Source organism: Lysinibacillus sp. KCTC 33748, assembly GCF_002237755.1.
Lineage (GTDB): Bacteria > Bacillota > Bacilli > Bacillales_A > Planococcaceae > Lysinibacillus.
Map to the genome: position 1 here is coordinate 346,030 of NZ_MWSJ01000001.1, position 57,671 is coordinate 403,700.

At 36.1% G+C, this 57,671-nt stretch carries 57 protein-coding genes (2 of these 57 only partly in view); 40 read left to right on the plus strand and 17 right to left on the minus strand.

All coding sequences use genetic code 11. The features are described 5' to 3' along the window. The 4 genes from B1B04_RS01490 to B1B04_RS01505 form a co-directional block, all read right to left on the minus strand. On the minus strand, positions 1-623 hold the 5' portion of the coding sequence (locus tag B1B04_RS01490) for a DsbA family protein (RefSeq protein ID WP_079559564.1). Its footprint begins 187 nt before the window's first position; 623 of the gene's 810 nt are visible here — the first part of the coding sequence; its start codon is at positions 621-623; the stop codon falls past the left edge of the window. Then, complete coding sequence (locus B1B04_RS01495) at positions 616-1,023, minus strand: globin domain-containing protein (protein ID WP_079559565.1); 408 nt, start codon at positions 1,021-1,023, stop codon at positions 616-618. The genes B1B04_RS01490 and B1B04_RS01495 overlap by 8 nt, the downstream gene beginning before the upstream one ends. A gap of 251 nt (positions 1,024-1,274) precedes the next feature. Continuing rightward, positions 1,275-2,072: a lytic transglycosylase domain-containing protein gene (locus tag B1B04_RS01500; protein ID WP_079559566.1), complete on the minus strand. Its 798-nt coding sequence runs from the start codon at positions 2,070-2,072 to the stop codon at positions 1,275-1,277. A gap of 182 nt (positions 2,073-2,254) precedes the next feature. Then, on the minus strand, positions 2,255-2,848 hold the full coding sequence (locus tag B1B04_RS01505; RefSeq protein ID WP_079559567.1) for a CYTH domain-containing protein: 594 nt from the start codon (positions 2,846-2,848) through the stop codon (positions 2,255-2,257). 744 nt (positions 2,849-3,592) lie between these two features. On the opposite strand from B1B04_RS01505, the gene B1B04_RS01510 reads away from it, so the two are divergent. The 6 genes from B1B04_RS01510 (at position 3,593) to B1B04_RS01535 (ending at position 8,889) form a co-directional block, all read left to right on the plus strand. Next, a complete protein-coding gene (locus tag B1B04_RS01510) occupies positions 3,593-3,976 on the plus strand; it encodes a UPF0738 family protein (RefSeq protein WP_079559568.1) in 384 nt (127 codons plus the stop codon). 62 nt (positions 3,977-4,038) lie between these two features. Beyond that, a complete protein-coding gene (gene yjbM, locus B1B04_RS01515) occupies positions 4,039-4,710 on the plus strand; it encodes a GTP diphosphokinase (RefSeq protein ID WP_049668156.1) in 672 nt (223 codons plus the stop codon). Next, entirely contained in the window at positions 4,707-5,501 is a 795-nt protein-coding gene (locus B1B04_RS01520; protein ID WP_079559569.1) for an NAD kinase, read from the plus strand. The genes yjbM and B1B04_RS01520 overlap by 4 nt, the downstream gene beginning before the upstream one ends. A 1-nt stretch (position 5,502) precedes the next feature. Continuing rightward, positions 5,503-6,411, plus strand: coding sequence for an RluA family pseudouridine synthase (locus B1B04_RS01525; protein ID WP_303048844.1), 909 nt, complete (start codon positions 5,503-5,505; stop codon positions 6,409-6,411). Positions 6,412-7,054: 643 nt separating this feature from the next. Further along, on the plus strand, positions 7,055-8,431 hold the full coding sequence (gene mgtE, locus B1B04_RS01530) for a magnesium transporter (RefSeq protein ID WP_079559571.1): 1,377 nt from the start codon (positions 7,055-7,057) through the stop codon (positions 8,429-8,431). A 53-nt stretch (positions 8,432-8,484) separates the two neighbouring features. Next, positions 8,485-8,889 carry a hypothetical protein gene (locus B1B04_RS01535; protein WP_240518162.1) on the plus strand — a complete coding sequence of 135 codons (405 nt, stop codon included), beginning with the start codon at positions 8,485-8,487 and terminating at the stop codon, positions 8,887-8,889. Between the two features lie 66 nt (positions 8,890-8,955). Here the strand turns inward: B1B04_RS01535 and B1B04_RS01540 are convergent, their stop codons facing one another. Then, positions 8,956-9,480, minus strand: a complete 525-nt coding sequence (locus B1B04_RS01540; RefSeq protein WP_079559573.1) for a CotY/CotZ family spore coat protein — start codon at positions 9,478-9,480, stop codon at positions 8,956-8,958. Positions 9,481-9,613: 133 nt separating this feature from the next. Here B1B04_RS01540 and B1B04_RS01545 point away from each other — a divergent pair, with 133 nt between their 5' ends. The 6 genes from B1B04_RS01545 to B1B04_RS01570 all read left to right on the plus strand — a co-directional run bounded on the left by B1B04_RS01545 (position 9,614) and on the right by B1B04_RS01570 (position 12,683). Then, positions 9,614-10,018: a YhcN/YlaJ family sporulation lipoprotein gene (locus B1B04_RS01545; RefSeq protein ID WP_240518163.1), complete on the plus strand. Its 405-nt coding sequence runs from the start codon at positions 9,614-9,616 to the stop codon at positions 10,016-10,018. Further along, positions 10,018-10,473, plus strand: coding sequence for a stage V sporulation protein AC (gene spoVAC, locus B1B04_RS01550; protein WP_079559574.1), 456 nt, complete (start codon positions 10,018-10,020; stop codon positions 10,471-10,473). The genes B1B04_RS01545 and spoVAC overlap by 1 nt, the downstream gene beginning before the upstream one ends. Then, positions 10,467-11,462 (plus strand): stage V sporulation protein AD, encoded by a 996-nt coding sequence (locus B1B04_RS01555; RefSeq protein WP_079559575.1) that lies wholly within the window; start codon positions 10,467-10,469, stop codon positions 11,460-11,462. Before spoVAC ends, B1B04_RS01555 begins: the two co-directional genes overlap by 7 nt. Positions 11,463-11,478: 16 nt before the next feature. Next, complete coding sequence (gene spoVAE / locus B1B04_RS01560) at positions 11,479-11,838, plus strand: stage V sporulation protein AE (RefSeq protein WP_170938878.1); 360 nt, start codon at positions 11,479-11,481, stop codon at positions 11,836-11,838. 65 nt (positions 11,839-11,903) lie between these two features. Beyond that, positions 11,904-12,080 carry a YjcZ family sporulation protein gene (locus tag B1B04_RS26335; RefSeq protein ID WP_079559577.1) on the plus strand — a complete coding sequence of 59 codons (177 nt, stop codon included), beginning with the start codon at positions 11,904-11,906 and terminating at the stop codon, positions 12,078-12,080. A 354-nt stretch (positions 12,081-12,434) separates the two neighbouring features. Beyond that, positions 12,435-12,683, plus strand: coding sequence for a stage VI sporulation protein F (locus B1B04_RS01570; RefSeq protein WP_079559578.1), 249 nt, complete (start codon positions 12,435-12,437; stop codon positions 12,681-12,683). A 130-nt stretch (positions 12,684-12,813) separates the two neighbouring features. On the opposite strand, the gene B1B04_RS01575 is transcribed toward B1B04_RS01570, so the two are convergent. The 3 genes from B1B04_RS01575 to B1B04_RS01585 form a co-directional block, all read right to left on the minus strand. Next, complete coding sequence (locus B1B04_RS01575) at positions 12,814-13,242, minus strand: GNAT family N-acetyltransferase (protein WP_079559579.1); 429 nt, start codon at positions 13,240-13,242, stop codon at positions 12,814-12,816. Between the two features lie 3 nt (positions 13,243-13,245). Continuing rightward, a complete protein-coding gene (locus B1B04_RS01580; RefSeq protein WP_079559580.1) occupies positions 13,246-13,761 on the minus strand; it encodes a YjcG family protein in 516 nt (171 codons plus the stop codon). An 81-nt stretch (positions 13,762-13,842) separates the two neighbouring features. Further along, on the minus strand, positions 13,843-14,562 hold the full coding sequence (locus B1B04_RS01585) for an alpha/beta hydrolase (RefSeq protein ID WP_079559581.1): 720 nt from the start codon (positions 14,560-14,562) through the stop codon (positions 13,843-13,845). A 112-nt stretch (positions 14,563-14,674) separates the two neighbouring features. Between B1B04_RS01585 and B1B04_RS01590 the strand changes: the two genes are divergently transcribed. Then, positions 14,675-15,256, plus strand: a complete 582-nt coding sequence (locus tag B1B04_RS01590) for a phosphatidylglycerophosphatase A family protein (RefSeq protein ID WP_079559582.1) — start codon at positions 14,675-14,677, stop codon at positions 15,254-15,256. Positions 15,257-15,863: 607 nt separating this feature from the next. Here B1B04_RS01590 and B1B04_RS01595 read toward each other — a convergent pair. From B1B04_RS01595 to B1B04_RS01605, 3 genes are read right to left on the minus strand one after another with little or no spacing between them, the layout of a single operon-like run. After that, positions 15,864-17,657 carry an ABC transporter substrate-binding protein gene (locus B1B04_RS01595; protein ID WP_079559583.1) on the minus strand — a complete coding sequence of 598 codons (1,794 nt, stop codon included), beginning with the start codon at positions 17,655-17,657 and terminating at the stop codon, positions 15,864-15,866. Positions 17,658-17,673: 16 nt separating this feature from the next. Then, entirely contained in the window at positions 17,674-19,170 is a 1,497-nt protein-coding gene (locus B1B04_RS01600; RefSeq protein ID WP_079559584.1) for an ABC transporter permease, read from the minus strand. A gap of 14 nt (positions 19,171-19,184) precedes the next feature. Further along, positions 19,185-20,615, minus strand: a complete 1,431-nt coding sequence (locus B1B04_RS01605; protein WP_079559585.1) for an ABC transporter permease — start codon at positions 20,613-20,615, stop codon at positions 19,185-19,187. A gap of 336 nt (positions 20,616-20,951) precedes the next feature. Here B1B04_RS01605 and B1B04_RS01610 point away from each other — a divergent pair, with 336 nt between their 5' ends. The 5 genes from B1B04_RS01610 (at position 20,952) to B1B04_RS01635 (ending at position 26,096) form a co-directional block, all read left to right on the plus strand. Next, positions 20,952-22,691 (plus strand): ABC transporter ATP-binding protein, encoded by a 1,740-nt coding sequence (locus B1B04_RS01610; RefSeq protein WP_079559586.1) that lies wholly within the window; start codon positions 20,952-20,954, stop codon positions 22,689-22,691. A gap of 112 nt (positions 22,692-22,803) precedes the next feature. Beyond that, complete coding sequence (locus B1B04_RS01615) at positions 22,804-23,421, plus strand: thermonuclease family protein (RefSeq protein ID WP_079559587.1); 618 nt, start codon at positions 22,804-22,806, stop codon at positions 23,419-23,421. Between the two features lie 535 nt (positions 23,422-23,956). Then, the gene (locus B1B04_RS01620) at positions 23,957-24,517 is read left to right on the plus strand and encodes a hypothetical protein (protein ID WP_079559588.1); all 561 of its coding nucleotides are present in this window, start codon (positions 23,957-23,959) and stop codon (positions 24,515-24,517) included. A 625-nt stretch (positions 24,518-25,142) separates the two neighbouring features. Beyond that, on the plus strand, positions 25,143-25,523 hold the full coding sequence (locus B1B04_RS01630) for a hypothetical protein (RefSeq protein WP_079559590.1): 381 nt from the start codon (positions 25,143-25,145) through the stop codon (positions 25,521-25,523). A gap of 132 nt (positions 25,524-25,655) precedes the next feature. Then, positions 25,656-26,096, plus strand: coding sequence for a hypothetical protein (locus tag B1B04_RS01635; RefSeq protein WP_079559591.1), 441 nt, complete (start codon positions 25,656-25,658; stop codon positions 26,094-26,096). Positions 26,097-26,549: 453 nt separating this feature from the next. Here B1B04_RS01635 and B1B04_RS01640 read toward each other — a convergent pair whose 3' ends face one another. Beyond that, on the minus strand, positions 26,550-27,422 hold the full coding sequence (locus B1B04_RS01640; RefSeq protein WP_079559592.1) for a glycine betaine ABC transporter substrate-binding protein: 873 nt from the start codon (positions 27,420-27,422) through the stop codon (positions 26,550-26,552). Between the two features lie 1,184 nt (positions 27,423-28,606). On the opposite strand from B1B04_RS01640, the gene B1B04_RS01645 reads away from it, so the two are divergent. From B1B04_RS01645 to glpK, 21 genes are all read left to right on the plus strand, one after another. Continuing rightward, positions 28,607-30,100 (plus strand): helix-turn-helix domain-containing protein, encoded by a 1,494-nt coding sequence (locus B1B04_RS01645; RefSeq protein ID WP_079559593.1) that lies wholly within the window; start codon positions 28,607-28,609, stop codon positions 30,098-30,100. A 23-nt stretch (positions 30,101-30,123) separates the two neighbouring features. After that, a complete protein-coding gene (locus B1B04_RS01650) occupies positions 30,124-30,543 on the plus strand; it encodes a protoglobin family protein (RefSeq protein ID WP_094075056.1) in 420 nt (139 codons plus the stop codon). Between the two features lie 141 nt (positions 30,544-30,684). Continuing rightward, a complete protein-coding gene (locus tag B1B04_RS01655) occupies positions 30,685-31,389 on the plus strand; it encodes a methyl-accepting chemotaxis protein (protein ID WP_094075057.1) in 705 nt (234 codons plus the stop codon). 12 nt (positions 31,390-31,401) lie between these two features. Continuing rightward, positions 31,402-32,400, plus strand: coding sequence for an HD domain-containing phosphohydrolase (locus tag B1B04_RS01660; protein WP_079559594.1), 999 nt, complete (start codon positions 31,402-31,404; stop codon positions 32,398-32,400). Between the two features lie 355 nt (positions 32,401-32,755). Then, a complete protein-coding gene (locus B1B04_RS01665) occupies positions 32,756-34,474 on the plus strand; it encodes a methyl-accepting chemotaxis protein (protein ID WP_079559595.1) in 1,719 nt (572 codons plus the stop codon). Positions 34,475-34,644: 170 nt separating this feature from the next. Next, complete coding sequence (locus tag B1B04_RS01670; RefSeq protein WP_079559596.1) at positions 34,645-35,214, plus strand: manganese efflux pump; 570 nt, start codon at positions 34,645-34,647, stop codon at positions 35,212-35,214. 275 nt (positions 35,215-35,489) lie between these two features. Further along, a complete protein-coding gene (gene isdC / locus B1B04_RS01675; RefSeq protein ID WP_079559597.1) occupies positions 35,490-36,131 on the plus strand; it encodes a heme uptake protein IsdC in 642 nt (213 codons plus the stop codon). Further along, the gene (locus B1B04_RS01680; RefSeq protein ID WP_079559598.1) at positions 36,131-37,576 is read left to right on the plus strand and encodes an NEAT domain-containing protein; all 1,446 of its coding nucleotides are present in this window, start codon (positions 36,131-36,133) and stop codon (positions 37,574-37,576) included. Before isdC ends, B1B04_RS01680 begins: the two co-directional genes overlap by 1 nt. A gap of 81 nt (positions 37,577-37,657) precedes the next feature. Continuing rightward, positions 37,658-38,971 carry an NEAT domain-containing protein gene (locus B1B04_RS01685; RefSeq protein ID WP_079559599.1) on the plus strand — a complete coding sequence of 438 codons (1,314 nt, stop codon included), beginning with the start codon at positions 37,658-37,660 and terminating at the stop codon, positions 38,969-38,971. Between the two features lie 15 nt (positions 38,972-38,986). After that, complete coding sequence (gene isdE / locus B1B04_RS01690; protein ID WP_079559600.1) at positions 38,987-39,910, plus strand: heme ABC transporter substrate-binding protein IsdE; 924 nt, start codon at positions 38,987-38,989, stop codon at positions 39,908-39,910. A gap of 128 nt (positions 39,911-40,038) precedes the next feature. Beyond that, complete coding sequence (locus tag B1B04_RS01695) at positions 40,039-41,004, plus strand: FecCD family ABC transporter permease (protein ID WP_079559601.1); 966 nt, start codon at positions 40,039-40,041, stop codon at positions 41,002-41,004. A 6-nt stretch (positions 41,005-41,010) separates the two neighbouring features. Continuing rightward, positions 41,011-41,781 carry an ABC transporter ATP-binding protein gene (locus tag B1B04_RS01700; protein WP_079559602.1) on the plus strand — a complete coding sequence of 257 codons (771 nt, stop codon included), beginning with the start codon at positions 41,011-41,013 and terminating at the stop codon, positions 41,779-41,781. Between the two features lie 11 nt (positions 41,782-41,792). Next, positions 41,793-42,551, plus strand: a complete 759-nt coding sequence (gene srtB / locus B1B04_RS01705; RefSeq protein ID WP_240518164.1) for a class B sortase — start codon at positions 41,793-41,795, stop codon at positions 42,549-42,551. A gap of 369 nt (positions 42,552-42,920) precedes the next feature. Beyond that, positions 42,921-43,448 carry a YceI family protein gene (locus tag B1B04_RS01710; RefSeq protein WP_079559604.1) on the plus strand — a complete coding sequence of 176 codons (528 nt, stop codon included), beginning with the start codon at positions 42,921-42,923 and terminating at the stop codon, positions 43,446-43,448. Between the two features lie 362 nt (positions 43,449-43,810). Next, positions 43,811-44,737 carry an NAD-dependent epimerase/dehydratase family protein gene (locus B1B04_RS01715; RefSeq protein WP_079559605.1) on the plus strand — a complete coding sequence of 309 codons (927 nt, stop codon included), beginning with the start codon at positions 43,811-43,813 and terminating at the stop codon, positions 44,735-44,737. 561 nt (positions 44,738-45,298) lie between these two features. Then, on the plus strand, positions 45,299-46,588 hold the full coding sequence (locus B1B04_RS01720; RefSeq protein WP_079559606.1) for an AAA family ATPase: 1,290 nt from the start codon (positions 45,299-45,301) through the stop codon (positions 46,586-46,588). A 91-nt stretch (positions 46,589-46,679) separates the two neighbouring features. Next, the gene (locus tag B1B04_RS01725; RefSeq protein WP_079559607.1) at positions 46,680-47,255 is read left to right on the plus strand and encodes an RloB family protein; all 576 of its coding nucleotides are present in this window, start codon (positions 46,680-46,682) and stop codon (positions 47,253-47,255) included. Between the two features lie 451 nt (positions 47,256-47,706). After that, positions 47,707-49,350, plus strand: coding sequence for a glycerol-3-phosphate dehydrogenase/oxidase (locus B1B04_RS01730; RefSeq protein WP_079559608.1), 1,644 nt, complete (start codon positions 47,707-47,709; stop codon positions 49,348-49,350). 127 nt (positions 49,351-49,477) lie between these two features. Beyond that, complete coding sequence (locus tag B1B04_RS01735; protein ID WP_079559609.1) at positions 49,478-50,041, plus strand: glycerol-3-phosphate responsive antiterminator; 564 nt, start codon at positions 49,478-49,480, stop codon at positions 50,039-50,041. 155 nt (positions 50,042-50,196) lie between these two features. Further along, positions 50,197-51,000: an MIP/aquaporin family protein gene (locus B1B04_RS01740; RefSeq protein ID WP_079559610.1), complete on the plus strand. Its 804-nt coding sequence runs from the start codon at positions 50,197-50,199 to the stop codon at positions 50,998-51,000. A gap of 27 nt (positions 51,001-51,027) precedes the next feature. Then, on the plus strand, positions 51,028-52,524 hold the full coding sequence (gene glpK / locus B1B04_RS01745; RefSeq protein WP_079559611.1) for a glycerol kinase GlpK: 1,497 nt from the start codon (positions 51,028-51,030) through the stop codon (positions 52,522-52,524). A 146-nt stretch (positions 52,525-52,670) separates the two neighbouring features. On the opposite strand, the gene B1B04_RS01750 is transcribed toward glpK, so the two are convergent. The 4 genes from B1B04_RS01750 to B1B04_RS01765 all read right to left on the minus strand — a co-directional run bounded on the left by B1B04_RS01750 (position 52,671) and on the right by B1B04_RS01765 (position 55,657). Further along, on the minus strand, positions 52,671-53,558 hold the full coding sequence (locus B1B04_RS01750) for a sigma-70 family RNA polymerase sigma factor (RefSeq protein ID WP_170938870.1): 888 nt from the start codon (positions 53,556-53,558) through the stop codon (positions 52,671-52,673). 76 nt (positions 53,559-53,634) lie between these two features. Next, on the minus strand, positions 53,635-53,868 hold the full coding sequence (locus B1B04_RS01755; protein WP_079559613.1) for a DUF2798 domain-containing protein: 234 nt from the start codon (positions 53,866-53,868) through the stop codon (positions 53,635-53,637). Between the two features lie 36 nt (positions 53,869-53,904). Then, complete coding sequence (locus tag B1B04_RS01760; RefSeq protein WP_079559614.1) at positions 53,905-54,762, minus strand: NAD-dependent epimerase/dehydratase family protein; 858 nt, start codon at positions 54,760-54,762, stop codon at positions 53,905-53,907. Positions 54,763-55,228: 466 nt separating this feature from the next. Beyond that, entirely contained in the window at positions 55,229-55,657 is a 429-nt protein-coding gene (locus tag B1B04_RS01765; RefSeq protein WP_079559615.1) for a HEAT repeat domain-containing protein, read from the minus strand. A 344-nt stretch (positions 55,658-56,001) separates the two neighbouring features. Here B1B04_RS01765 and B1B04_RS01770 point away from each other — a divergent pair, with 344 nt between their 5' ends. Further along, a complete protein-coding gene (locus B1B04_RS01770) occupies positions 56,002-56,760 on the plus strand; it encodes an alpha/beta fold hydrolase (protein ID WP_079559616.1) in 759 nt (252 codons plus the stop codon). Between the two features lie 419 nt (positions 56,761-57,179). On the opposite strand, the gene B1B04_RS01775 is transcribed toward B1B04_RS01770, so the two are convergent. Then, a protein-coding gene (locus B1B04_RS01775) for a hypothetical protein (RefSeq protein ID WP_079559617.1) crosses the window boundary here: on the minus strand, positions 57,180-57,671 show its 3' portion. 192 nt of this gene lie beyond the right edge of the window; only the last 492 of its 684 coding nucleotides appear in the window; its start codon lies beyond the right edge, outside the window; the stop codon is at positions 57,180-57,182.

Here is a 57,671-nt window from a genome sequence, read left to right on the forward strand (position 1 = left end):
AGCTGTTCATCCATCATTTCTTGTAAAATATGTTCATAAACTTCATAGGAATAGTTGCCACTAACTTTAAGACCTTCATCTTCAATACATTCATTGAAAAACACAATGCTAGGGACTTCATCAACTTCCATCTCACGTTTAATATATAAATCGCATTGGAAGGCACGTGCTGCTTCTTTTGAACCGAAGTCTGCGGTAAATTCATTCATGTCTAATTGAACATCTTCCGCAATTTTTAGCAACGTAGCATAAGAATTGACATCTTGTTGGTTTAGTAATACATATTCTTGTAGTTTCGACAAATAACGTGCGCCTGCACGTTTCCCCTGTAACTCTGCTGCTTTAATAGCGATCGATGGCAAAACAGGGTGATTAATGTCAAGTTCAATACCGGATACACAACCTTTTACACGCTTACTTAAGCAATTCAGAGAGGCTAGCTCTGTGCTTAGTACAAAGCGCCATGTAAAGTAATGATTGTACTCTAGCTGTAACTTACGAAGAACGGCTTGCAATTTAAAAGCTTCTGGACAAAGTGGATCTACGAAAATATACAATTCAATAGGCTTATTAGCAGTAGAAATCTCAGGAGTTGGCTCTTGTAGCATTTGAATATTATTCACGTAACAATTCCCCCTCATCGTCATTTGGTGTATTAATCATGTGATGAGCTGTTAATACTAAACGTTGATAATAAACTTCACGGTACTTACCTTCCATTCCTACTTCATCCATCGCCTCGGACATACATTCAAGCCAAGCTTGAGCGCGATCAGGTGTAATCGGAAAATTCATATGACGTGCACGCATCATTGGATGACCATGCTCCTCAGTAAAAAGATTTGGTCCACCTAAATACTGTGTTTGAAATTGAATTTGCTTGCGTGCTGTTTCCGTTAAATCTTTTGGAAAGATTGGAATAAGATCAGGATGCTGTGCAACTCTTCTATAGAACGCATGGATTAGCTCTGAAAGCTTTTCAGCCCCCAGCTCCTCATAAGGAACAGTGTATTTTCGACTCATAAGTTTAATGCCCCTTTAATTCTTTATATCGTAAAGTATATTTTTATACTTAGTCATTTTTTAAAATGTGAATTTCTTGTGACTACCTTCATTCTATCAACGTCTTTTCGTTAACACAAATAAAGCGCTCTTCCGAAATGTTTTCGCTAAAAAAGCACAAATTTCACCACGCGGGTGAAATTTGCCGAAAAACGCTGTATTAACAATGATTATGCGAATCAATTATGCCTCGGCATAATTGAGCCCAGAAGTTAAACTGTGTAGTAATTCATCACTTTATTGACATAATTCTGCGTTTCTTTGAAAGGAGGAACGCCACCATACTTTGTAACGCGTGAAGCTCCTGCGTTATAAGCAGCTAATGCTAATGTAGGATCGTTATCAAATTTATCTAGCATTTGGCGTAAATATTTGGCTCCTGCCATAATATTTTGCTCTGGATCAAAGGCGTTTGTAACGCCTAAATATTGTGCTGTCTTTGGCATTAATTGCATTAATCCTTGTGCTCCAGCATGACTAACCACATTTGTATTAAAATTAGACTCTTGCTTAATCACGGCAGCGATGAGTTTCTCAGGTACATTATATGTAGCTGCTGCCTTTTGAATAATCGAAGCGTACTGATTCGCACCTGCTAATGAATTGGCATACGCTGTTGAACCAATTACGTTATCTGAAACGTAGGAGTCTAGCTTAGTACTAGTTGTACTAGATTGTGTGTTTGCTAAAGCTGCTTGTACAGATGAAGGTATAAAGACGCTATTAGAACCGTTATAAAGTAATGCTTGATACGCATTATTTTGCATGTTTTCAGATAAACCAGTTAAACTATTAAACTGATTCATCATAGACGAAGCGCTTGATACTCCTCCGAGCAAACTAGATAATTTTGCATTGTTAGTAGTAGTTGAATCGCCAAGTATTTCGCTAATCATGTCAGAAAACATAGAATTGCTGTCTGTAAGATTGTTTGACGATGAATTTTCTGAAGCTCCTAGTGTTTGTAATGCTTGAATGTCAAGTAAAGTTCTGAGTGATTGGATATCCAAGGAGTTGCCACCCTTTCTTGTTATCTAGCTAACTTATTTCAGCAACATCCGCTAAGAGAGTGACCAACATCACATTGGCCTAATATCTCCGGCGGATGTCACGGAATCGGAAAGGAAGTCTTTGTACAAGGACAAAGCCGATTCCGGACGCGACGCAATTATGCTGGGGCATAATTGCTCTATTAGGATTGTTCTTTATTCATTTGTAATGCTTTCATAAAACGCGCAATTTTTTTATCTGTTGCCCGTTTTTCAATACCATATTGCTGTAGAAATTCGTCGAAGGTTGCATTTCCTTTTATTGCATCTTTTGATTCATATTCTACCTCATAATCATCGCACTGCAAATAGAAAGAATGATCGAATACTAGAAGGCCATCCTTATAAGGTATTTCGACACGATCAGTTGTTAGTGAACCAAATACCTCCAATTTTTCCAAAGGGATGTTAAAGAGAGCTAGTCTTTTGGCTACTTCTTGGGCATAGAAATCTTCATTAGCAAGCATTTTCTCAGCTTGCTCAGCCGTTAATTCGTCAGTCGTCTCTAAGTGTGCATGCTCTGCATTTTTTTCTTTTAAAGTACACTCAAAGTATTTGTCGATTTGTCGAATACGAAGCCCGCTTTGGCGTTTCCGAATAGCTTGCGAAGGTGTGTCGAAATAATGATTTGTTTGACGATGAATAGCATTTTCAGAAATGTTGAATTCTTGCAGTAAATATTCGTATTGCTCTTTTGTTAAAAGATTTTTAAACTCTATTTCAATTTGTTGTGCCATTATGTTCACCTGTTTATTTTAATTTTTTTACTTGTGTTGATTAGGGGAAAGGTTCATCAGCATAGCATGGGGTTGATCTCCGTTCCGGCTGGGCGCTTTGTTGTTGCTGTCGCTTTGCTTTCGCACAGATAAAACATTTGTTGCTGCCGCTTCGCTTTCGCGCAGAGCTTCCTGGGGGCGTCCGATGAGCCGCTTCACTCGCGTTGCTCGCTGCAGGGTCTCGGGGCAACGGGAAAGCGTGAGTGCAACGTAGCGGCAGCAGCAGGATGTTGGTCACGAAGGCGTTATCACAGGACGTGATGCTTTTAGCCTTCGTTCTACTATATCGCTAATCCCCAAGGAGTCGCCCAGCCTCCACTCCAATCAACTTATATGCATATCATATGTTTTAGTAAAAGGTCATACTAAAATTCCGATGATAGATAAAAATTTTAGTATGGCTCATTACAATAGCATGGGGTGATTTCCGTTTCGCTTGGACCAACAAATGATTTCTGTACGAAAGCGTAGCGGTAGCAACAGCGTCGATGTTGGTCACGAAGGTGTTATCACAGGATGTAATGTTTTAGCCTTCGTTCCGCTATTGCTGATTCCAAAGGAGTCGCCCAGTCGGAACGGAAATCAACTACACGCTATAATAAAAAGTTTCGTTCGTTATTTCATTGATTTAGTATTTACACACTGCAACTATTTACCCTCTATGCTAAAATAAGAGGAAGAGTACGACGAAAAGGGGAACCGCGTGTGCGTAAAATTTATACAATAGAAACATTGAATTTTGAAAATGAAGAACTTCATTTTAGTTTAAACGACAATGAAGTAAATTTACAGTTAAAACCTGCTGCACAATTAATTGCAGATTCTGATGACTTTGCGTTTATTTATTTACTTGATGCAGGAGAGGATTATCATTACTTGCGTTTTCCGCCGAGTAGTTGGGATCAGCTTGTACATATTTTGCAAAAAGGGAAAAACCCAAAGCTACAACTAGGTGAAGAAGTACTTGAGCTTACAAATTTTTACGATGAATTGGAAATGCTCGTGTATAATATTGAAGGAAATTACAATTATGGGGCGGAATTTGTCCAAGCGGTGGAACAACACTTCGAGAAAATTCTAGCTGAATAAAAAGACAAAACGAACAGACGGTGTTGGTTTTGTTCGATACCGAATGTCGGGAGGTTTTTGCGATGGGGCAATGGGAAATATTTTTAAGTCCTTATAAACAAGCAGTAGATGAGTTAAAAGTAAAATTAAAGGGTATGCGTTCACAGTTTGGTATTGTTAATGCAAATTCACCAATTGAATTTGTGACAGGACGTGTAAAGCCTTTAGCAAGTATATATGATAAAACACTAGAAAAAGGACTTTCCTTTGAGCCTTCTAAACAGCTAGGTGACGAGCTAGGCGATATCGCAGGTTTACGTATTATGTGTCAATTTGTAGATGATATATCGACAGTTACAGAACTAATACGGCAACGTAAAGATATGCGTGTAGTGGAAGAGCGTGACTATATTACACATAATAAGCCAAGTGGCTACCGCTCATATCATATGATTGTGGAGTATCCTGTAGAGACGATACAGGGGAAAAAAGTGGTATTAGCTGAAATACAAATAAGAACACTAGCCATGAATTTTTGGGCATCTATTGAGCATTCTTTAAATTATAAATATAAAGGTATGTTCCCTGAGGAAATTAAAAATCGCCTTCAAAGTGCAGCAGAGGCCGCTTTCCGATTAGATGAGGAAATGTCGTCCATTCGTAGTGAGATACAAGAAGCGCAGGCTTATTTCAGTGAATATAAAGAAGCATCGAATCCTAATTTACTATCGGAGAAGGAGCGTGACTCAAAATGAAATTTTCCATTCAATCACGTAGAGATGCACAGTCGAACGAATTAATGGAGCTAGCCAGAACGTATTTGCAGGATTTTGGGTTAACTTATGATGAAGAGGCTCCTGAAATCGTAATCTCTATTGGGGGAGATGGCACTTTACTACATGCCTTTCATCGATATGCTCATTTGCTAGATCAGGTCGCCTTCGTAGGTATTCATACGGGACATTTAGGATTTTATGCCGATTGGAAGCCATCTGAATTAGAAAAGCTTGTTTTATCCATTGCGAAAAAGGACTTTAACGTTGTGGAATATCCTCTACTAGAGGTAAAGGTGGAGCATCATAATGCGGAATCCAATACGTATTTAGCGTTAAATGAAGCAACTGTGAAATCACCTGATGTCACGCTTGTAATGGATGTAGAATTAAATGGTAATCAGTTTGAACGTTTCCGTGGAGACGGACTATGTGTATCAACGCCTTCTGGTAGTACAGCTTATAATAAAGCCCTCGGTGGAGCAATTATTCATCCGACTTTAGCGGCACTCCAAATTACTGAGATAGCATCTATCAATAACCGTGTCTTCCGTACAGTTGGTTCACCACTCATATTACCAGCACACCATCATTGTGTTTTACGTCCAGTCAATGAACAAAACTTTAATATGACAGTTGATCATTTACAAGTCACGCAAGGTGATGTGAAGTCGATTGCATTTAATGTAGCAACTGAAAGAGTGCGTTTTGCACGTTTCCGTCCATTCCCATTCTGGGAACGAGTGCATGAATCATTCGTGGCCAATGAGTAAAATGGATACAAGATTTACACTGCATTTTATAGCGGAAAAGGAAGGCCAACTACTTAGGGAGGCCTTAGCTGAATGGCGCATCTCCAAGCGAGCTTTAACGGCTATTAAATTTGATGGAGGCTTACTGACAGTAAATGATGTCGAACGCAATGTTCGACATCCTCTTCACGTTGGCGATCGAGTTGAAGTTACATTCCCTCCTGAAGAAAAAAGTGAGGGGCTTGCTGTTGAACATGGTGAACTTTCTATTATTTACGAAGATGAAGCAATTTTAGTGCTTAATAAGCCAGCACATCAAAGTACGATTCCTTCGCGTGAGCATCCAACACATAGCGTAGCGAATCTAGTGTGTGGTCATTTTCAACAGCAAGGTTTAGCATCAACGGCTCATATCGTCACGAGACTTGACCGTGATACTTCTGGCTTGCTATGCATTGCCAAACATGCTCATATTCATCATTTAGCGGGACTTGCACAACGTAGCGGAGAAATTTCTCGACAATATGAAGCCATTGTACATGGACATGTGGCACGAGATGTACGATCAATTATTGCTCCTATTGGACGCAAGGAGACGAGCATTATTGAGCGTGAGGTGCGTGAGGACGGTCAATTTGCACATACAGATGTGACAATATTAAGGCACTTTTATTTACAGGGTGAACCGATGACACATATACAACTAAAGTTGCACACAGGGCGAACACATCAAATTCGTGTGCATATGGCCTATGTGGGACATCCACTTGTTGGAGATGAACTTTATGGTGGAAGTCGTGATCATATAAATAGACAAGCATTACATTGTGTGTCCTTAAAGATGCTTCATCCTTTGACAGGTGAGAGGTTACAATTTACAAGTAACGTAAATGAAGATATGCAGCAATTATTGATTGACTCTTTAGTTTGAAGTTTATTTCTTCAATCCTCTTTTATTCCCGAAGTGTGAAACCTATTACTGAATCATGTTATATATTTAAGGAGATGTTCGCACAAACGGGCATCTCTTTATCATTTTATAAGTTATCTTAAAAACATCGTAACAGAACAAAAAGCGATTTGTAGGGTATAGTAGAGTAGAGGATTTACCATAACGAGTGGTTGATTTCCGTTCCGACTGGGCGCTTTGCTGCTGCCGCTTCGCTTTCGCGGCAGCAGAGGGTTTTGATTGTGCGAAAGCGCAGCGACAGTAACAACAACAGCACCGATGTTGGTCACGAAGGCGTTATCACAGGATGTGATGCTTTTAGCCTCCGTCCTCTATCGCTGATCCCCAAGGAGTTGCCCAGTCGGAACGAAGATCAACTATTTATGGCATACGGTTAATAAATGTCATCTCCAACTTTTGGTGAGGAGCTAGTTTTTATTCAGTAAAGGTGAAAAACGGAAACTTTTATCTACAGATTTATCCAATTAGATTGCGGAGATGTTGTAGGATGCTATGTAGTAAAAAAAGGGTTTGCAGAAAAGGCATCATACGCTCTATTATATAAAAGGTAGATTTACGGAATTGCCCGTATTAATGATTTAATGCTCGGAAGGAGGGGACAAGCATGATAGAGGAAAGAAATGAAAGGGATGATGTGCAATTCGACGAGGCTCGTTTGCGAGAAATGCTCGAAGCACATGATATAAACGCATTCCGCGATGAGTTTTTAGAGCTTCATCCATATGATCAGGCAACGTTTTATGAGAAGGTGGAGCCTGATATACGAAAGACCATCTATTCGTTCTTGTCTCCGGCGGAAATGGCTGATATTTTTGAGGCAATCGAAATAGATGATGATGAATACACAGCGTATCTGGCTGAGATGGATCCTTCATATGGTGCAGAAATGCTTTCTCATATGTACGCAGATGATGCAGCAGACGTTTTAAATGAATTGGATACGGAACAACGTGAAAGCTATTTAGGCATGATGGATGAGGAAACAGCTGAAGAGATTAATGAGCTTTTAAGATATGACGAAGGCACAGCTGGTTCTATCATGACGACTGAATATGTAGCGATACCAGAAAATTCTACTGTTCGTTCAGCGATGGCGATTTTACGAAAAGAAGCACCGGATGCTGAAACCATTTATTATATTTTTGTCGTGGATGAAGCACATCGATTAACAGGTGTTATTTCGCTTCGTGATTTAATCATTGCGGATGAAGATACTCGTATACGCTCGATTATGAATGAACGTGTTGTGATGGTGCACGCGGGGGATGACCAAGAAGAGGTTGCCCAAATTATGAAGGACTATAACTTCTTAGCTACACCAGTTATTGACGATAAGGGTGAATTACTAGGGATTATTACAGTCGACGATATTATCGACGTTATTGATGAAGAAGCATCGGAGGATTACTCTAAATTAGCGGGTATTTCCGATATGGATAAATTTGATACAACCTCGTTCCAAGCGGCTAAAAAACGTTTACCATGGCTTGTCATATTATTATTTTTAGGGATGTTGACAGCAAATTTGATGGGACAGTTTGAGGCAACGTTAGAACAGGTAGCGTTACTCGCGGTGTTTATCCCTCTTATTTCAGGTACTTCTGGAAATAGTGGAACACAGGCATTAGCGGTAGCTATTCGAGGAATTGCAACAGGAGATGTTGAAGAACATAGCAAGTTAAAATTACTCCTACGTGAAGCAGGCACGGGTTTAATGTCTGGAATTGTTTGTGGGCTGATTGTGATCGGCATCGTCTATATTTGGAAACAAGAGCTTATTCTTGGAATGCTAGTAGGAGCAGCGCTGTGTGGTTCAATTTTAGTAGCAACACTTGCAGGTTCTTTCATTCCATTGCTTATGCATCGCATGAAAATTGATCCAGCTGTTGCATCAGGTCCATTTATTACAACATTAAATGATATTACAAGTATTTTAATTTACTTAGGTTTGGCGACAACATTCATAAGCAAAATAGGCTGAGAACCAATTTTCTTCCTTTCGCATATTGTATGAAAAAAAGGGAAGTGAGTAATGTGGGTCAAGAGCCACGCTTATTTATAAAGTCACCATCCTATTTTCTGAATATTTCTAAGGCACTACATGAACTTGATTTGGATGAAAGTACGTCAGTGTATCTAAAGGACGGCTATTTCAATGAACAGACAATTGAAGAAAAAGAAGAAGAAGTGGTTGAAGAATTACAAATAGATCCGTATTTACTAAAGCAACTTCAATTTTTAGAAAAGCCATTTCGGCAAAAAGCTTATCAACCGTTAGTCGTAAGTTTAAAGGATGGCCGAAATTTACGAGGTAGTGCGTCTAATGTAGAGACGGATTCATTGATGCTTACTTCTTTTGAATTAAAGACACAAGAAATTATTTATTTTGAGGACATAGAACAAGTATTATGGCGAGGTAAACAATTACCTACTTTATGAAAAAAGTGTACAGCAGAGGATGCTGTACACTTTTTTTTATGTGTAGTGTGTCAAAGGAGAAAAAGATTATTCACAAATCCCTAAGTCTACATCAGCAATACATTGTACAGCACAGAAGCACGATAAATCTACAGTGATACAGCTCTCAGTGGAATTCCAATCATCTACTTTGCATATTTTTTTCATGTTGACACAGCAGCCATCTCGACTTAATAGATCGACTGTACTTTCACTGGAGTCAAATGAACATAAAGGTTCTAAAACACGCAAGGTAGCGCAGCACTCATCAAACATATCTTCTACACGGAAAAATACGGATGTACATATACATGGATCTGCTGTTGGAGAACTGAAAAATGCTTTAAAAGGAGTACCATCTTTTGTAATTAACATAAATACACGTGTATCTGCATGAGAGCGTGCTGGACTTACGATGCCTCCCAGTGGTTCTAGGAAACAGTTAGCTGTACATGGTTGACATTCTTCTCTCACCGCTTGATTCTGAATGTCTAAAATAGCGCGTACTACGTCACAAACGCAGCCTGCTGAATGGATTGGTCCAATAGGATTTGTTGGCTTGCCACAACCCATATTGTCACCTCCTTTCCTTGTTACTACTTCTACAATATGTACTTAAGAAAAATGGACTCGGGCCTTTGTATATATAGTTAAATGAATAGTTTTTTTATGGTTGGAGAAACTTTAAAGAAAAGGAGGGTAAAACTTGAAGCTATTAGGAATGATGTTACCTCTATTAGTCAGTTTATCGCTTTTAAGTGGGTGCGGTGAAAAAGAAAAATTTATTGTCTACGGTTCACCGGAAAATGAAAAAGAAGTTGAATCCATATTAAAAGAGCAGAAATATGTAGACAAAACAACGGTTATCCAATACGACAATAGTATGCTTGTAGCAGTGCAAATTAAACCATGGGATAAATGGAAAAAGGCTAAATTAGAGAAAAAGTTGCAAAAGAAATTTGATGAAAAATATCCAAATAAAAAGGTTTTTGTCTCAACCGATTATAAAATATTTTATGAAGCCAATAAAATAAAAAGGGATCAAGTTGAAGATAATAAACTGAAAGATAAAATTAACGAATTGAAAAAGCTAGCAAAGGAGAAAGCATAGTGGAAAAAGAACAATACCATCAATTAGAACAGAATGTCACGCCGAAACCGCCTTATTTTAAAAATGTTGCAAAGGCATTTTTTGTAGGTGGACTTATTTGTACAATCGGACAGGCCGTTTCACTTTTTTATATCATTTTCTTTAATTTTACTGAAGAGACAGCTGGAAATCCAACAGTTGCAACAATGGTGTTCTTTGCCATGATTTTAACAGGTTTTGGCTTATATAAGAAGATTGGTCAATTTGCTGGAGCTGGATCAGCTGTGCCTGTTACGGGGTTTGGTAATGCTGTTATTTCTGCTGCCATCGAGCACAGATCTGAAGGATTAGTACTTGGTGTTGGTGGGAATATATTCAAATTAGCTGGGTCCGTTGTATTATTTGGTGTTGTCTCCGCTTTTTTTGTTGGACTTATTAAATACATTCTCGTAACGCTAGGAGTGGTTTCATGGTAATTATCTTTCAATCGAAGCCATCCATAATAGCAGCAGGTGTAGTCGCAGGTCCACTAGAGAAACGAAGTATATTTAGTCAACACTTTGATGCGACCTATGATGATGAACGTTGGCAAATGAAAACAAATGAACAAGGTCATCGAAAAATGGTGGAAGAGGCCTGTGAATTTGCCATGAAAAAAGCGGGCGTAAAAAATAAGGACATTGATTACTTTATGGGCGGCGATTTAGTAAATCAAATGACACCGACCAATTTTGCAGCTAGAGACTTAGAAATTCCTTTTATTGGACTCTTCTCAGCATGTGCTACCTCTATATCTTCAGTAATCGTTGCGAGCCTTTTAACTGAGGCAGGTGCCGCAAACTTTTCGCTCGCTGGTGCATCCAGCCAACACAATGCGGTTGAGCGACAATTCCGTTATCCAATCGATTATGGTTCACAAAAGCCCCAAACTGCTCAATGGACGGTAACGGCTGCTGGATATGCTCTAATTGGTAAACATCAAGAGGAATACCCTTCTATTGAAGCAGCAACTGTTGGAAAATCAGTTGATTATGGTATGGATGATCCATTTCACATGGGTGCAGCGATGGCACCAGCCGCTTTTCAGACGATTCAATCACATTTAGAGCAACGTAATCAAAAAATTTACCACTATGATTTAATTTTAACAGGTGATTTGGGTCAACTTGGCTTAAAACTTTTAAAAGGCATGTTTGTTGAAAATGGCATCAAAAGTGAGGATTTAAAACCTTTACGTGATGCAGGTGCCGAGTTTTATGGACAGGATGAGGCATTTCAATCCGGTGCAAGTGGTGCAGGTTGTTCAGCAGCTGTTTTTTTTAGTTATGTAATTCAACAGATGCGAGCAGGTACTTATAAACGAGTTCTTCTTGTAGCGACAGGAGCATTACTGTCTCCGCTTACTTTTCAACAGGGCGAGACGATTCCATGTACGGCACACGCGATTGAAATTACAATGAAATGAGGTAAAAGCTATGGTAATGACATTTGTATTTGCATTTATTGTAGGTGGCATTATTTGTGCCATCGGTCAATTACTAATGGATGTTGGAAAATTAACGCCAGGACATACATTGAGTACTCTAGTCGTAATTGGTGCAATTCTAGACGGAATGGGCTTGTATGAGCCTCTCATTAATTTTGCAGGTGCTGGTGCAACAGTTCCTATTACGTCCTTTGGAAATTCTTTAACGCATGGTGCGCTTGCTGAGGCAGAAAGGCATGGGCTTGTAGGCGTGTTGACTGGGATGTTTGAAGTAACCAGCTCAGGAATCAGTGCTGCCATTGTCTTTGGCTTTATCGGAGCATTACTTTTTAAACCAAAAGGAAATGTTGACTAGACGAATACCCCACCCATTTTTACAACCAAAACATATTATAGGTTGTAGAAGGGAGGGGTATTTTTATGGGATATCAAGGCTGGGGCTCGTATGGAGGGCACTCTGATGGTTGCTACGGAGGAGATTACGGCGGATATTATGGCTGCGGATATTATGGCTATGGACATGGTCAGAGTTCAACGTTTGTTCTAATCGTTGTTCTATTCATTCTCCTAATCATTGTTGGTGCTACTATCATTTAATTTCTTTCAGCATATGTCTTTAGTACCGAAAGGGTAGCGACAGGTACAGAAGTCTTCTGAGATGAAGGGGATTTAAGCTGCTTTTCAGTGAGTGTCCAAATACCTGCTGAAAGAAGTTAAGCCTCCGGCGGATGCCATGGAATCGGAAAGGAGTTCTTTGTGCAGGCACAAAGCCGATTCCTGACGCAATTATGCCGAGGCATAATTGATATGTGACAGTCGATAAGAGGCTTTAGCTTTTCTTCAGAGTGCTTTATTATCTGAATAAAGTTTAAAGCCTTCACTATTTTTTGAATGTTTTGTGCATAAAATATGAATGGAAATAAATTAATTTTAACTGATAGGAGGGGGAACATGAATCGCGGGTTTTTTAATTCAATTGAACAAAAAACTGGGGTATCGATGGATGAGATCTTCGCATTAGCAAATGCAATCCAACATGCTGATTTTACAAGTGAAAAACAAGTAAGAAAAATCGTACGACGCGTAAGTAAGGTGTCCAATAGACAAATTACGCAAGAGCTTGAAGATAAGTTAGTTCAATCTATTATTCAAGATGGTGCTTCACTAGACTTCGATAAAATTACTAAAATGATGAAATAATTTGATATTTAAAAGGTTGGTTAAATGGACTTTCATTTATAAATCAACCTTTAAAGTTTTGTAGAAAAAATAAAAAAGGTGTTACGATATGCCGTAGCATTTTCGTAACACCGATTTGAGGTGAAAGAAATTAAATCGTTTTTTCCATAGCACGATGTGGGATACCAGCATCCATAAATTCGGGAGATGTTACCGCATAGCCAAGCTTTTCATAAAAAGGAATAGCATAACTTTGTGCGTGGAGTTTTAGTTTTTTCTTATTTATTGAAATAGCGTACTTTTCCATTTCTTTCATAATTAAAGCACCTAGTTTTTTGCCTCGCTGATCTTGTAAAATACAGACACGTTCAATTTTTGCAGCATCGTCCACGATATTACGTAAACGTGCAGCACCTACAGGATCATTGTCTTCGTACATAATAAAATGTGTTGCGGATGCATCCTCAGCATCACATTCTAAATGCAGCGGCACACCTTGTTCTTCAACAAAAACCTGTTTGCGAACTGCGAACGCATCCTCGTGCTCTTTTGCTGTTTCCACAATCTTAACGTTGTACAAGGATTACTCAGCTCCTGACAATCGGAATGTTTCATATGTTGTCCATGAGCCATCTTCCAATTGGTATAAAAGATGAATACGATCAATTGTATCTTTTTCGTCAACGCCTGTCATACGTAATTGCCCAAAGATGTCATCATGCTCGGAATCCGTCATTTTTTGAGCAATCGTGATATGTGGTACAAATACATGTTTTGACTCACCAAAAGGTACTTTTTCTTCAAGTGCTTGGTGGAATGCTGTTAATTGTTCAGTTGGTTCAATGCGGAAATAAATCGCATTTGTTGTAGGGAAAAATGAACTTATGCGTAATGCATGAACGTTTAAAGGTGCATAGTTGGCAACAAGTTCATCTAATTGCTTAATAATAGATTGAATATCATCATCTGTCGCATCAAAGCTGTCCTTTAATGTAATATGCGGAGTAATTTTCGCATAATGAGGATCGTATCGTTTGCGATACGTATTCGCTAAATCTTGCAATTTTTTTGATGGAAATGCCACAATACCGTACTTCATAGGCCATTACCTCCCGAAAGTAAACAATTTTTTATTTAAGTATAACAGAAATTTCCGATTTCGTAATTTGATTCGCCTATATTAATTGAAATTTTCAATTAATGCGCGACGTAGATCAGGTTTCCAATATTTCCATGTATGATTGCCATTAAACTCTTCATAGAATAAAGAAAATCCTTTGTCTAACATGAGATTATGAAGCTGACGATTTGGTGTTAAAAAATCTTTAATGGTTTTATCCATTGTGACAACTTTATCTTCTTCTTTTCCAACAATATGGTAAATAGAGATTGAGCCTGGATCTTTAAAATTCTCTACAGCTTGCAAAACATTTTCATCAACATACGGTGATTGTAAAATAACCTTGCCAAAAATACTTGGATATTTTAATGCGGCCATTAAAGATGCGGTAGCAGCCATTGAGTCACCAATGACTCCACGACCCATTCCCATTTGATAGGTTGCATATTCAGTGTCTAAATAGGGCACAAGCTCGTGTGCTAAAAAACGAAGATATGCTTCATGTTGCTCTCCACTTGGAATATATTTAACACGTCGATCCTTTATGTCCTTATAAGGAACGAATGCAATGATTAAATTTTCGATTTCATAGTCATCGATAAGTTCATCAGCAAGTTTTGTAATACCTCCAAGCTGGAAATAATCTTTGCCGTCTGATGCAATTAAAATATTATATTTATATAGTGGAGAATAATTTGCAGGAACATAAATATAGAGCAATAATTCCTCCTGTAAAGCTTCACTATAGAACTTTAAATCTTGTACAGTTCCCTTATCCACTGATGACACTCCTTCTCATGTTTGTATCGAAATTGTACCATATAGCTAAAGTAAAGGTATAATAGGTTGGGCTAGCACTATTCTAGCAATCAAATCGAAGTGAGGGATAGTTATGCATGATAAAAGTACTCGCATACACTCTGAAGAAGTAGCGAAGGCAGCTCAAGCTGCACTCATTCGTCGTGGTGTATCGCTAGAGGATATTGCTAAAATCGTTTATGAAATGCAAAAATCCTATAATGAAGGTTTAACATTAGACCACTGTATTCATTCTGTCGAGCGTGTATTACGTAAGCGTGAAGTTCAACATGCTTTATTAGTAGGGATTGAATTAGATGAACTTGCAGAGAAAAAGTTATTGTCGGCACCGTTACAGCAAATTATTGAATCCGATGAGGGGTTATTTGGTGTGGATGAAACAATCGCACTTGGATCTGTTTTTACATACGGTAGCATAGCGGTAACAACTTTCGGTCACTTAGATAAGCAAAAAATCGGTATTATTAAGAAGTTGGACACAGAACCTGGACATCATGTAAATACGTTTTTAGATGATTTAGTTGGCAGTATTGCTGCTTCTGCCGCATCACGTATTGCCCATCGTATGCGTGATTTGGAGGAAGAGGGCGAGACCTTTGCAGATATTGAGCCCGAAGATCTAGGACCAAAACCAAAATCACATCATGAAATTTAAAAGAGTATTAATAAAGATAACAGAGCCTTCTCCAATAATATGAGGAGGCTCTGTTTACGTTGTAAATAAAATAGGGCTTTTTGGCAAAGCGAGGGGTTGATTTCCGTTCCGACTGAGCGCTTTCCTGGGGGCGTTCCAATGAGCCGCTTTTGGTGCTGCCGCTACGTTAGCACTACGCTTTCGCACAGAAAACATCCGCTACGCTGCAGGGTCTCGGGCCAACAGATGTCTTTTGCGCGAAAGCGTGAGTGCAACGTAGCGGCAGCAGAGGGTTTTGGTTTTGTTTGTGCGAAAGCGCAGCGACAGCAACAGCACGATGTTGGTCACGAAGGCGTTATCACAGGACGTGATGCTTTTAGCCTTCGTTCCTCTATATCGCTGATCCCCGAGGAGTCGCTCAGTCTCCACTCCAATCAACCACTTCACTCATCATGTACCTTATGACGCGTCCAATTTTAAAGTGATAAGTGATAAATAAAACGGGAATTACAAGACAACATTCAGAAAAATTTCTTAACCATTTTTTAACAATACGAACAGAGCCTCCTCGATAATTTGAGGAGGCTCTGCCTATTTAGTGTCTATGAATTGTTTTGTATACCGATAATTAATCGTTATAGGCTTTTAAATATTCTTTTACCTTTTTACTGTCTGCTTCAAGCTTCAATCCAGTATTAATGAGTGGTGAAACAGTGGATACAGCAGGTTTTTTATTGCCTTGATAATAGCTAATAAATTCATCTTGATTTATAGAGTAAAGAATTGCTTTACGTAGGTCTACTGAAACTGAAACAGGGCGACCAGATGTATTCATTTGTAGGTATGATACGGCATTACTATCAGCAGTATTTAACGTTAGTTTCGTATCAGATTTTACAATGTCTAGCTTTGTTTCTGGTACTGACTGAAGTACATGAATCTCACCATTACGTAATGCTGATAATGCACTATCGTTATCAGCGATAAAACGAACATTAATTTTTGCGATCTTCGGTTCATATTCACTACCTACACGGTAGGCAGGATTTTTCACAAATTGTGCTTCATAATCATTTTTCTTTATAAGAATGTAAGGACCACTAGCGTAAAGATGGTTGTTGTATGTTGCTGTGCCTTCCGTCACCGTAGCTTGGTCACCATAGGCAATATCCTTGTCTGGATTATAGGCTGCTACATCATATGTGTTAATGCTTGTTACTTGTTTTTCAGAAACGATACCACCAGATTGGTGTGCTAAATAATTTAACACTTGTGGGAATGGTGTTGGTGTTGTAATTTTAACGACTTGGTATGCTCCAGCTGCATTATTCACAGTCCCTTTGTCTTTTGCTAATTGCGTTACAGAAGCAGGGAGGTTTTGGGATAATGCATCTAATACAGACTGATCAGAGCCTGCAATTTTTTTCTTTTGTAATTCAGCTAAGTCAGAAACGATTTCGACTGTTTCGATATTTTCATGAAGACTATATGTGCGATGGTCTGGAACTGACTTTGAATCTTTTGCACGATTTAATGAGAATACAACGTCTTCTGCTGAAACCAATTCACCTGTATCAACGGCAGTACCATCTTTTACAGCAGCGAAGTTAAGATCATCACGTAAAATGAAATAATATTCTTGGTTCCCTTCAGCAATAGCATGATTATAAGATAATGAACCATCAGAAATGACTTCATCTGTATCTGTTAAGTTTACAAGTCGTACATACATATTCGTATTTAATGTATTAATAGAACCGTCATTCCCTTTAATAGGATCAAGAGATGTTAACGAATCTATTGTTTGATGTAAAATCAACGGTTCAGTTGCATTTTTGGATGAATCATTGAATTCGATATTTTCCCATACTTGCGCACGGGATTTTGGTAGATGTACAGTTTTTGGGTTTACTAATTCAGAGTAAATGCCTTGATATTTATTTGAAATATATAACGGAGCAATATAAGCTTGATCGAATACTAAAAGCTGTTCTAATTCTTTATATTTTGCAGCGGCTGCATCACCTGTCAACGTACTCGCTTCCTCGATGAGCGCATCTAAACTTGAATCAGATACAATACTATAGTCACCGCCCGTTTTAAACAAACCACGAACAGCATAATCAGGGTTTCCTGTTACTGTTGTCCAGCTAGAAAGAGCTAAATCATAATTGCCAGCATCTTTTTGTGCTGAAAATGAACCATAATCAGGTTGAATATTTAGTTTAACTTCAAAGCCATTTTTAACTAGTTGATCTCGAACAATATTCATATCTTCCTCAGAAGCGGCCATCCCTAATACTTCAACTGTCTTTTTACCTTTCTCTTTTGAATCTTTACTACCTTCTACTTCAGTTTTTGTCTGTACACAGCCTGCTAATGCTAAGACGGCAATGAATAAGAATACAAGTAATCTTTTCATGTAAGAACCTCCATTATTAATTTGATTTTGGATCTAAAGCATCTCGTAACCCATCTCCTAAAAAGTTAAAGGAGAGAACGAGAAGCATAATACAAAGGCCTGGGAAAATAGCGACATAGGAATGTGTTTCCAGGTACGTACTACCGACTTTTAGGATATTGCCCCATTCAGGAATGTGTGGCTCAATGCCAAGCCCTAAAAAACTTAAACTACTTGTTGAAATCACAGCACCACCAATAGTTAATGTTGCTTTGACAATCATCGGTGCTAACGAGTTAGGGACAATATGTTTAAAAATGATTGCAGCATCAGATGCTCCTAAAGCTCTGGCTGATTCTACGAATTCGAAATTAGAGAGCTGCATTACATTAGCGCGCATAGTACGAGCATAAGTTGGAATGGCTCCAACACTTAGTGCGATAATTAAATTCATAGTATTGGCACCAAACGCTGCGATAATAGCAATAGCTAGTAGAATTCCAGGAATGGCATATAAAATATCAAGACTTCGCATGATGATGTTGTCAGTCGCTTTCCCGTAATAACCAGAAAATGCTCCAAGGGTTCCGCCGATTAATGCAGGTATAATTGTTGAGAAAAATCCGACAATAAGCGATATTTGTGCACCGAAAACAATGCGAGAAAATAGGTCACGCCCGTAATTATCGGTGCCTAGCGGATATTCTAACGAAGGTGTTTGTAATAATGCCCCATAGTTATTTTCAATAGCGAAGTCATAGTCAAATGTCCAAGAGCTTGTTACGGACAAAGAAAACATTAGCACTATGAAAAATAATCCGAAGACGGCCATCGTATTGCGTAAAATCTTTTCCCAAATTCTTTGCCATTTTTCAATTGTAGAGGGATTCGCCTTTCGAGCTTTTTGAATAAGGCTATACCCTAGCAATGTGGCAAATAGATTGCCAGTCAATGAAGCAATAAGCAACAAAATACCAGGTAACAGCATCCATTTTGGCGCAGCCTCGGAAGTCACAAATTTTGTACATAGCATTAACATCACGATATAAAAGATTGCAAGGAGTAAGAAAAGACCCATTGCAAGTAAATAAGTATCTGTGACGTACGGTTTAAATAAGTTCAGTGCTGAAATACCGATAATAAAAAGCTGAGTGATCAAAGCATAAGCAGCAAAAGTATATTCAGCTGTCTTACTTCTTGAAATAAGTAAAAAAGCAAAAGATGTAGAAAAAATATTACCTGAAACAATTGTTAATAACAGTGGATAACCAAGTAATCGAGTGCTTTTTCGTATGTCACTATAGCTTGCTAAATCCTGTTTAATGCGTAAAGTCAGGAAACCAACATAAGCTGTGATAATTGCATAAATGACAAAAAAGATTAAGACGATTGGTCGCCAACTTTGAGTAGAAAAATTATAGCTATATGCTAGAAACAATAAAGAAAATAGCAAGGAAAAGACAAGTGTAAAATGTGAATTGACATATTCCTGTGTTATCTTCAAAAGTAGTTTGACATGTAAGCTGTTTTTCACGGGTGATCCCCCCTTTAAGACTTCTTCATTTTCGAGCGAATGCGTGGATCGAAAAAGGCATACATAATATCGATGAATAAATTTACGATCGAAATTGTAATAGCAATATAGACGACCCCACCGAGGATAGCTGGAATGTCCGGAATAAACTGCTTATCAACAATATAGCTACCGATACCACTAATATTGAAAACTTTTTCTGTAACAGATGCCCCACCTAACATTCCACCAAAGAGAAGTCCAATCACTGTAATTATAGGAATCATGGCATTGCGAATAGCATGCTTTGAAATCACCTTAAATTCATTCAAGCCTTTAGCTCTCGCTGTAATAATGTAGTCCTCATGTATCACCTCAAGCATACTGGATCTGGTCATACGGGCAATGGAAGCCGTAATGGATGTCCCTAAGACAATAATTGGCATTATTAAAGAAAGCCAGTTTTGAGGATTATATGTAGCTGGGAACCATTGCAGCTTTAAGGCAAATGTTAAAATAAATAGTAAGCCTTGCCAAAAGCTGGGGATGGATAATCCAATCAAGGCGATGAACATAAATGTATAATCCAAATATGAATTTGGACGAACAGCGGAAATAATGCCGACCGGAATAGCAATAGCGATAGCCATTAATAGTGATAGGATGGCTATTTCAAGTGTGACAGGAAACTTGTTTACAATGCTATGTGTAATAGTTTCTTTCCCTGCAAAGGAAGTACCTAAATCAAATGTGAAGAGACCAGATAGTGCATTCCATAATTGAGATAAATACGGCTGATCCAAACCATGAATATGATTAAAGTTAGCAATTTGCTCAGGCGTTGCCGCAACACCAAGTAAGTTTCTCGCTGGATCGAATGGCGATAAATACAAAATTGTAAACACTAGTGTCGCGACACCTACAATAACAATGAAACTCTGTAGTATTCGTTCAATGATAAATTGTAGAAATGGATTCGCACACAATAGAAGGACTACATAAAATAAAACAGCTGGTAAAAAAGTAAGAGCAACGAAGTTTTTATTTTTAAGTTGCTGACTAAAAAATTGTAAATAGGATGGATCTTCTAAACCATCCTTCAATAAATCTTGCTCTACTAACTGCTGTATTTTTGAATCTGCTAATTTCGAAGCAGTTTTTTGTAATTGTTTTTCTGACACAAATTCATGAAAGAACTTAGCTTTGGCTAATTCTTGCTCAGCAAATTTAAATTGCCATTGTGCGAACAAACCCTTTTCTTTGTAATACTGACTTCGTAGCTCAAAAGCTTGGCGGTATTGATTTGAATGTTTTCTTTTCCGATAAGATAAGTATGTAAAAGGGTGTACTAAAATACTTAAAAGAAAGAGTAGCACATTGTAAGGCTTATGGTGCATGAGCTTTTGATAAACTGAAAAAAAGAATACATGTTCCTTAGTTGTAGAATGATCTTTTGAAATAACCATGCATTTCCTCCAGACGTAAATAAAATAATAGATTCTAAAGTGAGGACAAAACAGCATCAACATACGCGTTGTAGCCGACTCATTTTTGTAAGGCCCTATTGAACAGATTGCAGGATGAAAGATTCAGCTTCTTTCAGTAGAAAGAAGTTAAAGCCTCCGGCGGATGTCACGGAAATCGGAAAGGAGTTCTTTGTGCAAGCACAAAGCCGATTCCGGACGCAATTATGCCGAGGCATAATTGATTATAATTATATTGTATAATTCCTATCAGTATTGTAAAGTATGGATTATACAAATAATTAAGTCAATCACAAAATTTACAAAAGGATGGATTGAATGAGTGAAAAGCTTCTAGAAATAAGCGATCTTCGTGTATCTTTTATTACGGGAGAAACAGAATTTGAAGCCGTTAAAGGCGTTGATTTTCATTTAAATAAAGGTGAAACACTCGGAATTGTAGGAGAGTCAGGTAGTGGGAAAAGTGTAACGGCTCGTTCAATTATGCGTCTATTACCATCACCACCTTCATTTCTAAAGTCAGGAAATATTTTGTTTAAAGGACAAGAGATTACTTCATTGAGCGAAAAACAAATGGAGACAATCCGCGGACAAGATATTAGTATGATTTTTCAAGATCCAATGACATCTACAAATCCAACTATTCGTATTGGAGAGCAAGTAGCTGAAAGTTTAATAAAGCATCAGTCAATGTCCAAAGCTGAGGCCTATAAGCAAACAATAGAGTTATTAAAGCTTGTAGGGATTCGAAATGCAGAGGAACGATATAAACAATATCCGCATGAGTTTTCAGGAGGAATGCGCCAACGTGTTATGATTGCCATGGCACTTGCCTGTCAACCATCTTTACTAATTGCAGATGAACCGACTACAGCCCTTGATGTAACTATTCAAGCGCAAATCCTAAAATTAATGCGAGACATGCAAAAAAAGATGGGTACCTCAATCATATTAATTACCCATGATTTAGGTGTTGTTGCTGGCATGTGTGATCGAATTATTGTTATGAAGGAAGGGGAGATTGTTGAGCAAGGTACAACAGAGGAAATCTTTGAAAATGCTCAACATCCTTATACTAAAAAACTATTGAATGCATTACCAAAGCTCCATGAGAAAAAGCAGCCTAAGCAAATTACGAATGTACAGCTCGAAATAGATAAAAATAAACCATTAATCGAAGTGACACATCTTTCAAAGGAGTTCACATTAGGGCATGGTCAAATGGTAAAGGCTGTCAACGATTTATCATTTCATATATATCCAGGGGAAACGTTAGGTTTGGTAGGTGAATCGGGCTCAGGAAAATCTACGACAGGTCGAACAATTTTACAGCTTCATCAGCCTACGAATGGAGAAGTTTTATATCAAGGTGTACCAATTACAAGACTAACGAAAAAGCAGCTTAAAGCAATGCGGCGTCATATGCAAATTATTTTCCAAGATCCATATTCCTCGTTGAATCCTCGAAAAAAAATAGTAGATATTATTGGGGAAGCTCTAGATATTCATAAACTCGTTAAAACGAATGAAGAGCGTCATCAGCGTGTGGAGGAATTACTTGAACTTGTAGGCTTAAACAAAGAACATGCAATGCGTTATCCGCATGAATTTTCAGGTGGACAACGCCAACGTATTGGTATCGCAAGAGCATTAGCAGTGGAGCCAAATTTTATCGTTTGTGATGAACCACTTTCAGCCCTTGATGTTTCTATTCAAAAGCAGATTGTAGACTTGTTAAAGGATTTACAGCAGCGCCTAGGATTGACATACTTATTTATTGCTCATGATTTGTCTATGGTTAAACATATTAGCGATCGTGTAGCAGTCATGTATGGAGGGAAGATTGTAGAACTTGCAGAAAGTGAGGAGCTGTACACCAATCCAAAGCATCCGTATACACAAGCTCTATTACACTCAATACCAATTCCAGATCCTGCGATCGAAAAGAAAAAATATATGGATACCGAGCACAAAGACAAACAAACACACTATGAAATAGAAAATAGTCAGCTTGTTGAAGTTTCTCCAAACCATTGGGTTGCTGTTGCAACTACATAGCTTGAATGTAGTAGCCTGATATTTTACAATAGAAACATCGTGAAACTTTTAAGGATTCTTTTAGAAGCTTCCTTAAAATGTAATAAAGATGAAGTTGTGAGGGAACTACTACATGAAAATGCAAGATATAAAAACGTTAATTACGAGTGGTACAATCATTATTGCAGTTGCATTGTATATGATTTTTGGCAGATCACCAGCCCAGGAGAAGGATACAACATCAACTAACCAAGATAGTACTATTTCTATTGAACAGGTTGAAGAAAAAACAGGAAATAAGCGCTTTGATGTAGATTATATTAAAGCATATGATGGTGATACGATTCAGACGACAATAAATGGCAAGAAACAAAAAATTCGCCTATTGATGGTAGATACACCAGAAATGAATTATAACAAGGGTGAAGCACAGCCTTATGCTGAAGAGGCAAGGGACTATACGATTAAATTGCTACAAAACGCCAAAAAGATTGAAGCGGTTTACGATGTTGGACCAGAAACAGATCATTATGATCGTTTATTAGCCTATGTCTTTATTGATGATGTAATGCTACAGGAATCCTTACTAAAAGAAGGACTTGCAGCAGTGCGCTTTATCCATAAACCAAACAATACGTTTGAGGATGAATTTAGAGACATTCAGCAAGCTGCAGAAAATGAAAAATTAAATATTTGGTCACGTGAAAATTACTTCCAAAAAGATGGCTTCCATCCTGAAGTATTAAAATAATGGTTAACAAACAAGGGACTGTCCCAAAAGGCTATGAAAAATGCCTTTTGAGGACAGTCCTTTCTCTAATATAAAGAGGTGAAAATAAAGTGAAGCTTGTAGAGTTTGTCAACAGGCTTTACTTTTATTTTTGGTTAAAAAGCTGAATAAATGGATTTTATCTTTACTTCAACTAAATTCTACTTACAACAAAAGCAAAGAACGTTATTAATAATATGAATAAATTAACATCTATATATTTCCGTTAAACTGCAGATGAGAACAGTGATAATATATATTGGATGTCTTTGGAGATATATCAAATTTTTATAATTACGCAGTAAAAAGTTATGTTTACGATGATAACGGATACCCACTCTCAATGATATAAAGGAGTACCTTAACAGTACCTCTCAAACTATCGTGATGATGTGCTAGGCGTGAAAGATGAAAATGGCAGCTTATTGCATCTTACACATATGACGCATGCGTAACATTTTAACGACCAGATATCATGATTAACGGCTATAAATATGCCTACAAAGAGGTGCTGAGTTTGTTTAAAAAGAAAATATTAGTCGGTCATTCAGGAGATAATGTCCAGGCAATTTTTAAACACTTAAAGAGCAGTAACATTCCGTTTGAAATAGGAATCAAAGACATTTTAAAGCAATCGTCTAATAGATTCCGCTCGAAAAAAAACGATGAAGTATACATAGTGTTTTATATAATTAAAGTTCGGAAAAAATATGCGGAACAAGTAGAAGCTATCGTTGGGGAGTATGTATCGTTAGAAAATGTGAACCATGACTATAAAGTGTCGAAAAAGAAAAGTAGAAAATTAGAATCGAATGAAATACCAAGTTTTTCATTTCTGACTCTTATAAACTCATTAGCGTTACTAACAAACGCTATCGGTAAGAATAATGGCACGAACATCGTTTCGTATATCTCTTGTGCGCTCTTAATGATGACGGGTGTATTTATGGCGGCAAAATATTACGAAGAGATGCAAAAAGAATCGGGTTATTTGAGAAAAATCACAATGCTGGGGGTATTCATAGGTATTGGTGTGATAGTTTATGCTGTTTCATCCTTTTCATCTTTACTTAGATAATATTTTCAGAACAATAGGAAACAACAAAGTATACGAAAACAGCCAAAAGAAAAAACAGCTTTATGATTTATATTTTTCTTTGGATTATTTGGATGGTTGAGCTTTATTTAATCCATTATAAAAAAATCAATAAAAAAGCAGGCTTATGGGGCTTGATCACCTGTGGATTGTATTGGTGATTTTCACCTTTATTGCGATTCAATTGTATTTAGAGCTTGATCTTTTGAGTTAAAACATCAGGTTTAAAAAGGGAGATTATCACAATGTTAGAAGAACTATTAATAGCTCTACTATCAGGATACATATGCAAAAGGTCTTTACATTATGGATGAAGCTAATATTATTTCGGGTCTACTATTTTCGGTTACATTATTAAGCGTGATAATGGGTATTTTTATGAAAGAGTCGAATTCAGAAAATCCTAACTCAACAATAAGCTGTGCACCTTTTTGGGTGAATATAATTTGGGTAGTCGTTACGTATTTACCTTTTACAATTAGGAAAATAATTTATTCGTTCGTTTTAATGTTGTTAACTATTTTGTTTGGGTATCTATTTGTATCTACATTTTAAGTTCGACACAGAAGAATTCCATTCAAAAAAGTAAATAGTGGGTGAAATGAAAATGAAAAAATCATTTAAACGATATAATAGGTTATTATGGAAGATTGAGTTTTTAAGTTTGTTTCACTTTAAACAGAAAGCAATAGAACTATTATTGAAACATTTAAAACAACATGAGTATCCAATAGAAATAGAAGCAAGTGGATTAGTTCGATTAGGTCATTTATATGTGGATTTAAAGGATTTCGAACAAGCAGCAGAAATATATCATAAAGCTTATCTTTTAGCTCAGGAGTTGGAATTTCGATATAATTCCACTGAAAAAGAGATCTTAAGTATCTTTCAAAAGGCAGGTCGTCACGACTTATATGCATACTGGTATGAGGATTTTTTGAATAGAGCTAAATATGATAAGAGATTTAAAAAATTACAACGCAAATAAATTAATGCTATTTGAATTGAGTTTATATTTTATTTAGAAGCTAATAAGGAATCGGTCTCAGTGACTACATAAAGTGAGGAAAAATAATTGAAATTAAAATATCATATATATTTGTTGGAGGAGTATTCTTCTGTGAATATTCTTCAGATTCAAGAATTTATTGAGGAATTTCTCAAAAAGAAATCAATTCAAGATGTGTCGACCCAGATTACTAAAGGTGAAATTATGTACTCTGTTCGTATGGAGACGAATATTTTTGAAGAGTTAGCATCAAAAGTTTTGGATCGATTTAAATATGAACTATCTGAATATACTATGTTTCTACACGATCATTATCATATTGATAGAATTACTGATAATTATGAAATCATTCATGCAGTAATAGCTTACCAAGTAAGTGAAACCGTGTGGGAGTTTTATTACCAAGATGGTATTTTAGATGTGGCCAAAAAAACTGGTACTGTAGCAGGGGAAACTTGCTATTTATATAAATTGGAATTAGATTCTTCAGAGGATAACCTAGAAAAAAACTTGGAAAAATCCTTTGATGATTGGCTGAAGACATTCATCTAAAATTTATGAAGAGTTTATCTTAGCACTTACAAATAACCAAACTAAAAAATCCATCTACGGACTTATACACGAATCAGTGCCTGGAATCGGCACCTTAATCTCTATTGGTATGATGATTATTGGAGGCATCATTGTATCACTCGTTATATTAGGTGTGAAGCGTTTTATATGGAAAAGTACATAATTTGAACCAAAACGCTTTCATAGAATATGTGCTCCATGCTCAACTTCCCACACAATTGCGATATAAAAAAAGTCGATTCCATATGGTCTGGAAATCGACTTTTTTAGGTAAAATCTGCAAAGGAAATAGGTTTTGATGTTTGACCTAATTCTAAAGATAGAATCTTACGTTCCAATTATCATCAACTAAAGTGCAGAAGGTATTGTTGTTTTAACGCTATTCTTCATATGTAAAATCGCTAGACGAGTTTATAAAACTTGCCATTTGTACTATTTTACATCTTTTGTCCACTCTGAAACTTTATCCTCGTTGTCTTTGATCCATGATTTTGCTGCCTCTTTAGGATCAGCGCCTTTCATAATATCAAACATAACACTTTCAATATCTTCTGAAGTCCAGTGGAAGTTTTTAAGAACACTATACGCTCCCGGATTATCTTCTTTCAATCCGTTACGTGCAAATGTACCAATATATTCTTCAGTTCCATATATACCTTTAGGATCGTCTAAATATTTTAAATCAAAAGCGTTGAACTTCCAGTGCGGAGACCAACCTGTCACGATGATTTCTTCATTTTTCGCAATCGCTTGAGTAAGAGCTGCTGTCATTGCACCTCCAGATGAGGTAACTACATTCCAGCCTTCTAGGTTTTTATATTCTTTATAAGCATTTTCCGTAGTAGCTGTCATATTTGCTCCTGGATCAATGCCAGTAATCGTTTTACCAGCTTCATCTGTTAAATCTTCGATAGAATTTACATCCATATAACTAGGGACAACTAGGCCAATTTTTGCACCTTCTAGGTTTTTACCCAAATCGTCTATTTTATCCTTATACTTCTCAACTTGAGGGGCATGCGTTTGTGGTAGCCAAGCTGACACCATGCCATCAACCTCTCCTTTGGCAAGAGCCTCCCACATAATCCCGTTATCTAGTGGTGTTAGTGTTACATCATATCCTAAATCTTCTAGAACTTGTCCTACTACGTTTGTTGAAGCAATTTCAGTATCCCACTCAACATAGGCTAAGTTCACTTCTTTTTTGTCTTTATTTTTCGTGTCTTCACCACCTGAGCCACAAGCAGTTAATACGAACATGACTGCAAAAGCCAATCCTATCTTCATTAATTTATTGAATCTCATAAGATCTCCCTTTCCTTAATATAGGATGATATGTATCTAAAAATTAACAAGTAACAACTTAAAGTTATCAAAAGGTTGTTACTTTTGTCAAATCGACTTCAATAGGTAGATTATCAATTATGCCTCGGCATAATTGCGTCCGAAATGGGCTTTGAGCTTAGGCGCATGAGGGCCGACGCAATGTCGGTTAGCTCGATAATCCACAGGACTTGGCGTTTTTACCGATGCAAAAGAAGTAAAAGTTTAATAGAAAGGAACTTCGTAGATGTTTGATACATTTCACGATATTGAGGTAAATCAAACATCCTTTGAGTTCAAAAGTACAGAATGGGGCTGAAATTGAACGAATTAAAATTTGCAAGAAAAAAGATTATCAAAATATGTTCGGAAACTAACAAATATTGATTTTAATAATTTTATCGATAATGCTATAGTTCGATTTTTAATTTAAGCATACGTATTTTATTTAAGAAAATCTTTGTACTAAAAAAACTTAACATGCTCTCAAATTCCAGCGTTCATGTATCGAGCAATTCCTTTATAATTCATACCAAGAAGGGGATGTATCGGTAATTTGATACGCCTCTTTTTCCATTTTAAACGAACGGGTGAAAGCCTTTTGCTTACTCAAGAGCTATTTGCTTAGCTCACTTTGAAAGTGCTTAGGACGTTCTATTCTACACTTAAGTATGAGGGGTTTTCGCTAGTGAAATTTCAGGAAAAAGCGTTGAGAAACAACCTCTTATAATGGATTCCAGTAGATGAACTTGTATGGAGATGAAAATAAAATTTAACTCCCAAAAACAAAGAATTTTGGAATTATCAAAATATGTTCAAAAACGAACAAAAAGTGATTTTGTTTGTTTTAAAATGCCTGATATAGTGTAACTAACCTTGAAAACAAGAGGCTTTTTTCACGGTTGTACAAAATGAGTAAATTTGATGAAAATAAACCGCATTTGTTGTTTAAAAGAGTATTTAATGAAAGTGAAATAATCAGTAACAGCTGTCTTATTGGCAGCTCTTATTATCTAGAGTAGTGTTGAAAAAATGTTTTCACATGTTTAGTGTCGTGAAAAACGGGAATAGAATGTATTGATAAGAGTTAAAAAAGCTTATCTAATTTCAAAATTAATAGTTGTGACACTGCTAGGATTTACTGGTGAAGGCATTGAGGTGTTTTTATGTATAATTTTTTGGATCGATTACCTTTGCAAAAGGTGAATATTCTACATCACATTTACGATGAACAGAGGCTTTTTTCAAGTTTAGAATTATCCCAGACGATGGATCTTTCTGAAAGAACAATTTTGAAAATAATGAATGAGATAGCAATTGATTTAGAGTTCATTACTGAATCTGCTGTCATCCAAAAAGAAGAGCATAAGTATTTTCAATTAACTTATAAAGATAATTTTTCTATGAAGACTGTTGAAAGATATTATTTACAAAACTCATTAACCTATAAAGCTTTTAATGAGATTTTTTACAATAAATTTTATGATGTCAATACGTTTGTTTTGGAAAACTTTACAAGCGTTGCATCCATGTATCGAAGAATAAAAAAAGTTAAGCCTTTGTTAGATCAGTTTCAATTGAAGTATACGTCTTATGAAAAAGTGAGTCTTGAAGGGACAGAAAAGCAATTTCGTTATTTTTACTTCTTGTTCTATTGGAATTCGTATTGGGGAGAAGAGTGGCCATTTACTCTAGTTTCAAGAGAAGAAATATTGGAAATAATGAAGGAAGTAGACATAGCCTATTCCGAACAAGTTTTATATTGGCTAGCCATTTGCTTATCACGCGCAAAATTAGGTTGCCTAATCGAATATCATCCAATGTATGCAAACTTTACGAAACATCATCATAACTATGAGCAATTATCGGGAAAATTACAGCATATATTTAGAAAATTTACTGATTTATCAGATGAAGAAATTGAATTAGAAACAATGTTTTTATTCTCCATCTTTAGCTGTATGCGCCGTTATCATAAAACGGATAATGCAGTAAGTTTATTGATGAACTTTGCACAGCATCATAATCAGGAATTATTTGTACAAGCAACTTTATATTGGATAGAAGTATTCATGGAGCATTTCTCCGTTAATTTAGATGTAGAAGTATATGGGGCACTCTTTATAAATTTACTACATCTTCATTATTATATTTTAACCTTTTCTGGTCCAGCTACTTTATTTAAAGAAGATCTTTACCAAAAGAGATTAGAAATGCATGAAACGGCACAAATAGAAATCATGAATCAGTTTTATGATCGTCTAATGGAAAATCAGGCCTTCGACATCGTATTTAAACGCAGGGAAATATTAATTGGCCGATATCATAAATTACTAAAACAAACAATTGATTTTGTCAATAAAGATACCATTAAAATAAAGATATTTTCAATGATAAATGATGCTCCCTATTTATTCAATCAAATACAACGTGTCTTTATCCATGTTGAGTTATGTTCTAAGGATGAAGAGGCGGAGTTAATTATAACGGATCGCTTATACTTAACTATTAAAAAAGACATCGAAGATATATTTGTATGGAATTCAGTTCCTTCAAGAAGCGATTATGAAAGGTTATCTAAAAGACTACACGAAATCTATTTTACTAAGTATCAACACCAAAATAAGTTATTATTGAAAACTTTATTAAGTGAAGTGTAAAGAAAATTAATGGAGGTTGATTCATGTTTTGGAAAAGTAAAAAGAAAGAGATAGAAAACGGCATTATATTACTTGAAAGTACTATAAAAATGGATATTCAAAAGGGTAGTGAAGTAGAGAAACAAATAACAATGCTTCATTTTTCAATAGAAGAGCTACAAGTAATTAAAAACTTACAGCCATTTGTAGAAGAAAAAATCGATGATATTGTTAATCTTTTTTACAAGAATCTCAGTTTGGAAGAATCTCTACTAACACTAATTAATAATAATAGTTCGGTAGATGCTTTGAAGGAGACTTTAAAATCACATATTTTAGAAATGTTTTCAGGAATAATTAATGATAAATATTTTTTGAAAAGGACTAGAATAGCACAAATGCATGTGAAAATTGGTCTCCAGACAAAATGGTATTTATGTGCTTTTCGAAAAGAATATTTCTGAAAAAGAATTTTATTATGCTAGTGTAAAAGCACTTTCAAAACTATTTAATTTAGAGCAACAAGTTGTTAAGAATATGATAGAGAGATAAGTAGAATTAAAGAAAAGTTAGATGGACAGGCGGAACAGACTAAAATTCAAGTTATGAATTCTACTGAAAATTTAGCATCAATTTCAGAGCAAACTAACGCAGCATTTCATGAATTACATATTCATTGCACAGAAATGGTGGAGATTACGAATGATGGAAGGGAGTTATCTGCTTTAGCAGAGGAGAGAGCTCAAAATGGGAAATTTCAAATAAGTAGACAGGATAGCAATATGAAGAATGTTCATGAGGCTGTTCAAATAATCTCCAATGATATAGAAGAATTGTTAAAGATAACGAAGGAAGTTCAAGGCATTATTGATATTGTAACGAAAATAGCAGATCGAACTAATTTATTATCTTTAAACGCAGCAATTGAAGCAGCAAGGGCCGGCGAAGATGGAAGAGGATTTGCAGTTGTAGCGGATGAAGTTAAAAAATTATCAGAAGTAACAAAAAAATCAGTCTCAAATGTAGCTCATTTAATTTTATCTACTGTATCTAAGGTAGAAAAGTTATCAGCTTCACTGGACATGATTAATCAATGTGTTCAAGACGGGGAACAAATTATGAAACAAACAGACATATGTTTTGAGCAAATATTACAATCTATGCAAGAAACACAAAAAAATAATGAACATTCACAAGAAGAGATTAATGTTTTTGCTAATGTTGTCAATGAATTAGGTAAAGCATTTGAAGAAGTTGCATTGTCGGCTGACCGACTTGCTAGTTTTGCTAATGAATTAAACAATGGATAAGGGGTCTTCTAAATGTGTGAAAAAATACCGAAGGAATTAACATATTATTTAAAACTAGGTGATGCTGTTGTAATTGTTGATGAAAATCAATTAATTATCGATGTTAATCAACAATATGAAACGATTACCGGCTGTAAAAGAGAATTTCTTATTGGATTACCAGTAGAAAGTTTAAAATCGAGAGTAACGCCATTTGTTATGTATAAATCGATAAAAAGTACATTGAAAAAAGGTCTGCCATGGTCTGGGGCAATGGTTCATGTTAACAAATCTTTAGAGATAAGATACTCATTCATAACGATTACGCCAATTGAAATAGAAGAAATTATTTATTATATAGGAGTTATGCGCTTAGCAGAACAACTAGTGATAGATGAAGTGAATCAGAAGAAAGTAGAGCAAAAGGAGCTATTTCAGTTGTTAGCCCTATCAAGTGAAATGCGCGATGCAAATATAGCAGAACATCTTTTGAACGTGCAAAATTTAGCAGAGGAATTGTTGCTAAGCCTCTTTGAAGATAGAACTTATAATTTATCATTAGAGTATGTTAGTAAAATTATAGAATACAGTGTTTTACATGACATAGGAAAATCGGGAATACCAGAATCAATCCTGTATAAAACTGGACCACTAACAGTCTATGAGAAAAAAATAGTGAAGATGCATCCTCTTATGGGTGTAGATGTATTGAATAAACTGTCTAATGAAATGAACAATAAAGTTTTTGATGACAAAAAAATAGCAGAGAATATTATTAAATATCATCATGAGAACTGGGATGGAACAGGCTATCCAATGGGGTTAAAAGGAGAAGAAATTCCTCTTGAAGCGAGAGTAATATCTATAGTAGATGTTTACGACGCTTTAGTTAGTGATAGAGCTTATAAAAAAGCTTGGACAAAGGAAGAAGCTCTTTCTTATTTAAAAGAACAGAAGGGTACTAAGTTTGACCCTAAATTAGTAGAAGTGTTTATCGAAAAAGTTATTCAAAAAGATAGTATTTTTCTGTAATCCGATTTGGATATATAGGGGGAAATGTAACATATAATTTCCATAATTAATCATTTTTGTTAAAAACAATTAGGTTGATAGAAATTTTAGATGCCATTTATATAAGTTGATTCTCGTTACAACTAGGCGACCCCTTTGGAATTAGCAATAGAGGAAACACCTCCTGTGATAAACGTCCTCTGACCAATATCGTGTTGTTGTTGCTGTTGCTGTCGCTTCGCTTTCGCACAGATAAAATGTGTTGGACCGATACCATAGGGAATCGCACAGTCGGAACGGAACTCAACATTAGGTTATGGCGATCAACCAATTTTATTATCAATATAAATTAAATGTATCTAAGGTGGAGAGATAAATGAAGTTTTATAAAAATGCATCTTTGATTGGGAAGTTCGGAATATTCAATTCGATTGTGTTAGTTGCACTTGTCATTATAGGGTTTACTGGCATAATGGGTGTTGAAAAAATGAATGATAATGCGACATCCTTATATGATGAAAATTTAACTTCTATCTATTTATTAAGTAACATTTCAACGAATCAGCAAAAAATAACGAATCTAAAGTTCAAAATTTTCTTTTACTCACAAGATATAGATGAAAAAATTCAATATTATGAAGAAATCGCAACTATTGAAGAAGAAATTGGTCAATCCTTTAAAGATTTAAAAAAAGTAAACATAGGTAGTGAAGAAAAAAAATTACTCAAGTATTTGGAAGAAGTAAATCAAAGTTATGAAGATATATTAGAATCCAGTTTTCAACAAGTTACCTCTGATGCGACAGAAGTGGATGCCAATGTATTATTAGAACCGCTATTTGAAAAAGAAAGGCAAAGAGATGATTTGATGGAGCAATTAGAAACAACAACTATTAAAAGTGCCGAATTGAGCAATGAAAAAAATAATGGTACATATAAGAGAACATTGTATCAAAACGGTATTATTATGTTTATCGCTCTACTATTTAGTATAAGTATTCTAATCTATTTAAGTAGGTATGTTAAAAAAGCAATCTCCAATATTCGGGATGTTGTATCTGGGGTTGAAGATGGTGATTTAACGCGACATGCTGAGGTATTATATCCAGATGATCTTGGGAAAATTACGCAAGGTTTGAACCATTCTGTTACACATATTCGGGAACTTGTTTCTAATGTGAATAGTACCTCAACACAAATGGGAAGTTTAAGTGAAAATTTAAGTGCAACTATTGAGGAAATTACTGCTTCAATGAATGAAATTGATACAAATTCAAAGGAAGTCGCAATGGGAAGTACTACATTAGGTGCAACAACTGAGCAAATAAACGCGACTGCAATTGAAGTGCTTGATAGTACGGAAAAATTAAATGAGAAAACCAAATATAGTCTTAATTTCTCACAAGAAGTAAAAGAGAGAGCCATTGATATTAAAGAAACAGCTATTCAAGCATTTAGTACAGCTCGTAATCTATATGATGACAAACAAAAGTTAGTTTTAGAAGCGATTCAAGCCGGACAAATCGTATCTGAAGTAAAAGTAATGTCTGACACAATAGCAGATATTGCAGATCAAACGAATTTGTTAGCATTAAATGCAGCGATCGAGGCTGCCAGAGCAGGAGAGCAAGGTAAAGGTTTTGCAGTTGTTGCTGCCGAAGTACGAAAATTAGCTGAACAATCATCTGAAACCGTTCAAAGAATACAAATTGTTACAAGTGACGTAGAAAAAGCATTTAAGAATGTATCTACTAATGCTCAAGATTTATTACACTTTATAGACGATAAAGTAACACCTGATTATGAACTATTCCAAAACAGTGGAATTCAATATGAAGAAGATGCTATGTACTTTAATACATTAATAACTGAAGTGACAACATTTGTTGGAACGATGAAGTACTCTATGCTAGAAATACAAAAAGCGATTGAAAATGTATCTACAGTCGCGATAGAATCATCAGATCATTCAAATGGAATAGCAAATAGTATTTCAGAAACATTACAAGCTATACAGCATGTAGCAGAATCATCCGTTCAAACTGCAAGTATCGCTGAAAAAATATCTCAACAATTAAATAATTTCAAGCTATAGAATAGGAAATAGTACCCGCGTGGCAAGACGTTGAATAAGGTTAATTTAAGTCTCCCGCGGGTAATCCCATTCCCTCCGTAAGCAATTCCATTCAAAGTATGAATGAACAAAAAATTTTTCCTTTCATATCATATGTGAGAATGGATTTTAGTTTATTGAGGAGGAAAGGAATGCATTGGATAGCCATCATTCTTATTGGGATAGCTGCCAACTTAGATAATTTAGGAATTGGTCTCGCTTATGGTATTAAGCGAGTGAAAATACCCGTATTATCCAATGCGGTTATTGCCCTTATTTCAATGATCGTCACATACGTTGCAGTTACAGCTGGGGGCGTAGTTATTGATTATGTCTCTCCAGATTTCGCAAATTTAATAGGAAGTCTTTTGCTTTGTGTTATTGGGATATGGACTTTATTATCTAGTCGCTTATCTAAACAAGGAATATTAGAGAACCCTGAAGTATTTGATGAGGATAAAAATTATATCATTTCATTTAGAGAAGCAATGACGCTCGGCTTTGTCTTATCAGCCAACTGTTTAGCCGGCGGAATAGCACTTGGAGCCAATGGTATTTCTGCAATATGGACAGTAATTTCTATCGGTTTCTTTTCGTTCATAACAGTAGGCGCGGGTGTTCACTTTGGCGGTTTACTGACAAAGACATTCATAGGAAAACACTCAACCGCTATTTCGGGGTGGTTACTAATTATTATAGGGATCATTGAAATGATTTCTTGAATATACTAGATTTCTAGTTGAGATTAATGAATAGAAAGAGGCTTTTCTATTAAAAATAGGAAATATCACATGTTTTTCATGTGATATTTTCTTTTTTAAAGGTAATTTTGACATATTGAGGACAAGTTTGGATTTGTTGTTGACATTCACTGGCATTAACACGTATTCTTGGTAATAGAGATTCAATTGAGAATGATTTTCATTCCGAAGGGTACTTTCAATCATGTTTTTATGGAATTGAATTTTTCTATTATTTTAGAGGAGGCGTACAACACATGAAGAAATTAATGATGTTCGTTATGCTTGTAACTTTGTTTGTATGTAACTTTGCGTTACCGCAAGCGTCTGCCCAACTAGCTGACGGCACACATTCGATACAATATCAGGTCAATAAACCTGAAAGTAACTCTGTATCCATTGCGAATGATTATTTTCTAAAACCAGCAAAGGTCACATTGAAAAATGGGACAGCTACTGTACAAATTACATTGAAAAATAGTGCATGGATTACAAAGTTCCAACCACCAGGTGGAGCAACTGTAGTAAGTGAAGATAAAGCAGCTGATACTCGTACCGTACAATTTACAGTGAAAGATTTAACGAAACCAGTTGTAACTGCTATGAAAATTGATATTGACGATATTAATTATCATCACGAATACAGTGTTTCACTAGTATTTGATGCGGTATCTGCAGGAAGCGCAACAGTAGCAAAAGAATCTGAAACAAAAACGACTGATGCTTCAACGAAATCATCTGATTCGAAAGCGACTAATGCTTCAACAAATTCTTCTGAAAGTCATGTGCCGAACCCACAAACAAGCGATGCAACACCATATGTATTGATTGTTGCATTAGCTGGATCAGCATTTTTACTTTATAGAAAAAAACTACAAACAAAAACGGAGGGTCAATAATGGCTAAAAAACGTCAATCACGCGCAACAAAAATAGTACTAGCTTCATTGTTAGCAGCATCACTTTCAGTACCATCATTTGCATCTGCAAAGGTAGCTGATGTAACGACTACAAATACTGAAGTAAAAGCAGAAGCTACTAAATCTGAGAATACTGGTACTATTGTAGATTTCCAAACTTTTAAGCCTGGAACAACAGAACCACAACCTGCAATTAGTTCTCATCTTGTAACACAAGGTACAATCGTTGAAAAGGATGGGAAATTTGAGGCGAAATTAACGGTAGCAGCAAAATCTGCCCCAATGATCGCAGGTTTACAAACAAAGCAAGGTGATAAGTTTGTAGATGCTACTGAAGTGAAAAATGCAGATGGAACAATTACATATAGTTTTCCAGTGGTAGCTGGCGAAGTATTGTCAGCGAAAATCCACGTTGTCGTAGCTTCAGCTAATATGGACAAGTGGTATGATTTTGATTTAAAAGCAGTAGAAAGTGGTAAGTCTGAAGAGGTTAAAGAAGAAGTTAAAGTAAATGAAGTGGCTGTCACTGTTTACAAAAACGGTACTTCTGAAGAATCGATTATGAAGCAATATATTAAATCAAAAGTAGATGTATCAGTAGTAAATGGTAAAAACATCGTTACTATGACGTTCCCTCAAGGTCAATATGTTAAAGGATTCAAAGTAGAGGGAAAAGAAGCGACTTTAGTAAGTAAAGACGATGCAACAAATACAAGTAAGTACTCATTTGAAGTGGCAGACTTAAAGAAACTTGTGAATGCACAGTTGCATATTGTTGTAAATGAGCCAGACAAAGGCGTGAATTATGACTCGAACCACCAAGTTCAATTTAGTTTTGCTGTGGAAAACGCAGTGAAACCAGTGGTGAATCCATTTAAGGATATTAGTAATGATGCTAATAAAGATGCAATTCTAGCATTATATAGCAAGGGAATTGTTAAGGGTCAAGATTACTTTAAACCAAATGACAATATTACACGCTCTCAATTTGCGTTAATGATTGCTCGTTCATTAAATGTAACTTCTACAAAAGATGCTGGATTTAAAGATACAGCGAAGCTTGACGCAGAACGTGTACAAGCAATTAATGCTTTAACTGAAGCTGGAATTGTTATGAAAGCTGAAAAATTTAATCCAAATGACACACTTACTCGTCAACAAGCTGCAGTGATGATTTACCGAACAGTAACGCATGTTGCAGGAAAAGAAATGAATTATGGTGATCCAAGTTTGTCTTATTATGCTGATGGTGCAACTGTTAAAAGTGAAGAGGCGAGAAAAGCATTTGCGTTTTTATATGCAGGTAAAATCATGACTGGATCTGTCGATGCTAAAGGTAAAACTGTTATTAATGCAAGCAGTCCATTAAAACGCGCGCATATGGCAAAAATTTTAAATGGCTCATTACAATACATGAATAAATAATACGGTTACAGCAACTTCCTTTCTCACTTAATCGAGGAAGGAAGTTACTGTGTTCTTAAAGAAATTGGAGGAATTTACACAGTGATTAACAATAGAAAAATATTTCGAGTATTCGTGTTGAGTACTATTTTACTGATGTTTCTCCCTCCATTTGTATGGCTTCAGGCAAAAGCTGAAGAATCTGTATTAGAAAATGGGAGCTATCAAGTTGAACTAAGTATTTCATCTCTAGATGGAGGGAAAGACAATATTTTTAGTGAATTGGCGACAATTGATGTGAAGAACGGTCAATATAGCTTGAATTTAACTATAAATCAGCCATTGAGTATAAGAGATATACATATCGAACAGCTGGAAAATGAGCTTTCGTCAAACGTTCAGACTGAAAATTTAGTTCAATTTGATGTCAAGGATTTACATCAGCCTATTTTCATTAAAGGCAAGATGGCACTTTCATCCTCTGAGGAATATTTCCCTTTTTCCCAGGAGCTTCAATTACAATTAACAACCCTTTCAATAATTGGACCTAAGGATGAGGAAGTTATTCCGGAAAACGATAGTAAAGAATCTCTTTCAGAAGAAGTCTATGATAAGGAATGGTCAATGAATTACGTACTATTAGTAGATGGAAAAAACGAACAATCCATTATGAATACATATGTAAATCCTATTGCAAAAATAAAAGAAAAAAACGGCAAATATTATGCCCACATGACAATTTTAAAATCTAATTGGATAACAGGATTAACTGTAGATCAACAAGGAAATCAAGTGGAACCAAAGCTTATTTCACTTGTAGACAATACAAGAATTGTTGAATTTGAAATTAGTAATTTTGAAAAGCCAATACGACTGTGGGCTAAAGTTGATATACCTGATATTTCTTATCACCATCAATATTTCGTAAATCTAAAGTTCGATCCACAACAAGTAGCAAAGTTTCTAAATAAGCCTTCTACAAAAGAACCCTCTAAGCAAGTAGTGAGTGAAAAGCTACCTGTTATTGTTAAAGAGGAAGTGAAAAAGGCACCTGTTATTGTTAAAGAGGGAATGAAAAAGGTAACAGAGGTAACACAACAAGAGACTGCGGTCAAACAGCCTCAGACGTCACGACCACTGCCATCATTTCAGCCTTCATTAACTGTGCCTAAGGAGGAGCGGTTAGCATTTGACCGTACGCTTGATGCGCCTATTGAGGATGAAGAAGACGACAAGAAAGCTGGTGTTAAAGAAGAAACCCCCAAAAAAATAACGAAGGATTCTAAAGTCGATCAGCAGCTTGCTCGGCTGAACATTGTAAAGATAGTATTGCTAGTAGTAACTTGTCTTTTATCGGGCTTATTGCTCGTTCGCCGTTTTAAAAATTCAAGAAAAGATGTGACGGAACAGAAATAAGTAGGAGATGACTTTATGCGAAAGAATTGGAAATGTAGGTTGCTCATGATGGCGCTTATGACATTACTTTTGGCAGTCGCTGGCTGTAGTGATGGAAATAAGCAACAAAAGTCAGAGACACCTACGGAAAAAGCACAACCATCAGCTGAAACAACTGATGAGAATGAACACCGTATTATTGCAGGAACGGTCGTTATTGCAGACATTCTAGATAAGCTTGAATTGGACGCTATAGCAGTGCCTGAAACAGAAAAAAAAATAGCTAAACGCTTCGATGAATTGCCTACTATCGGTAATGCAATGGAGCCAGATATGGAGATTGTTAAATCATTAAATCCAACAGATGTGTTATCAGTTTCAACGTTGGAGTATGATTTACAAGATAAATTCAAGCAGCTAAAAATACCGGTACACTTTTTAAACTTTCAAAGTGTTGATGCTATGCTTTCCGAAATTAAAACACTTGGCGAACGCTATAATCGTATAGAACAAGCTGAGAAGTTAGTGAATGGATTACAAAAAAATATTGATGCTGTTCAAACAGTTGCAAAGAACAAAGAGGGACCTCGTGTATTAATTTTACTTGGCATTCCGGGTAGTTATTTAGTTGCAACTGAAAACTCCTATGCAGGAGACCTTGTGAAACGTGCAGGTGGTATTAATGTGATGGAGGGGCAGGACGCTGAATACTTGTCTTCGAATACTGAGTACTTGCATAGTAGTAACCCTGATATTATTTTACGTCTATCACACGGTATGCCAGATGAAGTAGTAAAAATGTTTGATGAGGAATTTAAAACGAATGATATATGGAAGCATTTTGACGCAGTAAAAAACGGCAAAGTCTATGATTTAGAGGAAGAATTGTTCGGTACTACAGCTTCATTACAAGTGCCACAGGCTTTAGGACAGCTAATGGAAATCTTCTATCGTAAATAGAAACTAGAAATGTCGCTCGTATCGCAAGCATAGCCTTGTTATAGAGCGCTTTTCTTATATATGTTTTAAGCAAAGTTGTAGATGTACATATAACATGATGGAATTTGAAAAGAAAAGGGAAGTCCGGTATGACAAAAAAAATTGTAAGCTTTTCAATTGTAATTGTATTATTACTTGTTTCAGCAGTTTATGCAGCAACAACAGGTAGCATTAAAATGGGCTTTTTTGAATTTATAGGTGCATTATTTGATGAAGGAAATAGTCAAATGGAGGCTATCCGGGATTTGCGATTTCCACGAATCATTGTTGCATTGTTTGCTGGTGCAGCACTTTCGGTTTCAGGGGTACTATTACAATCAGTGATGCGTAACCCGTTAGCGGATGCTGGAGTTATTGGGATATCTTCAGGAGCGGCATTTGTCCAGCTCTTTATTATTTCCTTCTTTCCAGCACTATTTTTTATGACACCTGTATTAGCATTTATGGGTGGGGCATTTGCCTGCGCACTCGTCTTTGCGTTGTCATGGAAGTCAGGTTTAAGTCCGTTGAAGCTTATTTTAGTCGGGATTGCTATAAATGCAATGTTCACGGGGTTAACAGAGACTTTCATTAGTTTAGGAGGCTCATTGAATACTTCTGCTGCCAGCGTTATAGGTTCAAACTTAACGATGCGTACGTGGAAGGACGTATCAACAATTGTTACTTATGGTACTGTCGGATTAATAGCTGCCTTTGCGTTATATAGTTGGTGTAATCTGCTAGTATTACAAGACAAAACAGCGAAAAGTCTAGGCTTTCATGTAGCTCGTGCTCGTCTATTAATAGCAGCTGTCGCGGTACTATTATCAGCTGTTTCCGTTGTCGTAGCAGGAGTTATTTCGTTCGTCGGTCTGTTAGTGCCACATATTTCTCGTCGTTTAGTTGGACATGATCATAAGGTGCTTATACCTTTTACAGCATTAGCTGGAGCCTTATTAATATTAGTGGCAGATACGATTGGTCGCACAATGGCTGCACCCCTTGAAATACCAGCTTCAACCATTATGGCGATTATCGGTGGACCATTCTTAATATTCCTATTACGAAAAGAGTGAGGAAACATGGAAATACAAGATATTATCGTATCGCATGATAATACTCGAAATCATTTAGATGGTGTATCGACGACCATTCAAAAGGGTAAAATCACAACGATTATCGGTCCAAACGGCTGTGGAAAATCAACATTATTAAGTGTTATGTCCCGCAACAATATACCGATATCGGGGAATGCATCTTTAGAAAACAAGGATTTGGTGCACTACAAGCCAAAAGAGTTTGCAAAAAAACTCGCGATTGTCTATCAGCAAAATGATGCGCCAAAAGATTTAACAATAGAAAAATTAGTGAGTTTTGGACGTTTACCACATCGTACTATGTTAAAAAGAAATGAAGAGGAAGATGCCGAAGCTATTGAATGGGCACTTACTTGCACGAACTTACTAGAAAAAAAAGATACCGATTTAGAGGCTTTATCAGGTGGGGAACGTCAGCGAGTGTGGATTGCTATGGCTTTAGCACAGCAATCTGAAATTTTATGTTTGGATGAGCCGACAACATATTTGGATATTTATTATCAAATTGAGTTATTGGAGCTTGTAAAGGCGTTAAATGAGGAACATAGCTTAACAATCGTTATGGTACTTCACGATATAAATCAGGCGATTCGCTATAGCAATCAAATCATTTTGATGAAAGCTGGACAAATAATAGCTGAGGGAGCACCACGTAACGTCATTACAAAGGAAGTTATTAAAGAAGTCTATGGTGTTCAAGCTATTTTCAATGAGGATGAGCAGCATGGATTTTACATGGTCCCTCTTGGAATATAACTGGTGATACGATGAAAAAATGGACATCTAAGTTGTTAACATTTATATATTTAGCTATATTCTTATACTCAGGCTTTGCATTAGCCAAGTACTTATACACGTACTATGAGACTTCAAAATCACTGGAAGAAGTACAAACGATTTATCAATCAACATTGGCTTCTTTAGAAGATGAAGTGGAAGAAAGCTCATCAACGCCATTCACAATCCGTCCACAATTCAATGATTTACTATCGGTAAATAAAAATATTGTTGGTTGGATTTCTGTAGACGGGACAAAGCTCAATAATCCTATCCTACAAGCTGAAAATAATGATTTTTATTTAGATCATAATTTTAAAGATCGAGAAAGTCGTGCAGGCAGTGTATTTATGGACTATCGTAATAATGTGCAGGATCTAAACCAAAATACTATTTTGTACGGCCATGCTATGAAGAATAGTACGATGTTTGGGAGTCTTAAAAATTACTTAAATCAGCAATATGCAGACGAACATCCTGTCATTTATTTAGACACTCTGTATGAAGGCTATGATGTCGAAGTGTTTGCTGCTTATGAAACAACAATTGATTTTTATTATATTGAAACAGAATTTACGAGCAATGATACATTCCTAAAATTCACAGACAAAATTCAAACACGCTCTGCAATCGAAATGAATATAGAGATTGGACCAGAAGACAAAATTCTTACGCTATCCACTTGTAAGGATTCTGTCTTGAGTGACGACCATCGTTTTGTCGTCCAAGGTAAATTAGTGAAACGCTGAGATAAGGAGCTTCCCATTTCATTGGGTGGCTTCTTTTTTATTTATATATTTCCGAGTCGGAGAAATCGCTCAGGTAATACGAAGAACCGCTAAGGTAGAATAATCTTGGAAAATAAATTACTTAACTCAAAAAACGTGATACCTTGAATTTTAAAAAAATTATTAAAAAATAACTTGACGTAAGTAAATTATTAATGTACAGTAAGTTACATAAAGTAATTAATTACTTTTCGTAACTATTATGTATGAAAGAAGTAACTACAAATGTTTATCCGTTAAATTTTGGGGAACATAATTAATGTAGTTGCTTCATATTTTAACATATATCTCGAATTCGAGATAAAAATAATTTTATTGGAGGAATTTAAAATGGCAAAATGGAATATTGATTTAGGACACTCAGCAATTAACTTTCAAGTAAAGCACATGATGGTATCAAAAGTGAAAGGTGTATTCGATACTTATTCAGCAAATATTGAAGCGGCAGATCTTGCAGATTTAACAACAGCAAACATTAGCTTTACAATTGATGCAGCAAGCATTAACACACGTAGTGAAGATCGTGATAATCACTTAAAAGCAGCAGATTTCTTCGATGCTGAAAAATATCCAACAATCACATTCAAATCAACAAACATTACAAAAAAATCGGATGATGAATTTGCGATTACAGGTGATTTAACAATTAAAGACGTAACGAAATCAGTAACATTTAATACTGAATTTAATGGTAAAGGTACAAATCCATGGGGCCAAGAAGTTTATGGCTTTGAATCTGCGACAACAATCAATCGTGAAGAATTTGGCTTAACTTGGAATGCTGCATTAGAAACTGGCGGTGTTCTAGTAGGTAAAGACATCAAAATTGCAGTTGAACTGGAAGTAAGCCCAGCTTAACATTTGTAAAATGTGTTCGATACATATCGGGCACATTTTTTTTGTTCACCACCAAAAGCTCTGGATGACTTTTGTTAAAACGTCTCTTCGTAACGGCTGGGCGACTCCTTGGGGATTAGCGATATAGAGGAACGAAGGCTAAAAGCATCACGTCCTGTGATAACGCCTTCGTGACCAACAACAAATGATTTCTGTAGCGAAAGCAAAGCGCCCAGCTGGAACGGAAATCAACCACACGTTTTGATGATGATACATTTTTTGTATGAGAAATGTTCCCGAAAAATAACACGATAAATATGTTACTTGCATAATTTTAGTAATTACTGCATATAAAACATCATATAGTTTTTGGGGGCGATGGGATGAATGTATTAGTGACAGGTGGATATGGTTTTATTGGTAGTGCAGTCGCAAGGCGTTTTTTTAAAGAAGGTGCAAATGTTTATATTATTGATAATTTAAGTACAGGCCATTTACGTAATGTCGACTTTGAGCATAAATCTTATCTTTTGAATGTGGAAGATGAAGTTTGTGAGCATCTCTTTAGAGAAACATCATTTGATGTGGTCATTCATTGTGCAGCGCAAACGAGTGTCCAAAAATCGATACAAGAACCAGTAAAGGATGTTTTATCGAATATTGTAGGGCTTAGTCAGATGCTCTTCTTATCGTCAAAATATAAGGTAAAGCATTTCGTTTTCGCCTCGTCGGCAGCTGTTTATGGAGATAGTCACTATCCTCCAATAGAAGAAACAGATGTTAGTGAACCGATTTCGATGTATGGATTAAACAAAAGTATTGGTGAGTCTTACTGCGAGAAATGGCAAAAAGATTACCGTTTACCAACATTAATTTATAGATTTGCTAATGTATTCGGTCCAGGACAACGTATGCAGGGCGAAGCAGCGGTTATTCCTTGTATGCTAAAAAGCAGTATAGAAGAAAAGCCCTTTACAATTTATGGAGATGGAGAGCAAACACGAGATTTCATATATGTAGAGGACATTGCGGATGCTATTTACGCCGGTGTACAGGCTAGATTACAAGGCATTTATAATGTATCAACGAATGAGGCATGGTCGATTCATCAAGTCATTTTATTATTGCAGCATTTAAATCATCCTTTAGAAATTCAATATGCTCCTGCAAGAGAGGGAGATATTGAGCATTCGTTTTTAAATAATGAAAAGTTAGCAAAAGCAATAGGGTGGAGGCCAAAAACTTCATTTGCGGAAGGTATAGAGCGTACATTGCAAGCGTTACAAGATGAAAAGATAGTAGAAATATAAAAAGTTGTACACAAAAGCTTAGTAGTTAAAGATCACCAACATGATAAAGGCGATTTACTCTTTCATAAAGGGAAAATCGTCTTTTTATAATTTAAATTACTGGTGAAAACTTATCATTCATCCTAAAGTGTGCATTTTATAATTGGAATTACGCAGGGTCATCAACAAAACGTGGTTGATTTCCGTTCCAGCTGGGCGCTTTGTAGCTGCCGCTACGCTTTCGCACAGATAAAACATTTGTTGTTGCTGTCGCTACGCTTTCGCTACAGAAAACATTTGTTGTTGCTGTCGCTACGCTTTCGCTACAGAAAACATTTGATGTTGGTCACGAAGGTGTTATCACAGGACGTAATGGTTTTAGCCTTGTTCCTCTTTCGCTGATTCCCAAGAATTCGCCCAGCCTCCACTCCATTCAACTTATATGTATAGTATAGGTTTTACCAAAAGTCATCCCAAACTTTTGGTGATGAACCATTACACGGAGTAATAGTTGTTTTTTTAGGCTATAGTATAATTATCTTTTAAAAGGAATGTTATGGAATTGAACGGAGGCTTGCAAATATGCTAGTAGATTTTAGAGTGAAAAATTGCCTGAGTTATAAAGAGGAAACACTATTTTCAATGGTTGCGGGAAGCCGTATTCGTAAATTAAAGGACACACATACGATGAAATTTGACTCGATATGCCTTGTGAAAAGTGCCTTTATTTTCGGACCAAATGGAAGTGGGAAATCGAACTTATTCACGGCTATAAAAATTTTACGTTCTTTATTGTTTAACTTTGAAAATCTGAATAATGTTAAACAACTACGTTTGCCCTACCAGCCGTTTAAGTTAGGAGGTCAGCAAGGGAAACCGACTGAATTTATGATTTCATTATTCATAGATGGGGTACTGTACGATTATGAGGTTCAATATAATGCTTCACAAGTACTTTATGAAGGGTTAACTAAAACGACAAAATCTTTGAAAGAACAGCTCTTTAATAGACAATGGGATGGAACAGAATATTTGTATGAAACTGCCGAAAGCACAGCGCAAGAGCTGACAAAATATACGCGTAATAATACAGCGTTCTTATCAGTATTAAATGTCTTTAATGACCCAGATGCTACGAAAATATTTGATTGGTTTTTACATAAAATATTGTTTTTAGATGAAGCGAATCGGTTATCAAGTCATCCACTTATTCGTAAACTTGAAGAGGAGCCCTTTAAAAAAGAAGTGATGAAGTTGCTAAAAGTTGCAGACTTTTCTATTCAAGATGTGACGGCAAGACGCGTTGAGCGTAGAGAGAAAAATACGATTGGCTATGATTTTGACACGCCAGAGGTTATTCAAGAAGTGGATATCGATTTGCACTATTTATCGTTCGATGAAGCAGGTGCGCCAATCGGGACAGAGACGATCAATTGGACGATGGATTCAAAGGGGACAGTCCGTATGCTGCATTTAGCATGTGTCATGGTAGATGCATACAATAAGGGGAAGACTATTTTTATAGATGAATTTGATACAGCATTTCATGTGTCCATCTGCGAATTTTTAATGGCCATTATGAACAGCAAGCGTAACGTTACGAATCAATTTGTTGTCACAAGTCATGAAATTGATTTATTAGACCAGCCATTACGTTCCGATCAAATATGGTTTGTAAATAAAAGCTTTAAAAATGAATCCGAATTATACTCTTTATTTGATTTTGCAGATTTGCAAAAGAAACGTGGAGATATTTCCTATGCCAAGCGTTACTTAAAAGGAGAATTTGGGGCTACACCGGTTATTAATGAATATTTATCAGATCAATATTTAACTTCTTTCAACGGGTATCCAAACACCCCGCTAAAATAGAGGAACTCAGTCGAAGAACGCCAAGTCCGGTGGCAATTTATCTGTGCGACAGCCGAGGCATAATTGATAGGAAGTGGGAGGTGTCTGAGCAGTGAGAGTACGTCAACAAGGGAATCGAACACTGCGTAAAACCATTTTAATTTATTGTGAAGGTGAAACCGAACGCATTTATTTTGAGCAACTGCGTATTTTAAAGCGCTCCAAACTGGTAAGTGTCAAAATAAAAAACGTTAAACGTTCGGCTATTAAGCTTGCGCAGCATGCCTATCGAGATTCAAGCTATCAATATTTTGATGAGGTTTGGATTGTTTTTGATAAGGATGATTTAACCGAAAAGCAATTAGAGGAAGTGAATGACTTTTGTGAGGAGAATAATATTCATATTGCCTATTCAAATGAAGCGTTCGAATTATGGCTACTATTGCATTTTGAAGAGGTCGATATGTCTGAAAAGTATCCTCGTGCAGTATTAAATGACAAAATGGAGCAGCATCTTGGGATAACACGTTATATTCGTCATAAAGCGGATGAATCTGTCATTGCTCCTATCGCACTTCGACATGAGGTTGCTATTAAAAATTGCACAGATATGATGGCACTTCGCAAGACAGAAAGCCGTGATAATCCTTATTGCAACATACATGAAATGATACAATACATATTTTAACTTCTTTCAGCGGGTGCCCAAAAACCTGTTGTTTTTATATTTCAGCACAAAGAGGTGTGAATAACAATTATTAAAAGTATGACATATATTAAGTTGATCTTCGTTACGACTCGGCGACTCCATTCAATGCGACAACGACAATTAAGATTTATTTATCCACAATTCAAAATGTAGATAAATAAATTTGTTGTATTGGGGAATAAATAACACCAGAAGCCATGACAATTAAACAGTACATATGAACGTTCTAAACCTATAAATGATTGAAAAGGGTATTTTGTATTTGATTTAGCCTATCGAACTTGCCTTTTCTCTCTAAACACATTACAATGAAGTTAAGTTAATATAAGGTTTGAGCGATTGAGAGACCATTAAAAACATATGTACATTGTGTACATGTGCTTTTAATGGTCTCTTTTTTTTCGTTCTTAAATTAAGGAGGAATTTTATTATGAGTACGGCTTCAGCAATACAACGTCAACAAACGATTGAAGAATTACAAAATAAAGAATACGATTTATTGGTGATCGGTGGCGGTATTACAGGTTGTGGTATCGCACTTGATGCAATTGCTCGTGGGCTTTCTGTAGCGTTAGTTGAGATGCAAGACTTCGCAGCTGGGACTTCTAGTCGTTCGACAAAATTAGTGCACGGTGGACTTCGTTATTTAAAACAATTTGAAATAAAAGAGGTTGCAGAATTAGGGAAAGAGCGTGCAATCGTTTATGAAAATGGACCACATGTAACAACGCCAGTTTGGATGCTACTGCCATTCCATAAAGGAGGCACATTTGGTAAATTCTCAACGAATGTTGGTTTACGTGTTTATGATTTTTTAGCAGGGGTTAAACGTTCTGAGCGTCGATATATGTTAAATCCTGCAAAAACAATGGAAAAAGAGCCTTTGGTCAAAGCTGAGGAATTACGTGGCGGTGGTGTTTATGTAGAATATCGTACTGATGATGCACGTATGACAGTCGAAGTTGCCAAAGCTGCCATCGAAAAAGGCGCTACACTCATTAACTATACAAAAGCAGAGAACTTTTTATACAATGACGAAAAGAAAATTAATGGTATCGTAGCACAAGATTTGATTGCCCAGAAGGCATTTAATATTCGTGCAAAAAAAGTTGTAAATGCTGCGGGTCCATGGGTAGATGAAGTTCGTACGATCGAAGGGAAACAAAATGGTAAGCATTTAATTTTATCTAAAGGTGTGCATATCGTTTTTGATGAATCTAAATTCCCACTACGTCAAGCTGTCTATTTTGATACACCTGATGGTCGTATGGTGTTTGCAATTCCTCGAAATGGGAAGACATATGTTGGAACGACAGATACATTTTACGAAGGCGATGCACGTGAAATGAATATCCATCAAGAAGATCGTGATTATATTATGAAGGCTATTCATTACATGTTCCCAAAAGTAAAAGTCACAGATGAAGATATCGAATCAAGCTGGGCAGGTGTTCGCCCATTAATTCATGAAGAAGGTAAAAATCCATCTGAAATATCTCGTAAGGACGAAGTATGGGAATCTCCTTCAGGTCTTGTGACAATCGCTGGCGGTAAATTAACAGGTTATCGAAAAATGGCTGAAACAGTTTTAAATAAGATTGCACAAGATTTAGAGCAACGCTTTAGTATTTCATCAAAACCATGTCATACAAAGAATATTCGTATATCTGGTGGTGATGTTGGCGGCTCTGAAAACTTAGATGCCTTCGTATCAAAACGAACAAAAATAGGTGTCGAAATCGGATTATCGGAAGAGGAAGCAAAACATTTAGCGCATCATTACGGTTCTAATGTGGACACTGTTTTTGAATATGCTAAAGAACAGCATCCTGTTTTACCTCAAGGGCTATATGCTCAACTACTGTATGGTATCCATCATGAAATGGTTGTTCATCCAAACGACTTTATGATTCGTCGTACAGCCTATATGTTCTTTAATATCGCCCTTGTTATACAATATAAAGATGCGGTATTAGATGAAATGGCAAAACAATTAAATTGGTCTCCTGAACAACGTACTCAATTTGAAAAAGATTTAAATTTAGAAATAACAAGAGCTACAACTGCATTATAATAAAAAGGAAGGTCGTCTTAATGGCGACCTGACTTTTTAACTTCTTTCAGCTGGTGCCTAAACACCCTGAAATATAGGGAATCAGTCTAAGAACACCACGTCCTGTGGCATATAAAGGGGAAATCAAATGAATTTCAATAATCAACAAATTATTCCCGCTGCACGAACAGTAAAGCAATTTGATGAAATATTAAATAGTCGATTCGAATACATTGTTCTATTAGAAGTGCATATTAGTTTGCTCATGTCAATAAAACGAGAGGCGGATCGGAACGGTAAAAAATTAATTATTCATGCAGATTTAATTCATGGCTTAAAAACGGATAACTTTGCAGCTGATTTTTTATGCAATGATATCCGTCCAGCAGGAATAATTTCCACGCGTTCTAATATGTTAATAAAGGCAAAAGCTCGTGGGATTATTGCTATTCAGCGTGTCTTTTTAATTGATACGATCGCGCTTGAAAAAAGCTTTTCAATGATAGAATCAGCGAAGCCAGATTTTATTGAACTATTACCAGGTGTTATTCCTTCTATGATTTCAGAAGTGCACCAGCGTACAAAAATTCCTGTTATTACAGGTGGGCTAGTTCGCACAGCTGAAAGTATAGAGGAAGCGTTATCAGCTGGAGCAGTAGCGATTACAACATCAAATAAGAACTTGTGGGAAAATTTCCAAAAATATTGTTGACTATGTATGTTATTTTCTCTACAATGTACATAAGTTAAAAAGCGCGTGGTTAGGAAAAGGAACCCACATTTATTCATCTGCATTGAAACTTGCAGTTTGTTTAAGTGTGGGTTTATTTTTTTGCTAGGTGTACTATTTACAAAGGGGGTTTTTGTATGTCAACATTTACAGCTGAACTTGTCGGCACGATGATTCTTATTTTATTCGGTGGTGGCGTTGTTGCAGGTGTATCACTGCACAAATCGAAAGGTTTTGGCGGTGGATGGGTAGTGATTACATTCGCTTGGGGTCTAGCTGTAGCTATGGCTGCATATGCTGTTGGTGGTATTAGTGGGGCTCATTTAAATCCTGCTTTAACAATCGCGCTTGCTACTATCGGTAATTTTCCATGGGAAGACGTACCTACGTATATTGCCGCACAATTGATTGGTGCATTTTTAGGTGGAGTACTCGTTTATTTTATGTATTTACCACATTGGAAGGGTACGAAAGATCCGGAAGCGAAACTAGCTGTATTTTCTACAATGCCAGCTATTAAGCATCCATTATCAAACTTAATTTCAGAAATGATTGGTACATTTATACTTGTTTTAGGTATTCTAGCATTAGGAACAAATACAATTACGGATGGCTTAAATCCATTTCTAGTTGGTATGTTAATTGTAGTCATCGGGATGGCATTAGGAGGTCCTACTGGTTATGCAATAAACCCTGCGCGTGACTTAGGTCCACGTATTGCGCACTTTTTCTTACCAATCCCAGGTAAACGTGACTCAGGGTGGTCATACGCATGGATTCCAGTTGTAGGTCCAATTATCGGTGGTACATTCGGTGCTCTATTTTTCCAACAAATTTTTGAGGGAGAAAATAGCATCGCATTTTGGGTATTAGCAATTATCGTAGTTATTATTTTTATCAGTGCTCAAATGACTGTGAAAAATATTAAAAGTGAAGAGTAATTAAAAAATTATTTGGAGGTATTTCCGATGTCAGAAAAAAAATATATTTTAGCTTTGGACCAAGGTACAACAAGCTCACGTGCTATTTTGTTTGATGAAAAAGGGAGCATTCTCCACGTTGCACAACAAGAATTTCCGCAATATTTCCCACAATCCGGATGGGTTGAACATCATGCAGAAGAAATTTGGTCTTCTATTCTTTCTTGTATCGCTACAGTGCTTTCTGCAAAAAATATTGAATCCAATCAAATTGCTGGGATCGGTATTACAAACCAACGCGAAACAACTGTTGTTTGGGATAAACATTCAGGTAAGCCAATTTATAATGCGATTGTCTGGCAATCACGTCAAACGAACGCTATTTGTGAGGAACTGAAAGAAAACGGTTACAATGACTTATTCCGTGATAAAACAGGTTTATTAATCGATGCGTACTTCTCAGGTACAAAAGTAAAATGGATTTTAGACAATGTTGAAGGTGCTCGTGAAAAAGCTGAAGCAGGCGATTTATTATTCGGTACAATTGATACGTGGTTAATATGGAAATTAACAGGTGGTAAAGTCCATGTTACAGATTATTCAAATGCTTCTCGTACATTAATGTACAACATTTATGATTTAAAATGGGATGAAGAAATTTTAGACATTTTAGGCGTTCCTGCATCTATGCTTCCTGAGGTTCGTCCTTCTTCAGAAGTGTATGGCTATACGGAGGAAGCTCTGTTCTTCGGCTCTGCTGTTCCAATTGCAGGGGCTGCAGGTGATCAACAAGCTGCACTATTCGGTCAGGCTTGTTTCGAAGAAGGTATGGTTAAAAACACTTACGGTACGGGCTGCTTTATGTTGATGAATACTGGTGAAAAGGCAGTGAAATCAGAGAATGGCTTATTAACTACGCTTGCATGGGGCTTAAATGGCAAAGTAACTTATGCTTTAGAAGGAAGTATTTTCGTAGCTGGTTCTGCGATTCAATGGTTACGTGATGGCTTACGAATGTTCCGTTCTGCTTCAGAATCTGAGCAATATGCTGAACGTGTAGAGTCAACAGAAGGTGTTTATGTAGTTCCTGCATTCGTTGGCCTTGGAACACCTTATTGGGATTCAGATGTACGAGGTGCAGTCTTCGGTTTAACTCGTGGTACTTCTAAAGAACATTTTGTACGTGCAACATTAGAAGCGTTGGCGTATCAAACAAAAGATGTACTTGGTGCGATGGAAGCTGATGCCAATATTCCGTTGGCGAAATTACGTGTAGATGGTGGGGCAGTTGCAAATAATTTCTTAATGCAATTCCAATCAGATTTATTAAATGTACCTGTTGATCGTCCAGTCGTTAATGAAACAACAGCTTTAGGTGCTGCGTACTTAGCAGGTTTAGCAGTTGGCTTCTGGAACTCGACAGATGAAATTAGTGAGTATTGGAATTTAGATCGTCAGTTCACACCTAATATGGATGACTCACATCGTGAAGAAATCTATGCAGGGTGGAAAAAAGCTGTGGCTGCTGCTCAAGCGTTTAAATAAAGATAACTGAATAGAGATGAAAAAACCTTGATAGGCTGATTTGAAGCGGATCCCGGTTGTTAGATAAAAATCTAACTGGGGGATCACTTCAGTAGCCGATCAAGGTTTTGTTATAGGTAAAGAACTTTCCATATACAAACGTATTCTTAAATAGGATTATATTTCAACTTACTTGGATCTACTACATAGAAAATCTTGTTAATTGTTTCGGATGAAGAATTCCAGTCAAAACAAAAAACGCCTGTTATTTTATCATTTTCAGTAACTACTATTCCATATTGATTATTTATTATAGCTGCAGTAGCGCTTTTTCCAAAGAAAAACTTTTTTGCTATTCCTGAAATAAGAGCTAATACCCGCTCTTTACCTTCAATGATGTTTATTGCCGTTCTTACTTTACCTCCTCCATCAGCTGCAAATAGAATATCATTAGATAACAAATGGGTTATTCCATGAATATCTCCGTTGGATAATGCCCATATAAATTGTTCTATATAAGTTTTCTGAAGATTAACAGTCAAATCTTTTTCGCTTTTTCTTCCCATTTTAATTTGTGCTCTACTCAATATCTTACGGCTGTTAACAGTCGTTGTGTTAAGAACATCGGCAATCTCACTATGCTTTAGCCCTAGAGCATTTTTTAATACGTAAGCTATCCTCTCTTTAGGTAAAAGTTTTTCCATAAGAACCATATATGAATAGCTTAATTGATCTGACTGGATTAGATTCTCAAGAGGCTCACTATTGAATGTCTGTAGTATAGGTTCGGGTAACCATGTACCTATATAATTTTCTTTCTTTTTTCTACTTGATTTTAGTTCATTCATACAGCGGTTAACGATCATTTTATTTATATAAGCTTTTAAATTAGTAATATCTTTCTCAATATTTTCATGTTCTTTTAATTTCAAAAAAGTATCTTGAACAATATCTTCAGCATCTGTCATTGAACCAAGTAAATAGTATGCTATGGATAAACAATAATTCTTATATTCTTTATATAAGTCTTCTATATTCAAGTCATTGATCAACACGATAAACCCTTCCCTCTCTAATATTATGCATATCATAATCCGAGGAATATTCTACATACATTTTATATTTTATCTATCATTTATCTACAAAAGTAATGAATGTCATAAGTTTATTTATAATCCGTGGAAAAATGTAAGCACAAACCATAGCACACAAAAATGCTTCTCCCCACATTGGTAACCAATGAATTAAAAATGTATGGCTATATCCTAAGTTTATAGAAACAAGGATAAACGATATGAAACAAGAATTAAAAAGTCCAATTAGAACAGTGTAAATAAAAGACTTATAAATTTTATTTATGTTCATAAATTTAACCTTCTTATATTATAGTTCATTTTATTATTAATAATGATGCAACAATTTAAATCCTTTTGTCCAAGAAGGGTAAATAGGTTCCCAGCCATATTGTTTTTTTGCTTTTTCATTTGATGCTCCTCGTTCCCAAGAATCATATATATCATTTATAGGAGGGAGAGGGGCCCTGATAACTTCAGCAAAATAGGGAAGCCAAATAGAGGTTTTTGCAGGTTCATCATCTACAATGTTTACAGATCCTGACGGCCAATTTAAAGCTAATACAGCAGCTTTTGCTGCGTCTTTTACGTGGATAAAGGATGATATCCCATTTGTTGCGTTTAGTTCCTGACTTTGTAATTGTTTAGCAATTAGACCGTTACCCGAAAGCCAAGTTCCAGGACCATATAATGTACCATAGCGAAGGATAACGAACTCAGGCATTTCTTTTACCTTTTCCTCTAATGAAATAACTCCATCAATTGTTTTTTTGCGAGGTAATACGGCATTAGTATCTAAAGGTGTTTCTTCTATAGCTAGCGTATTCCCAGGCTCATAAGCCCATGAAATACTTTGTGCAATTATCTTTTTTACTCCAACGTATTTAGCTGCATCAACAAGGTTTCTTGTTCCTTCTATTCTTATTTTTGAATTATCATTTATATCACCGCTACTTAGTGCAGTTAGTTGATGCATTACAACATCAGGTTGAGTTTCAATTAAGGCTGCATAAACACTATCTCGATCAAACGCATCTGCAATTACTGGTTTTATCCCCATCTCTTGCATTGTTTTAACATGTTTTTCTGACCGAATCATCCCGATTACTTCATGCCCCTCTTCTATTAACATCGGAATCACCACTTTTCCTAATACACCAGTAGAACCAGCAAGTAATATTTTCATAAATAAACCTCCTAATTATTATAAATACAAGATTAATATCTCTAAAAACTAAGACAATTAGGGATTAGGAAGTGTGACACTTTTAAAAGAAATTATAAAAATAGTTATGTACAATATAAGAGAACCGAATCCTTTACTGTTTTTCATGTGTTATGTATAGTTGCACCTTGTATTAAAGAACTGTATAAAAGAGAAGGTTTGTGAAATAAATGTACTTAGTAACGGGGTGCTTTATTTGAAGAACATTGAGCTGTTTTAGACAGCTCTTTTTTCTTATTGTACTAACGGAGCAGGATAGTTTAATAAGGTGTTTGTTTTATCATTAAACAATAAAGATAGATGATCAAAGAAAAGAAGTAATACAATTTAATATTAGTTTCGATGAACCGCAGCGTAAGATAAGAAAAAGCCATTCCCTCCACAAGCGGAGAGAATGACCTTCCTTCATAAATCGCAAAACTACTGATTATAGTTTTGCCCAACGTTCCTCTAACCAGTTCATAAATTGTACACCTTTGTCGCCCTCATACGCATCAAAGACATCTAAACGCATACGTTTTAGTTTATCCGCAAAGTCTGCCACTGTATGGTCCTTAGGCAAGCTCTTTTTCACCCGCAGGAAAATTTTGTCTGTACCTTTGATAATATCAAAACGTGCAGGTGATGGCTTCTCTACGTCCTCACCAAACGCCGCGAGTGCTTCATAGGCTGCTAATTGCACCTTGTTGACAGTATCATGCTGCATACGATTTTTTAATAAATCTATGATTTTGTCATGTTGATAAGCCGATAACATTTCGACTGCGTCTAAACGCTCTCGCCAGCTAGACGTATAATTGGCCTGTTTTTTTAATGCTTCATACTGCTCAGGTAATGCTGTTTCAAACTGTTTCAAGTAATTGCACCTCTTTTTTGAACTAGAGGAAAAATGAATTCTTCTTCTGCTTCTCTTATTATACGTTGTCTGGGTGAAAATAGCGATGAATTGCTGGTAAGGATATATATAGAAAATGAAAACTAACTACATTAGTGAACCGTATCATAAGTATGTACTATTCTTTATTAGATTTGCTTTTCTTATTAAACTCCCATGAAAGAACTTAATCATCTTTCATTTTCTGTGGTGAAGTTCTGATTTTGGTGCTTCATGGGTGGCTAAAAGGGTGCTTTAGTAAAAGATTACAGAGTTGCATAGACGGAAAATATTGTGAAGTTTATAATTTAATTGGGTGATTAAAAGTGACTATACAACTTAAAAAGATAATCGATTTCTATGATAGGCGTATACTGTTCAATAAATACCAACGTAAAAATACACCAAGCGTAATCTTTATTGCAGGGTTAGGCGATAGCCATGAAACATGGAAAAAGGTCCAAGACAGAATATCGGATGAAACGTCAACCTTGTCCTATGACAGGGCGGGTATTGGCAGGAGTCAAGATGTAGCAGTTCCACGGACTTGCTGTGATCTAGTCAAGGAGCTCTCCGAATTGTTGCAAGCGCTTGACGTGGAGAAGCCATATATATTGGTAGGACATTCTTTTGGTGGGTTGGTCGCCAGATTGTATACCAGTCTTTATCCACTGGATATCTGTGGTTTGGTTTTGGTTGACGCTGCACCAGAATATAAAGAACTTGCCTATGAAAAGGCTCTACCAGAAAATCTACTTGCAGGAAATAGGGAATATTTCGAGAATCCTATGTTAAATAGTGAGAAAATTGATAAAATACAGAGTTATAAGAAAATTGTTGAGCATTCAAGACAAAGTGACATCCCTCTCTCAATTATTACTAGAGGTTTACCCGATAATATTGAAGACGGATGGCCTTCTCAAGAAATATTAAAAATTGAACAAAGTCTACAAGCAGAATTCCAATGGCTGTCAACGTCAAGTAAGTTCCGGATTGCTAGTCGTAGTGGACATTATATACATCATGATGAGCCTGATATTGTGATAGAAGAGATTTTATTGATGTTAAATGGGATGGGAAAGTGAGCACCCTTATTCAACGAACGAGGTGCGTTTATTAAAGATCATTGAAATATATGAAATAACAAGTAGAGGTAGGTCTACAGTGATCTGTAACATCCGTATGAACAATTTGAGGTCACACCTGTCTGGGAAGTTATTAATAATGGATTAGATGAAATAAAGATATTGAAGAAACGACAGGCAGAGAATACATAGTCGGCTACCTTTGCAAATTGATAAACGAATTAGTATAGGCTGAATAACAACAATCTTTTAGAAAATAGCTAAAAAAAGCATTCGGTTAACATATTTGTGCCGAATGCTTCTTCTTATTTAAAAATTCTTGTTAATAAAATCTAAAGTGGAAGAATGTTTTTTGATATCATCCCACCGGGTCATATACACCTTTTTCTAGAAAAATATACTCTATTGAAGCTTTTGGCTTAATCTTCTTTTCGTAAAATGATGCCTGGGTTTTCTTTTGTCATTTTCAGCAAAAATTCTTCTTTTGTATTTACATCCTTCAACTTTTTTATATCTAATGCTAAGGAACCTCTATCATTTAGTTCTCTCGTATCTGAGACAATAATAAGGTCAAATGACGCACCACTTTGTTTTATTAATTTTTGAACTTCGTATAAGCGGTCAAAATCTTTTTCTTCAAAATTCTTAATATCCAAATGAGAAGTAGAATATAAAAAACCCCAAATATCATCTTTCTCTTCGCTAAAAAACACTCTAGCTTCATCATTAAATGATTCGTTAAATCCAAGTTTTTTGATTTCTGGAATAACTTTATCTAATTTGTGTAGTTCCGTATCCGCTGCTAATGCAGTTGCATAATTATCTTTGATTAAATGCTTATTTCTGTAATTCAATTTAGACTCATCTTCCGATGAATACGAATTTACTGTAACAGTAAATTCTAATTCTTG

Excerpts from the sequence above, each read along its gene's own strand:
- B1B04_RS01495 (WP_079559565.1), bottom strand. The coding sequence starts at position 1,023 with ATGAGTCGAAAATACACTGTTCCTTATGAGGAGCTGGGGGCTGAAAAG.
- B1B04_RS01505 (WP_079559567.1), bottom strand. The coding sequence starts at position 2,848 with ATGGCACAACAAATTGAAATAGAGTTTAAAAATCTTTTAACAAAAGAG.
- yjbM (WP_049668156.1), top strand. The coding sequence starts at position 4,039 with ATGGGGCAATGGGAAATATTTTTAAGTCCTTATAAACAAGCAGTAGAT.
- B1B04_RS01520 (WP_079559569.1), top strand. The coding sequence starts at position 4,707 with ATGAAATTTTCCATTCAATCACGTAGAGATGCACAGTCGAACGAATTA.
- B1B04_RS01525 (WP_303048844.1), top strand. The coding sequence starts at position 5,503 with ATGGATACAAGATTTACACTGCATTTTATAGCGGAAAAGGAAGGCCAA.
- mgtE (WP_079559571.1), top strand. The coding sequence starts at position 7,055 with ATGATAGAGGAAAGAAATGAAAGGGATGATGTGCAATTCGACGAGGCT.
- B1B04_RS01540 (WP_079559573.1), bottom strand. The coding sequence starts at position 9,480 with ATGGGTTGTGGCAAGCCAACAAATCCTATTGGACCAATCCATTCAGCA.
- B1B04_RS01555 (WP_079559575.1), top strand. The coding sequence starts at position 10,467 with ATGGTAATTATCTTTCAATCGAAGCCATCCATAATAGCAGCAGGTGTA.
- spoVAE (WP_170938878.1), top strand. The coding sequence starts at position 11,479 with ATGACATTTGTATTTGCATTTATTGTAGGTGGCATTATTTGTGCCATC.
- B1B04_RS26335 (WP_079559577.1), top strand. The coding sequence starts at position 11,904 with ATGGGATATCAAGGCTGGGGCTCGTATGGAGGGCACTCTGATGGTTGC.
- B1B04_RS01570 (WP_079559578.1), top strand. The coding sequence starts at position 12,435 with ATGAATCGCGGGTTTTTTAATTCAATTGAACAAAAAACTGGGGTATCG.
- B1B04_RS01580 (WP_079559580.1), bottom strand. The coding sequence starts at position 13,761 with ATGAAGTACGGTATTGTGGCATTTCCATCAAAAAAATTGCAAGATTTA.
- B1B04_RS01590 (WP_079559582.1), top strand. The coding sequence starts at position 14,675 with ATGCATGATAAAAGTACTCGCATACACTCTGAAGAAGTAGCGAAGGCA.
- B1B04_RS01595 (WP_079559583.1), bottom strand. The coding sequence starts at position 17,657 with ATGAAAAGATTACTTGTATTCTTATTCATTGCCGTCTTAGCATTAGCA.
- B1B04_RS01605 (WP_079559585.1), bottom strand. The coding sequence starts at position 20,615 with ATGGTTATTTCAAAAGATCATTCTACAACTAAGGAACATGTATTCTTT.
- B1B04_RS01610 (WP_079559586.1), top strand. The coding sequence starts at position 20,952 with ATGAGTGAAAAGCTTCTAGAAATAAGCGATCTTCGTGTATCTTTTATT.
- B1B04_RS01615 (WP_079559587.1), top strand. The coding sequence starts at position 22,804 with ATGAAAATGCAAGATATAAAAACGTTAATTACGAGTGGTACAATCATT.
- B1B04_RS01630 (WP_079559590.1), top strand. The coding sequence starts at position 25,143 with ATGAAAAAATCATTTAAACGATATAATAGGTTATTATGGAAGATTGAG.
- B1B04_RS01640 (WP_079559592.1), bottom strand. The coding sequence starts at position 27,422 with ATGAGATTCAATAAATTAATGAAGATAGGATTGGCTTTTGCAGTCATG.
- B1B04_RS01645 (WP_079559593.1), top strand. The coding sequence starts at position 28,607 with ATGTATAATTTTTTGGATCGATTACCTTTGCAAAAGGTGAATATTCTA.
- B1B04_RS01650 (WP_094075056.1), top strand. The coding sequence starts at position 30,124 with ATGTTTTGGAAAAGTAAAAAGAAAGAGATAGAAAACGGCATTATATTA.
- B1B04_RS01655 (WP_094075057.1), top strand. The coding sequence starts at position 30,685 with ATGAATTCTACTGAAAATTTAGCATCAATTTCAGAGCAAACTAACGCA.
- B1B04_RS01660 (WP_079559594.1), top strand. The coding sequence starts at position 31,402 with ATGTGTGAAAAAATACCGAAGGAATTAACATATTATTTAAAACTAGGT.
- B1B04_RS01665 (WP_079559595.1), top strand. The coding sequence starts at position 32,756 with ATGAAGTTTTATAAAAATGCATCTTTGATTGGGAAGTTCGGAATATTC.
- B1B04_RS01670 (WP_079559596.1), top strand. The coding sequence starts at position 34,645 with ATGCATTGGATAGCCATCATTCTTATTGGGATAGCTGCCAACTTAGAT.
- isdC (WP_079559597.1), top strand. The coding sequence starts at position 35,490 with ATGAAGAAATTAATGATGTTCGTTATGCTTGTAACTTTGTTTGTATGT.
- B1B04_RS01680 (WP_079559598.1), top strand. The coding sequence starts at position 36,131 with ATGGCTAAAAAACGTCAATCACGCGCAACAAAAATAGTACTAGCTTCA.
- isdE (WP_079559600.1), top strand. The coding sequence starts at position 38,987 with ATGCGAAAGAATTGGAAATGTAGGTTGCTCATGATGGCGCTTATGACA.
- B1B04_RS01695 (WP_079559601.1), top strand. The coding sequence starts at position 40,039 with ATGACAAAAAAAATTGTAAGCTTTTCAATTGTAATTGTATTATTACTT.
- B1B04_RS01700 (WP_079559602.1), top strand. The coding sequence starts at position 41,011 with ATGGAAATACAAGATATTATCGTATCGCATGATAATACTCGAAATCAT.
- srtB (WP_240518164.1), top strand. The coding sequence starts at position 41,793 with ATGAAAAAATGGACATCTAAGTTGTTAACATTTATATATTTAGCTATA.
- B1B04_RS01710 (WP_079559604.1), top strand. The coding sequence starts at position 42,921 with ATGGCAAAATGGAATATTGATTTAGGACACTCAGCAATTAACTTTCAA.
- B1B04_RS01715 (WP_079559605.1), top strand. The coding sequence starts at position 43,811 with ATGAATGTATTAGTGACAGGTGGATATGGTTTTATTGGTAGTGCAGTC.
- B1B04_RS01720 (WP_079559606.1), top strand. The coding sequence starts at position 45,299 with ATGCTAGTAGATTTTAGAGTGAAAAATTGCCTGAGTTATAAAGAGGAA.
- B1B04_RS01730 (WP_079559608.1), top strand. The coding sequence starts at position 47,707 with ATGAGTACGGCTTCAGCAATACAACGTCAACAAACGATTGAAGAATTA.
- B1B04_RS01735 (WP_079559609.1), top strand. The coding sequence starts at position 49,478 with ATGAATTTCAATAATCAACAAATTATTCCCGCTGCACGAACAGTAAAG.
- B1B04_RS01740 (WP_079559610.1), top strand. The coding sequence starts at position 50,197 with ATGTCAACATTTACAGCTGAACTTGTCGGCACGATGATTCTTATTTTA.
- glpK (WP_079559611.1), top strand. The coding sequence starts at position 51,028 with ATGTCAGAAAAAAAATATATTTTAGCTTTGGACCAAGGTACAACAAGC.
- B1B04_RS01755 (WP_079559613.1), bottom strand. The coding sequence starts at position 53,868 with ATGAACATAAATAAAATTTATAAGTCTTTTATTTACACTGTTCTAATT.
- B1B04_RS01760 (WP_079559614.1), bottom strand. The coding sequence starts at position 54,762 with ATGAAAATATTACTTGCTGGTTCTACTGGTGTATTAGGAAAAGTGGTG.